This window comes from Polyangium sp. y55x31 (assembly GCF_029946505.1).
Lineage (GTDB): Bacteria > Myxococcota_A > Polyangia > Polyangiales > Polyangiaceae > Polyangium.
Window position 1 is genome coordinate 115,343 of the sequence record NZ_JARZHG010000007.1, and the last position, 57,295, is coordinate 172,637.

Below are 57,295 nucleotides of genomic sequence, written 5' to 3' on the forward strand. Positions count from 1 at the left end.
GCGATCCTGGGCGCAGACGTACACCGTGGGCTCTTCGGGCAGGGTCCCGCGATCGAAGAGGTCGCGGAACTCCTCGTGATAGTCCTTCGAGAAAAACACGTTGTGGCGCGTGAGCGGATACGCGCCCGCGGCCTCGGCGACGAAGGCCCAGGTGACGGCCGAGAGCGAACGCTCCGCGGGGGCCGGAAGGGCGCGTCGCCCGGGCGCGCCGAGCATTCCCTGGAAGAGCGCGGCGGGGTCGCCATTGTGGACGACGAGATCGGCCGAGAGGCGCTCGCCCGAGGCGAGGCGCACGCCGGCGACGCGGCCATTCGCGACGACGAGCTCGGTGACGTGCTCGCCGCAGCGAATCCTGACGCCGATCCGCTCGGCCACCCGCGCGAGCGCCTCGGCGACGCGGAACATGCCGCCCTCGACGAGATACACGCCGTCGCGCTCCACGTGGGCGACCACGTTGAGCGTGGCCGGCGCGAGGAACGGCGAGGAGCCGCAATACGTGGCGTAACGGCCGAAGAGCTGGCGCAAACGTGCGTCTTGGAAAAACTCGCCGAGGGCCTTCCAGAGCGTCCGGTGGCCATCGATGTTGAGCATTCCCTCGATGCCGAGCGAGCCGACCGCGAGCATCGCGGAGCCGAGGCTCGGGCGCTCCGAGCAGAGAAACGGCTTCTGCACGGTCTCGTAAATGCGCTGCGTGTACGCGCAGAACCGCCGGTATCCCTCGCCCTCGGCGCGGCCGGCGAACGTCGATATGGCCTCGACGGACCGGTCGAGATCGGCGTACAGATCGAGCGTGGGCCCTTTTTCCCAGGCGTGCCTGGCCAGGACCTCCGCGCGCCGGAGGGTGAGCTCGGCGTCGAGCGAGGCCCCCACCGAAGAAAAGATCTCTTCGAGGACCCAACGCATGGTCATGACCGTAGGACCTGCGTCGATCGCCCGGCCGGCCACGTCGACCTGCCGCATCTTGCCGCCGACCTTGGGCGCACGTTCGAGGACCACGACGTCGATCCCCTGGCGAGCAAGCAAAAGCGCCGACACCAGGCCGCCCACCCCGGCGCCGATCACCACCGCACGGCTCGTCCCATCCGCCATGAGCCCGTTCCTACAACAACCTTGGACATCTGTCTAGAGTTTGTTCATCATGGACCACCAAACCCTTGACAAGGGTTCCACATCCATGGACGATACCCTTCGCATGGACGTCTCCAGTCGCGTCGAGCGCGCTCTGCGCGCTGCCCTCGATCCCATGTGCGCCCCAGGCGCACCGCCCCGCCTCGCGGCCGCCGTCTACCATTCGGTGTTCCCGGCAGGCGCTCGCATTCGTCCGCAGCTCTGCCTCCGTGTCGCGATGGCCTGCGGCGAGGACGCTCCCGGCCTCGCCGATGGGGTGGCCGCCGCGATCGAACTCGTGCATTGCGCGTCGCTGGTGCACGACGACCTGCCCTGCTTCGACGCCGCCCTGACACGACGGGGCCAACCTTCGACACACCGTGCATTCGGAGAGCCGCTCGCCGTGCTCGCCGGCGACCAGCTCATCACGCTCGCGTTCGAGATCCTGGCCCGCTCGTCCACCGCGGCCCCGCTCCGGCTGGGCAAGCTCGTGACGACGGTCAGCCGCGGCGTGGGGATGCCTTACGGGATCATCGCGGGCCAGGGCTGGGAGAGCGAGGCGAACATCCCCGCGACGCTCTATCGAAGGGCGAAGACGGGCGCGCTCTTCGAAGCCGCTGCGGTGGGCGGCGCCCTCGCGGCCGGCGCCGATGCGGACGAGGCGGAGGCGTGGCGCGGATTCGGCCAGCGGATCGGCGAGGCCTACCAGATCGCCGACGACATGCTCGACGTGCTCAGCGACGCGGCGAGCGCCGGCAAGCCCGTGGGCCGCGACGCCGCGCTCGGGCGGCCGAACGCGGCGTGTGATCTCGGGCTCGGCGCCTCGACGCACCTCTTCGAACAGCTCGTCGACGCGGCGATCCTCTCGATCCCGGATTGCCCCGGCCGCGACGATCTCTCCCGCTGGGCCACGCAGGTCGTCGACCGCATCCGCCGCCGCGCCCACGTGGCCGTGTCGCAAGGCGCGCAGGCCGAGCAACCCGAGCTCTGATCAGCCGACCTCGGGCTCGACGTCCGGCTCCGAAGGCGCGGGCAAAAGGCGCTTCGATCCGCCCCGAGGCTCGCCGCGCAGGGCCGGGATCCGCAGAACGAACACGCTGCCCTTGCCGTCCTCGGTGATGGGGCTCTTCACCTCGATGCTGCCGCCGTGGCTCTCGGCGATGTGCTTGACGAGCGCGAGCCCGATGCCGCTGCCGCGGATGCGCTGCTCGCCCGCGCGCCGCCCGCGCACGAAGCGCTCGAAGATACGCTCCTGCTCGTCGGGATCGATGCCGGGGCCACGATCACTCACGCGCACGACGACCGAGCCATCGTCCGACACGACGTCGACGTCGACGCGGCCGCCGTCCTTCGCGTACTTGAAGGCGTTGTCGAGCAGGTTGATGATCGCAAGCTCCATGGCGCGGGCGTCGATCATCGCCTCGGGCAGGCCCTCGGCGCTCGCGAAGTGCACGACGATGCCGTCGCGCTCGGCGCGGTAGCGATACACGTCGACGGCGCGGCCGACGATGTCCTCGAGCCTGCCGGGGGCGAACTCGTACGCGGCCTTGCCACGCTCGACCTTGGCGAAATCGAGGACGTTCTCGATCAGCGCCGTGAGCCGCTCGCTCTCGCTCACGATGATCTGGAGGTACTGCCGGCGCTTCTCGTCGCTCGCCACGCGATCGGCGAGCAGGATCTCGCCGAACATGCGGACGAGCGCGAGCGGGGTCTTCAGCTCGTGCGAGACGTTCGCCACGAAGTCGCTCTTCAGCGCGGCGAGCCTGCGCTCCTTGATCGACGCGAAGATCACGATCGTGACGCCGACGAGCACCACGATGGCCGCGAAGCCGACCATGCCGAGCTCGACCAAACGCTGGCGCTCGACCTTGTCGCCGAGGTCGTCGGCGCTCGTGAGCGCGATCTGGAGGCGCCAGTTGTAGAGCGTCGTCGGAAAGGGCCTCCCGACGGTGAACTCGCCGCCTTTGATCGGCGGGCCGAAGACGATGCGGCCTTCCTCGTCGATGACGTTCATGCGGCTGTTGCCGCGATCGATGTCGCGGTAGAGCCGCGGGAAGACGTCGTGCACGAGGCGCGGGACGTCGTGCCAGGCGACGATGAGGTAACGCCGACCCGCGTAGGAGCGCTGCCAGTAGCTGATCAGGATGCTCTGCTGATCGATGATCTGGTGCAGGTGGCGCAGCTCCTCCGTATCGCCCTGGAAGTTCAGGATCGGGAAGAGCTTGCCGAGGAGCAGCCGCCGGAACGCGTCGTCCTCGCGGCCCGGCGCGCGCGAGGCGAATGCGAGGACGTCGCGCGAGTCGTGGCTCATGTCGAGCACGAGGATCGCGCGCACCGTCGGCGTCTCGCGCGAGGCCGTGGGCAGCCACCTTCGCGCGATCGTCGTGAGGTTCGCGATGTCGACGTGCGCGGCGACGACGTTGTCCTGGTTGATGATGAGCTTGTCGAGGCGGTCGACGCGCTCGTCGGCGAGGGTCAGCGTCGCGTCGAAGACGGTCTGCTGGCGGGCTTTTTCGATCTGGAGCGTCGTGCGCAGCGCGATGCCGCCGAGCACGAGGACGGCGAACACGATCGCGGGGACGATCGCGAAGTAGAGCAGCCGTTCGCGCAGCCGACGACGCTGCATGGACGGTCTCCGCGCGCCGCGCGACTAGCGCGCCGCCGCCTTGTTCGCCGTCGCCCGGATCTTCTCGGGATCGAGCACGACGCCCTGGATGGTGAGGAACTCCGCGAGCTCTTTGCCGACGTAGGTGAGCGCGTTGCCCTCGGTCGTGGCGTACCGACCGCCGCCGGTGGGGTTCACGATCTCGATGAGGCCGAGCGTCTTGCCGCCGCCGATCGCGGGGGCGCAGGCGATGCTCTTCGGATCGATGCCGAACGCCTTCCAGCGCGCGTCGACGGCGCGCGGGTCGCGTTGCGCGTCGGTGATGACGAGGGCCTTCTTGTTGGCGATCGCGGCCTGCGCGAGGCCCGTTCGATCGGGCATGCGGGCGAGGAGCCTGTCGTGCTTGCCGCCTTGCTGCCGCACGAGGACGAGCTCGCGTTTCTCGGCGTCGTGGAACCAGACGAGGATGAGCTCGCTCGGGAGCTGCTCCGAGAGGATCGAGACCACGAACTCGGCGCCTTCGAGCGCGTCGCTCAGGAAGTGCAGATCCGTCGAGGCACCTTCGAGCTCCTTCATGAGCTCTTCGGCCGAGCGAACACGCGCCTTCGGCGGCGTGGACTTCGTGGTGGTCGTGACCCCGCCCTTGAGCGCGGGGTTCGACCCGGCCTGCGCGCGCGGCGGCGGCGCCGAGGGCGAACGAGCGGGCGGCGTCGAGACCGAGCGCTGCGCGGGCGGCGGCGACGAAGGAGAACGCGCCGGCGGCGGCGGCGATGAGGGAGAACGCGCCGGCGGCGTCGAGACCACACGCTGCGCGGGCGGCGGCGTCGAGGCGGGGCGCGGCGCCGCGGGCGCGGCCGCGGGCTTGCTCGGCTGCGGCGCCGGTGGACGCACCTCCGGCTCGCCGCGCCAGTCCTTCCACGACAACGTCACGAGCGGGGCGCGCGCGGGTTTGCCCTCGTAGGCGTGATCGAACACCGCGAGGTTCACGAGCACGCCGCGCGCGCCGTCGAGCGCCTTTTTCACCGCCTCGAACCGGTCGAGCACGACCCGCCGCGCGAGGTCGACCGACGTCCCCTCGGGCACGACGTACACGTACTCGCGGTACGTCAGCGGTGAGCTCTCCGTGGCGGCCACCTCGCGGCTCGACAGCACGCGATGGCTCGGGAGCGGCGCGGCTGCGGGCGCGGGCGTCGCGCGCGGAGGGGCTGCGACGCGCGGGGGCGCGGTGACGGCCGGGCGACCCTTCGGCGGCTCGGCTTGGGCTTGCCCGCCCGCGGACAGCTCGGCCGTGTCGGGCGCTTTGCGCACCACGTAACGGAGCTTCTTCACCGGATCGACGGCCCTGTAGCCGTCGTCGAGCAGCTCGATCGAGAAGTTGCCGAGCGACCCGTCGTCCCCGCGCATCGCGCGGGCCTTCTGGAGCGCGGGCTGCCACTGCGGGGCCTCCACGGTGAGCTTTGCCGGAGGTTCGGCGGAGGGCCCGGGTGACGAGATTTCCACGAACCAGCGCATCGGTCGTCCATTCGGCGTCGGCGCCTTCCGCGACGCTCGAACGCGATTCTTTTCTACAGGTGCCGAAGGAGCCGGTCAACGCGCGCGCCCCTGGAATTCGAGGTCCCCAGGTTCGGACGAGCCCCGTGCGTCGAGACGAGGTCCACGCGCGGGCCGAACCGGGGATCGTGTAATAAGAGTCCCCCGTGCCCGCCACACTGGACCAAGACGAAGCGGAAGCGGCGCCCTCGCTCGGGGCCCGTCGATACGGTGACGCCGACGGCTCGGGATTTTTCGCGCGCGTGCTCGAGAGCTGGCCCGCGATCGACCGCGTGCTCTACCCCGTCTTTGCCTCGGCCTGCGTCGTCTACGCGGCTACCGTGTTCTACGGGTACATGCACGTGCAGACGCGCGGCGGCTGGTCGGCGCCGCTCGACGACGTCTTCATCCACTTCGACTACGCGCGCGCCGCGGCCCGCGGCTTCCCCTTCCAGTGGTCCGAGGGCAACGGTTTTTCGAGCGGCAACACGAGCCTGCTCTACCCGTTCACGCTCTCGCTCGGCTACCTGCTCGGCTTCCGCAGCCTCGACCTCATGGCGTGGGCGGCGCTCGTCGCGTGCGTCTCGACCACGTTTTTCCTCGTCGCCGCGGGCCGCGCGTGCGAGCCGCTCGGGCGCGCCGCGAAGTACCTCGTCCCGCCCGCCGTGCTCTCGCTCGGCGCGCTCGACTGGTCGCTCTTCAGCGGCATGGAGAACGCGTTCCACCTCGGCGTCTGGGCGCTCATGCTCCTGCCGATCCTCTCGATCGGAAGGGCGCCGGGCGAAGCGCACGCCGTGCGCCGGAGCGGCATGCTCGCGGGCCTCGCGGGCGCGCTGCTCTACGCGACGCGGCCCGAGTCCGTCGTGTGCATCGCGGTGTTCGCGTTCTACGCCGCGCTCGCCGTGTGGAAGCCCCTCGGGTTTCGCGCCGCGGCAGCGACGCTGCTCCGCGCCTCGGTCCCCGGCGCGATCGTGGCCGTGGCGCAGGCCGTCGCGAACCGCGTCTTCACCGGCGAGTGGGCGGCGGCCGGCGCGATCGTCAAGCTCGCGCTGAACCACCCCTACATGAACGGCGAGCAGAAGCTCGACGAGTACCTCTCGCACCTGAAGTACGTCGTCCTTCGCAACACGCAGCACCACTTCGCCGACTGGATCCCCGGCCAGAACCTCCCCTGGGGCTGGATCGTCCCGCTCGTCGCGCTCATCCCCTTCTTCTCGAAGAAGACCCGCGGCGTCGCGGCCATGCTCTGGGCGCAGGTCGTGACGTGGCTGCTCCTCGTCTCGCTGAACGGCCAGGTCCGCTGGCAGAACGAGCGCTACACGATGAGCGCCGTCGCGTGGCTCTTCGTGCTCGCCGCGATGGGCCTCGGCCTGCTCCTCGTGCCCGCGGTCGAGGCGACACGTCGCGCGCGGGGCCTCTTCGCGCTGCGCGTCGCGATCGCTTGCGGCGTGGTCGTCCTCTACGGCGTCCACCAGGCGCCGAACATGCGCGATCAGATCTGGTTCTTCGGCCGCGCGAGCCGCAACATCCGCGACCAGCACGTGGTCGCGGGCAAGGTCCTCGCCGAGCGCAAGGCGCGGCGCGTGCTCGTCGGCGACGCGGGCGCGCTCATGTACGCCTCGGACCTGCCCGGCCTCGACATCATCGGCCTCGGCGGCTACCACGACCTGCCTTTCGCGCGGGCCGGCGTGAACGGCCTCGGCGCCACGATCGAGCTCATCGAGCGTATCCCGCCCGAGGATCGGCCCGACCACATGGCGATCTACCCCTCGTGGTGGGGCGACCTCCCCGGCCTCTTCGGCCGTCGCCTCGTGGGCGTCCCCGTCGTCGGCAACGTGATCTGCGGCGGCGCGGAGAAGGTCATCTACAAGGCCGACTGGAGCGCGCTCGACAGGAACGGCTGGCCGCGCACGCAACGCGAAGGCGAGCGTATCGTCGACGAGCTCGACATCGGCGACCTCGTCAGCGAAAAGGCCCACGGCTACAACTTCCCGCGCCCCGGCATGGGCTTCGTCGTGCACCGCGTCCTGCCCGAGCCTGGCCAGAAGCTCCGCGAGCTCTTCGACGCCGGCCGCATCGTCCCGCACGGCGAGCCCGAGCGCGCCAGGATGAACGCGCCGAAGCGCGGCGGCCGACTCGTCGTGCGCACCGTCTCGGGCCGGCAGGCCGCCGCCGAGGTCCGCGTGGACGGCCGCCTCCTCGGCAAGCTCGAAGCGCGCCCCGGGCCCACGTGGACCGAGCCGAGCATCGACCTTCCGACCGATCTCCCGCCGCGCTTCGAGCTCGCGATCACGCCCGTCGAGGGCGAGTGGATCACGTACCACGTGTGGATCCTGGAGGGCGCCGGCGCTCCGTCGGCGGCGCGCTGATGCGATACCCGACGAGCATTCCGTTTGGGCTCTTGCTCGCCGTCGCCGTGATCGGCTGCGGCCGGACGGACGCGGAGAACGCGCGACGCTTGGCCGTGTCCCCGCGGGGCGCGCGCCTCGTCTCGATCCCCGGCGCGACGTTCTCGTTCCACGACCCGATGGTCGCGAAACGCGCAGTCGTCACAGTGCAGCCGTTCCAGATCGAAGCGACCGAGGTGACGGTCTCCGGCTACGCCGCGTGCGTGGGCGCGAAGGCGTGTGTCGCGCCGGTGGGCGAAGGTCGCGTCGCGAAGCACGACGAGCCGATGTGCAACTGGGGCAAGCCCGGCCGCGGCGATCACCCGATCAACTGCGTGAGCCCGGCCGAAGCCGAGGCTTATTGTCAATGGAACGGCGGACGCCGCCTGCCGACGATCTACGAGGCTTACTGGGCCGCGCTCGGCGACGCGCGCATGAGCGAAGAAGAGCGCCTCGGCGAGCGGCACCGCATCTACCCGTGGGGCCGCGACGAGCCGGAGAAGATCGAGCATTGCTGGCAACGCGGCTCGATGGGCGGGACGCAGGGCGGCGTGGTCGGACCCATCACGAGCACGGCGCCGCCCGTCGCCGTGGACCTCGGCACCTGCCCGGTTGCGAGTTACACGGGGGATCGCAGTCCCTTCGGGCTTTACGATACGGCGGGGAACGTGGCCGAGTTCGTCTTCGATCCGAGGCCCATCGTCTGCGTCTCGACCAAAGGTGAAGAGCCGTGCCCGCGGGAAGACATGTTCCGCGTGACCGGAGGCACCTGGCACGACCACGGGCTCATGGGCAATCAATCGCCCGCGGCCCACCACCCGGTCGCGAGTCAGCGACACCCTTGGTATGGGTTTCGGTGTGTGGCGGGGGCGGGGTAATCACGAGCGGCCCATTCGGCTCCGATGATTCCGCGGCTGCGTGATTGGGCACGCCGAGCACGGACGAACGGTCGGCGCGCCCGGAGACGCCTTTGGCGCAGCGCCAAGCCCTACCCCACACGCCCGGCCCTCCCTTTGGCGCAGCGCCAAGCCCTCCCCGCCACGCCCGGACCTCCCTTTGGCGCACCGCCAAGCCCTCCCTGCCGCGCCCGGACCTCCCTTTGGCGCACCGCCAAGCCCCTCCCTGCCGCGCCCGGACCTCCCGTTGGCGCACCGCCAAGCCTGACCCGCGCCGCCCGGACCTCCCTTTGGCGCACCGCCAAGCCCCCCCTGCCGCGCCCGGACCTCCCTTTGGCGCATCGCCAAGCCCGACCCCCACCGCTCGGACCTCCCGTTGCCGCATCGCCATGCCCTTCCCCCCGCGCCCCGACCCCTCTTCCCGCCCCGGAATGTGAGCACGCCCCCTCCACGAAGGCCCCGCGTTCCTCGCCGCGCCCCTTCCGCTTCCGTTGTACCCTCTCCGTCCACCCGCCCCCGGACCCTCCCGCGCTTCCCCCTTGACATCCCCCCGTGCGCTTCGGCCTCCCCCGTGACCCCGCGCAGATCGCCGCCCTCCTCGCCGCGCTGATCGCCCTCGCCTTCGCCCCGCGCATCGTTCGACCTGCAACGAAGAGCCGCCTCTTCCTCGCCCTCGCGTCCCTCACGGCCGCCGCCCTCTCTGCCGCGTACGTCGCGCTCTACCTCCGCGGCGGACCCCGCATCATCGACGCCACGAGTTACTTCCTCGAAGCGCGCGCCCTCGCGCACGGCCACCTCGCCTTTCCTCTCGACGAGCCCGTCGCCTCCACGCTCGGCCGCTTCCTCGTCCGCGCGGATGGCCCCGACGGGCCCACCGCGGCCGTCCTCTTTCCGCCCGGGTATCCCGCGCTCCTCGCGCTCGGCTTCCTCGCCCACGCGCCCCTCGCGGTCGGCCCGCTCCTCGCCGCCGCGCTCACGATCGCCACCTACGCCCTCGCCGAGCGCGCCCTCCCCGAAGGCACGCCCCTCGCGGATCGCCTCTCGATCCCCCGCCTCGCGACGCTCTTCTCCGTCCTCTGCGCCGCGCTCCGCTACCACACGGCCGACACCATGTCGCACGGCCTCGCCGCGCTCTGCTTCACGAGCGCGCTCGCCTTCGCGCTCTCCGCCGTGCGTGCGCTCGAAGCCGGAAGGCGCGCCGTTCTCCCCTCGCTCGGCGCGGGCTTCTTCGCAGGCTGGCTCGCCGCGACGCGCCCTCCCTCCGCGCTCGCCCTCCTCCTCGCGCTCGCCTTCCTCGTCGTCACGACACGCAGCATCACCACGCGTGCTTCCCGCGGCGCGCGCCTCACCGCCCTCGCGCTCCTCGGCCTCGGCGCCCTGCCCGGCCTCGTGCTGCTCCTTGCGCATCAACACGCGGCCACCGGTGAGCTCTTCACCTCGTCGCAGCGCCTCTACTACGCCCTCTCCGACGGCCCGCCCGGCTGCTTCCGGTACGGCTTCGGCGCCTCGATCGGTTGCCTCGGCGAGCATGGAGACTTCGTCCGGCACAACCTCCCGAACGGCTACGGTGCCTACGCCGCCGCCGCGACCACGCTCCGCCGCCTCAAGCAACACCTCGTCGACGCGGGCAACGCCGAGCCCTTCACGCTCCTCGTCCTCTTCGGCGCGATCCTCGCCGCGCGTTTCCCACGCGCGCGTCTCCTCCCCGTCGCCGTCGCGCTCCAGATCGCCGCGTACGTCCCCTTCTACTTCGACGGTAACTACCCCGGCGGCGGCGCGCGCTTCTACGCCGACGTCCTCCCGCTCGAGCACGTCCTCGCGGCGCTCGCCGTCGTGCACATCGCCGCGCGTGCCAAAGACCTCGGACGCGCGTCACGCCGCATTGCCGCCCTCGTCGCCCTCGTCCCGCTCGGCTTCGCTTTCCGCGCCGGCTTCGATCATGCGCTCCTGCGAGACCGCGAGGCGGGCCGCCCGATGTTCGAGCCCGCGCGCCTCGCGCATCTTCCCCCGCGCGCGCTCGTGTTCGTCGACACGGATCACGGCTTCAACCTCGCCTACGACCCTTGGACCTCGAACGAACGGTCGATCGCCCGCTATCGCGGCGACGCCCTCGACCGCTTCACCTGGGAGGCACACGGAAGGCCTCCCGCGTACCGCTACCTCTTCCCCATCCCGCCCGACGGCGAGCCGCCGCCCTCGCCGCCGCACCTCGTCCCGTACTCCTTTGACCTCCAAGCACCGCTCGCGATCGAAGGCGAAAACCTCTGGCCCGCGCTCGCCCAGGAGGACGCCTGGGCCTTGCCTGCATGGGCCACCGACGCCTGCGCCTCGGACCGCCGCTGGCTCGTGGTCACCTCTGCCGACCCCACGAAAACCGGCTCCATCACCGTCGCCCTCCCCGCGCCTTTCCTCGCCGGCCGCTCCATCGCGCCGCGCCTCGCCCTCCTCGGCCCCGGCTCCGTCACCGTCACGCTCGTCGTCGACGGACGCCCTTTGCCCTCCCACGACCTCGCGCCCGCCGCGGCCCCGCATCCGCCCTGCGTCACGCTGCCGGCCTTCCCCATCCCGAGCGCCGCGCGTTCTGTCGCGCTCACGCTTCGCCTGGGCCCTCGCCCGGCGGGTTCACCCGTGGCGCTGGACCGGTTGGATTTCTTGGAGAACGAAAGTCATTGACGCTCGGCGTCCAGGATGCGAGGTGTGTCCTAAGTTCCTGGAATCGTAAGTCGTATCCGTCCGGACGTCGTTTCAGGTGGGGGCGCGTAGGGACGGGGGGCGGCGTGACGGCCGCCGAGGGGTACCCATGACGAAGAGCGAGCTCATCGACGCGATCGCGGGCCGTGGCGAGCTCACCAAGGCGCGGGCCGAGCTCGTGGTCAATTGCATCTTCGACGCGATGACCGAGGCGCTCCAGCGTGGTGAAGGCATCGAGATCCGCGGCTTTGGAAGCTTCACGGTCCGCCCGTACAAACCGTACAGCGGCAGAAACCCGCGCACGGGCCAGCCCGTGCCGGTGCCCGCCAAGCGCCTGCCCTTCTTCAAGGTCGGCAAGGAGCTGAAGGAGCTCGTCAACCAGAGCCGCGCCTTCGCCATCACCGGCGGCAAGGACGACGAGGACGACGACGACGACATCGACGAGGACGACGAGGACGAATGATCGCCCTCGCCGGGCGAAACGCCTCTCCCGCCGCGTGACGCTTGCGCGCGGCGCGCCGTCCGGCAAAGTCTCCCCCATGCTTTCCGCCGAGCGTCAACTGGAGGAGTTGTGCCGGGGCGTCGTGGACTTCCACGTCCGCGCCGAACTCGAAGAGCGCCTGAAAGAAGGCCGGCCGCTGCGCATCAAGGCCGGCTTCGATCCCACGCGTCCAGACCTGCACCTCGGGCACACCGTGCTGATGCAGAAGATGCGGCAGTTCCAGGAGCTCGGGCACCAGGTCATCTTCCTCGTCGGCGACTTCACGGCGATGGTCGGTGATCCGACGGGCAAGAGCGAGTCCCGCCCGCGCCTCACGCGCGAAGAGGTCCGCGCCGCCGCCGAGACCTACCAGGCCCAGGCCTTCAAGATCCTCGACAAGAGCCGGACCGAGGTCCGCTACAACTCCGAGTGGCTCGGCAAGCTCTCGCCCTTCGAGATGGTCGAGCTCGGCGCGAAGTACACCGTGGCGCGCATGCTCGAGCGCGACGATTTTTCGAAGCGCTTCGAGGGCAACGTGCCGATCCACATCCACGAGTTCCTCTACCCGCTGCTCCAGGCCTACGACTCGGTCGTGCTGGAGAACGACGTCGAGCTCGGCGGCACCGATCAGCTCTTCAACCTGCTCGTCGGCCGCGACCTCATGCCGCGCTACGGCAAGCGCGCGCAGATCGTGATGACCACGCCGATCCTCGAAGGCACGAACGCGCGCGTCGAGCTCGGCAAGGTCGTCGGCGCGAAGATGTCGAAGAGCGCGAACAACTACGTCGGCATCAACGAGCCGCCCTTCGAGATGCTGCAGAAGCTCATGCTCGTCGACGATCAGGTGATCTGGCGATACATGGAGCTGCTCTCGTCGAAATCGAACGACGAGATCGCCGCGCTGCGCGAGGACGTGCGCGCCGGACAGCGCAACATCGTCGAGGTGAAGGAGCTCTTCGCGAAGGAGATCGTCACGCGTTTCCACGACGCCGAGGCCGCCGACGCCGCGCTCGAACGGCGCCGCAGCGTGGCCGCAGGCGGCGTGCCCGACGACATCGAGGAGATCAGCGTGGTCACCGAGGCCGATTCGCTCTGGATCGCCAAAGCCTTGTCGCTCGCGGGCCTCGTGAAGTCGACGAACGAGGGGCTCCGGCTCGTGAAGAGCGGCGCCGTCCACCTCGACGGCGAGGTCGTGCGCGACGAGCAACAGAAGCTCGAGCGGGGCCGGAGGTATCTTGTCCGCGTCGGATCGAAGAACCGAAAGTTCGCGCACCTCGTCGTCGGCTGACACGGCAGATCCGGAGCGGCGCAGCTTCCTCGCCGCCACGCTCTCCGCGCTCGCCTCCGCCCTCGTAGGCTGCGGCGGCTCGCCCGCGCCCGTCACGAAGACCGCCGAGCCGACCGAGCCGCCGCTCTCCGTCCCCTCGCTCGACGGCCTCTTGCCCCTCGCAGGCCTGCGCTGGCTCGTGCTCGCGAACCCCCGCGAGATCACCTCGATCCCGTGGCTCGTCCCCTTCGTCGGCACCGTCATCCCCGAGGCGCGCTTCAACCGCTTCGCGCAGGGCACCGCCGTCGATCTCCGCCAGACGCCCGAGGCCATCGTCGCGTCGTACGCGACGAACGAAGGCGACGCGACGGTCGAGCTCTTGCGCCTCGCGAGCGACGTGCGCGTCGTCGAGCGCGCCTTCCGCGACCGCCTCAGCACCGAGGCCACGCGCGCCGTCGATCGACACGACCTCGTCCGCGTGTCCGGCAAGATCGGCCGCTCGGCGCACGCCTTCGCCGCGATCGGCCCCGACGTCGTCTGCTTCCAGCAAGCGGGCTCGATCCAGCGCGGCCCCTGCCGCATCGCCACCCTCTTCGCCCGCGGCGCCCTCTCGCGCGCGGCCCGCGCCTTCTCCGACGCCTCGCTCCGCGCGCTCGCCGAGCGCCTCGGCCCGGCGCCGGCCCGCGCCTTCGCGCTCGGCCCGTTCGAGGGCGAGCTCGCGCGCGGCGCCCGGGGCCTGCTCGCCGCCGCCACGGCCATCGGCGCGGCTGCGAGGCCGAGCGCCCGCGAGGGGATTTTGCTTTCGATTGCCGTCGCCGGCGACTTCTCGCGCACCGGCGAGGCGGCGTCCGAGGAGCTCGTGGCGTCGTGGAAGGACCTCGCCGAGGGCTCGTTTGGCCATCTGCTCGGCCTCGACGTGCCGGTGATGGCGCCGCTGCCCACACATGCGCCCGACGCCGTCGCGATCGCGGTCGAGCTCGACCCGCGCAAGCTCGCGAAGGGCCTCGCGGACGCGACCTCGAACGAGATCGATCAGATCATGCGCTGAGGCGCGGCTAGCGCCGCCCCTTGAAGCCCATCATTCCCTGCACGACGGCCTCGCTCTCCTCGGCGATCGCGCCTTCCTGGGCGACCCGGTCGGCGCAGTCCTCGCACATCTTCTTCTTCTTGCTCCCGACCTTCACCGTCTTCAGCTCGTCGACCTCGTTATCGCACTCGCGGCACGTCGCCATTCCGGATCCTCCTCGACGCCGATCCTAGCCCAAACCGCCGCAATTGCCGCTCGGTGGCCACGCTCGGGTCGGGCGACGACAAAAAGTTGGCCCGTTCCATCCTGTTCACGTATCGGGCAAACGAACATTCATGGAACGACGGATCGGCCCTCGCGCGCAGTGCGACTATCCCCTGGTTGCGATCGTGGATGGGCATCGCCACGCGTGCCGCGCCGTCGACCTGTCGGTGAGCGGGCTCGTCTTCGAGACGCCGCGGGCGCTCGTGGATCGGGAGCTCGGCATGATCACCGCGTTCGAGCTGGATGTCGGCGCGGGCCGGCCGATTCGCCTGCGCGGCCGTCCGATCTGGTCGAAGGACCGGCTGCAGGCGATTCGATTCGTCTCGATGAACGACGCCGATCGGCTCACCCTCGCCGAGCAGCTCGATCGGAAGAAGATCCTCGGCGATCCCTTGCATTGAACGCCGAGCGCCGCCGCCCGGCGACGAGCGCCATTCCGAGCGCCGCCACGGCGGCCATCACACCCTCGAGGCCCTCGCTCCTGCCCACGGCGGTGCAAGCGCAACCGCCCGTCATCGTCACGCCGTCGTCGCCGACGGTCCCCTGATTCGGGCCCGCGCCCGTGGCGCCCGCGCCGCCGGCGCCGTCGAATCCGCCCGCGCCCGCGCCGCCCATTCCCCCGGCGCCGTTCGTCCCCGAGGCGAAAAGCGACCCGAACGTGTACACCGAGCCGGCGTTCTGGCCCTTGTCGTTATCGTCCCCCGGCGCGCCGACGAGCGCCGTCTCGGCGGAGATTGCGACCGCGCCGCCGAAGTAATCGGCATCCGCCCCATCCGACGCGAGCAGCCGATGATCCTCGGCCCAGACCTCGCCCTCGCGCACGAACACGTAGGCCGACCCTGCGCCCGTGACATTCGGCCCGCTGAGATAGGTCCCCACGAGCGCCACGTCGCCGGCGATCGACGTCGCCATTCCGAACGAACCAAACTTCTCGGGCGCGGAGGGGAGGAGCTTCTGCTGCGCCGTCCAGACCTTTTCGACACGGGAAAACACGTACGCCGCGCCCGCGTTCTCGACGACAGCGTCGCTGCCGGACGCGCCCACGACCGCCGTATCACCCGAGATCGCCACTGAAATCCCAAAATAGTCCTGCTCGGCCGCGTCGTCCGCCACGAGCTTCGAATCGAGCGGCCACGCGCCCTCCGCCCGATCGAACACGTACGCGGCGCCGACCGACACCAGCACACCGGCGTTGTCCCGCGGCGCCCCAACCACCGCGGCTTCGGGCGAAAGCGCGACCGACGCGCCGAAATGGCTCGACGTCCCGTCGGCCGGCAAGAGCGTCTTTTGCAGCCCCCACATGTCCCCGGACGCGTCCCGAACGAAGATGTACGCCGCGCCCGAATCGAATCCGAGCCCGTCTTCGCGGCTCGCCCCGACGAGCGCGATCGTGCCCGCGATCGCCACCGACGTGCCGAACGAGCCAATGAACTCCGGCTTCGGCGAGGCGAGCTTCTGCTGCTCCTTCCAGGCCCCGCCTTCTCGCACGAAGACGTACGCCGCGCCCGCGTTTTCGGCCTGGTCGTCTTCGTTCGGCGCACCGACGATCGCGATGTCGCCCGAGATCGCCACCGAATAACCGAATCCATCCGTCGCCTCTGCATCGGAGGCGACGAGCTTCTGCGAAGGGAGCCAGACGCCGTCTTTTCGCACGAAGATCTGCGCCGCGCCGGCGTTCTCCGCGATTCCGTCGTCGGAGGGCGCCCCGACGATCGCCGTATCACCATCGATCGCGACCGATACGCCGAAGTCTGCTTCTTTCGTCCCCTCGGGCGCCACGAGCTTGGCACCCTGGTGCCATTCCAGCGATTCGACCGCGACTCCGGTGCGCTCGGACCCATCGGCCCCGCAACCGGCGACGAGCCACAAAAGCGGGACGAGCCCGCAGCACAGCACGGAAGAGATGATGCGCATGTGTTTTCCCCCCGCATCGCGCACGGACGCCCCGCGCGTGATTCCCGGAAATCAAAACGCGCTAGGTTTAGCCCACGGAGCGCGCGCGACCACCCGAGTCGCCGGATTCACAAAAAATCCTGGCGAGCGCTCACCTTCCGCCGGAGACGGCCGCGTTCAGATTTCGATCACCCGTTCGTCCGTCACGACGACCGGCAGCGGCACGTCGCCCTCCGTCACCGGCACCTCCGATAACACCTGAAAATCGTACACCACGCCAATCGCCACCCCCGGCGGACAGAATCGCGGCAAGGTTCGATCGTAATACCCCGCGCCATACCCGATCCGATTCCCCTCCCCGTCCACGCCGAGCGCCGGCACCACCACCACGTCGACCTCCGCCGCCTCCGGATCCGTGAGGAGCGGCTCCTGAAAGCCGAGCCCGTGCTCCTCCATCGCCGCGGGATCGGCAGGGATCCGGAACGTCATCCCCCGCGTCTCCGGGTGAATCGAAGGGAATGCCACGACGACGCCGCGCGCCCGCAGCTCCGTGACGAGGGGCCTGAGATCCACCTCGCCCCGCTTCTCGATCGGCCAGAAAAGCGCCACCGTCCGCGCTCCGGCGATCTCGGGCCGCGCGAGCAGCCCTCTGCGGATCTTGGCCGACCGCTCGGCGAGCGACTCACGCGGGATCGAGTTCCTGAGCGCCCGCATCCGCTGCCGCAGCACCCCCTTCGCGCGGTAACGCAGCACCCGCATCGCCTCGGGATCGAAGTCTTCCATCGCCGGCACCCTACCCCGAACGTCCCCGCTGCGCACGCCGGTGTCCTGCGCGGCGCTCCCCCGCGCGCCCTTGCCGTGGTAACGGTTCTCGAACCGATGCGTCCTTGCGCGATCATCCCCGCTTATCAGGCCGCCCGCACCGTTGCCGAGGTCGTCCGCGCCACGCGCGCCCTCTGGCCCGAGCCCTCCGCGGTCTTCGTCGTCGACGACGGATCCACGGACGGCACGGCCGACCTCGCCCGCGCGGCCGGCGCCACCGTCCTCTCGCACCCCAACAATCGCGGCAAGGGCGCGGCCCTGCGCACCGGCATGATGCACGCGTTACGGCGCGGCTTCGACGTCGCCGTCACGCTCGACGCCGATGCCCAGCATCCGCCGGCCGAGGCGCACCGTATCGCCTTCGTCGACCCCGACCCGCGCGCCCTCGTCCTCGGCGTGCGTGACCTCGTCAAGGCCGGCGCGCCGCGCGCGAACCAGATGTCGAACCGCATCTCGAACTTCTTCCTCTCGCTCTTCAGCGGCCGCCCGCTCGCCGACACGCAATGCGGCCTGCGCCGGTATCCGATCCAGACCACGCTCTCGCTCGGCGCCCGCGACGACGGATATGCCTTCGAGGCCGAGATCATCCTCCGCGCCATTGCATCCGGCGTCCGCATCGTCGAGGTCCCCATGGACGTGGTGTATCCGCCGGAGCACGAGCGCATCACCCATTTCCACAGCGTGCGCGACCCGGCGCGGATCGTCTTCCGCGTCGTCACCACCCTCGCCGAATCGCGGCTCGCCCCCGCCACGATTCCGCCGTCGCCCCCGCCCCCGCCCGCGGCCCGACCCTCGCGGCCCTCGCGGGAATCGTTCGAGAGCGCCCAGGAGCTCTGATCCGAGGCGCCGTGACCGAAGAGAGCCCGAAGAAGCCCGCCCAGAGGCCCCGCGCACGCTGGAAACGGCGCCTCCTCGTGGCGTTTGTCCTCCTCGTCGTCGTCCCGACCCTCGCCCACGTCGGAATCCTCGCCGGCACGCGCATCGAGCCCCCGGCCATTGCCGCTACGACCGGCGACGCCGCGGAGACACGCCCCGGCCTGCGCGTCCTCGGCCCCGCGTATGCCCGAAAGCGCGGCGCGATCCTCGAAGTCCACCTCGCCGGCACCCCCGAACAGATCGGCCACCAGCACGCGCGCCTCCTCTATCGCGAAATGGTCGAAAACGAGGGCACGCTCTACGACCAGTTCAGCCATTACGTCCCGGTCCCGCCCCTCCGCTGGCTGCTCGTCGACCTGAGCCGCCTCGAATTCCGCCACGTCGACCAGGGCATGCAGGACGAACGCCGCCGCGAGATCGCCGCCCAGGCCCGCGCCTTCTCGCCCGACCCTTACGACGGCTTCCTCTCGACCTACCATCGCTTCGTTTTCCTGCATTCCCTCTACGACATCGCCCTCTCCTTCGAGCATTCGCCGCTCATCGGCTGCACGAGCTTCGCCCTCGGCGACGGCGCCTTCGAGGACGGCCACACCGTCCTCGCCCGCAATTTCGATTTCGAGGCCGGCAGCATCTTCGACACCGGCAAGGCCGTCTTCCTCGTCCGCGAAGAGGGCCGCATTCCGTACGCCTCCGTCGCCTGGCCTGGCCTCATCGGCGCCGTCAGCGGCATGAACGCCGAGGGCCTCGCGCTCGTCGTCCACGGCGCGCGCGCCCGCGAGCCTCGCAACGTCGGCGAGCCCGTCGTCCACACCACGCGTGACCTCCTCGGCCGCGCCCGCACCACCGCCGAGGCCATCGACCTCCTCCGCGATCGGTCGCCCATGGTCTCGCACATGATCATGCTCACGGATGCGAAGGGCGACGTCGCGATCGTCGAGCGCGCCCCGGGCGAGCCGATCCACGTCCGTCGTGGACGCGGAAAAGTCCCGCTCACGAACCACCTCGAAGGCCCGCTCGCGGGCGACCCCGCGAACAAACGCGTCGAGGCCTCGACCTCCACGCACCCGCGCCGCGAGCGCCTCGACGAGCTCCTTCAGAATCTCCCGCCGGCCGCGTCCGTCGAACGCGTGATGGGCGTTCTGCGCGACAAAAAAGGCCTCGGCGGGGTGGACCTCCCGATCGGCCATCGCCGCGCGCTCGACGCCCTCATCGCCACGCACGCCGTCGTCATGGACACGACGGCGCGTGTCCTCTGGGTCAGCGAAGGCCCGCACCTGCTCGGCCGTTTCGTGCGGTTCGACGTCGCCCGGCTCCTCGAATCGGGCTACGAACCCAAGGACGACGAGCCACTCGTCACCGCCCCGGAGGACCCGCTGTATCGGTCTCCGGCCTACGAGGCGTGGGAAAAGGCGGGCAAGCCGCATCATGGAGAGCTGTGATGGATCGACGTGATTTCCTTCGAAATGCCCTCGCCGCCTCGGGCGCGCTCCTCGTCCCCGCGACGTTTTCCCGCGAGGCCCACGCCGACGAGGTCTCCGAGGTCCTCGGCCAGATCACGAAGGCGCGCGCGGATCTCAAGACGCTCGTCGGCCCCTTCGAGCAGGAGCGCACGATTGGCCTGCTCGCGACGGCCGTGAAGAGCGCGGGCGAAATGACCCTGGTTCGCCCCGACCGATTGCGCTGGGAGCTCCTCCCGCCGGACGCGGTCACGTACTGGGTCGGCCCCGAGGGTTTTTCCTTTGCGACCCCGCGCGGCGCGGCGAGCGTGGGGAAAGCCGCGGCGGGCCGGTTCGGCGCGGTGCTCGGTGATCTCATGATCCTGATGGGCGGCGACCTGGAAAAACTTCGCGCCCGTTACGACCTCAGCATTCCGAGCAAAAAGGACGGCATCACGCTCCGTGCCGTCCCCCGGGCCGAGGACGTGAAGAAACACGTAAAACGCCTCGAAATGCGCCTCGGCCTCGAGCTCTGGACGATCAGCGAGGTCACGATCGAGGAGCAGAGCGGCGATCAGAGCGTCATTCGATTCGGCAAGCAGAAGCGCGACGTCACGGTCGACCCGGCGAAGATGACGCCGCCGAAAACCTGAAAAGATCCCCTCAATGCCGCGCGCGCTTCCGCGCCGCGGCGAGTCCATCCCGCAACGTCGCTTTTGTCGCCATCCCGCCGAGCTCCAGGCCGAGCTCCACCAGCGCGTGGGCCGCGGACGGCCCGAGGCCCGTGATCACGACCCGCGCACCGAGCAGCCCCACCGCTTTCGTCGCGCGCACGAGCGCCTCCGCGACGGACGCGTCCACCGACGGCACGCCCGTCACGTCGAGAATGGCGACCTCGGCCGCGTGCGTCACCACGCCGTCGAGCAGCGCTGCCATCATTTGCTCGGCCCGCGCGGAATCCACGGTTCCCACGAGCGGCATGAGCAAGACGCCGTCGCCAAGCGGCACGAGCGGCGTGGACATCGCCCGCAACATCTCCCGCTGCGCCCGGATCGTCTCCTCCTGCGCGGCCGCCGCTTGCGCCGCCCGCTCGGCCGCGAGCCGCTCCGTCACGTCCGTCAGCACCGCCTGCGATCGCACCGTATTGCCTTCCTCGTCCCGGTCGGCGATCGCCGAGAGCATCACGTCGAGCAGCGACCCGTCCTTGCGGACGAACTGATAGAGCACGTTGTCGCATCGGCCTGTCCGGAAAAACGCCGGCAGCACGACCTCGCGCGCATACCGAGCCGACTCCGGCGTCAAGAACTCCGTCGAGCGCCGCCCGAGCACCTCGTCCCGCGTGTATCCCATCGCCTCGATCCATCGATCGTTCACCGCGCTGATCCGCCCTTGCGCGTCGATCGAATGCATGATCGCCGGCAGATTCTGAAAAATCCAGTCGTGGTGTTCGAGCGCGCGACGCGTCTCCCCGAGGGCCGCCACGGATCGCCTCGCGAGCGACGTGGCGACGCGCTCCGCGACGCCCTCCACGAACGACGCCGCTGCGCCGCCGAGCTCCGGCCCGCTCGACGCGAGGGCGTGACGAACGAGGGCGCGACGCAAGACGCCGAGCGCGAGGATCATACCATCGAGCGAAATCCCCGTGGTTTCCAGCATTTCGCGCAATGTCGCCGCCACGGCCTCCGCATCGTCGCCCTCGGCCCCGCGGAGAAACCCGTCCAACAGCGGGGAGACGATCGTCGACGGCGCATTCGCCCCTTCGCGCGAGGCGCGGTCGTCGAGGTCCCGACGAACTTCTTCCAGTATGGCTTCACGCCGGGGGACCAGCGATCCAAGGGCGGCAGCGTGCGGGGAAGGGTACGACATGAGCGGCCGATATAGGACGCGCCGCGCCGTTTGAAAACGGCATTTTGATCACGAAAGACTGCAAGATCGTAGTAGGCTTCGCACATGCGCGCTCTATCGCTCTCGCTCCGGGCGCTCCTCTTCGCCCCGATCTTCCTCACGGCCTGCACCACGCCGCTCGCGCACGGCCCCTCGAAGGGCCTGCGCCTACGCCATGTCGTGCTCTACCAGAATGGCCTCGGTTACTTCGAGCGCACCGGCGAGATGTCCTCGGACAAACTCGCGCTCCGGTTCCGCGAGCGTGAGGTCGACGATGTCCTGAAGAGCGTCGTCGTCATCGAGGAGGGGCTCGGCCCGAACGAGACGCCGTCGACCGTCAGCGCGCGTTTGCCGCGCTCGGGCCGCGCCGATTCGCCCGAGGAGCCGACCGAGCTCGAGCTCGTCTTCTCCCCGCGCCCGTCGCGCCCCGTCTCCATTGCGTACGCCGTCCCCACGGCCGCCTGGAAAGCCACGTATCGCATCATCCTCCCGACGAAGGAGCAAAAGGATCGCCGCGCGCTCCTGCAAGCGTGGGCGCTCATCGACAACGTCGGCGACGAGGACTGGAACGACGTGCGCGTCACGCTCGCCACGGGCGCGCCGCTCTCGTACAGCTCCGATCTCCGCTCGCCGACGATGATCGAGCGGCCCGAGCTCAAAGGCATTTACGGCCCGCAGGGCGGCGCCGTCGGCCCCGTGCTCGCCGAAAACGTCGCCCGCCGCGATACCGACGCCGACGGCGTCCTCGATAGCGAAGACGTGTGTCCCAACGAGCCCGGCACCGTGCAGACGGATCCCACGCGCGCCGGTTGTCCCGCGGCTGTGCGCGTGAGCTCGGCCGAGATCCAGATCCTCGCGCAGGTCCTCTTCGACAAGGGCTCCGATACCGTGAAGCCGACGAGCCAACCGCTCCTCGACGAGGTCGCGAAGGTGCTCCTCGAAAACCCGTGGATCACGCTCCTCGAAATCGAGGGTCACACCTCGATGGACGAGACGAACGCGCCCGACCTCGCGACGCGCCGCGCCTCGGCCGTGAGGGCCGCGCTGGTCAAGCGGGGTGTCCCCAGCATGCGGCTCTCGATGCGGTCGTATGCCGGGGACCGGCCCGTGGACAGCAACGCGACGGAGCTGGGGCGCGCAAAAAACCGGCGGGTCGCGTTCCGCGTCGCCGATCAGGTCGCACGGGAGGCCACGAAGACCACGACGGGAACGACGTCGCCGATCACGACGGAGGCGCTCGCACGAATGCCCGAAGGCGCGGGCCGCATCGACGCTTCGAGCGGGAGTTATCGGTACGAGATCGCGAACCCCGTCACGTTGTCGAAAAAATCGTCGGCGCTGATCACGCTCATCAATCGCCCGATGAACGGCGACGACGTCCTGCTCTATCGCCCCGACCCGGCGGCGCCGCAAAGCTCGACGCACCCTTTCCGCGCGGCCGAGATCGAAAACAAGAGCGACATCGGCCTGCAACCGGGCTCGGTCTCGATCTTCTCGGGCGGCACGTTCGTCGGCGAGGGTGTGATCACGCGCCTCCTCCCGGGCGAACGCTCGACCATCCCCTACGCCGTCGACAATTCGACGCGCGTCTCGCAATCCCGGATGTACCTCGACGAGCCCCTGCGTATCGTCGCTCTCGCCCGCGGCGTCCTGCGCGTCACGGATCGGCAGCGGCTCCTGACCACGTACGAGGTCGAGCCCGGCCACAACGTGCCGAATACGCTCGTCCTGCGGCACCCGCGGACACCCGGCTACGAGCCGCTCGTGCTGCCCGAGGGCACCGAAAAAAACCCCGACGCTTACTTCATTCGCGTCGCGCTCACCCCCCAAAAACCCCAGAAAATCGTCATCGAGGAGGCACGCCCCGTCGAGCGGCAATGGCTCGTGCTCACGGCGGACGGCGAGCGGCTCGCGCTCTACCTGAAGGGCTCGGCGCTGCCCGAGGGCACGCAAAAACGAATGGCTCGTATCGTCGAGCTCCGCCGCGCCCTCGGCGCCGCCAACGACGAGCTCGACCGATTGCGCGCCAAGCGTCAGGAGGTCCTCGAGCGCGCCGTGGAGCTGCGGGAAAACGTGAAGGCGATCGAAAAGACGCCCCAGGCGGACAAACTCCGCAAGATGCTGCTGGAAAGGCTCGAAAGCGTGACGAAGTCCGGCGACGAGCTCGCCGTGAAGATCACCCAGCGCAGCGACGACGCGGCCATCGCCCGCGCAGAGCTCGATGATGCCGTGCGCGACCTCGTCATCGAGGAGGACGCGAAGACAGCCGGCGGAAAACCCTAGCTCAGAGCATCGCCACGGGGTCGACGTCCACCACGACCCTGACGCGCCGATCGATCTCCGGAATCGCCGCCGCCGCCGCCGCCGTCGCGGCCCGGAGCGCGCGGCGATCCTTGGCACGCAAAAGAACCCGGAATCGATACCGGCCTCGCAAACGCGCGAGCGGCGCCGCCGCGGGGCCGAGGACCTCGACCACGCGCGATTGTCCCTCGGGCGAGGTCTTCGCGTGCGCCGCGATCACGCCCGCCGCGCGCCGCGCCACCTCCTCGTCGAGCGCGTCGACCCGGAAGAGCGCCAAACGCGAGAAGGGCGGATACCCGACCTCCGCCCGATCCGCGAGCTCGTGCTCCAGAAACGCGCTCACGTCGTGCCGCTTCGCGAATTGCACCGCCGGTTGCTCGGGATTGCGCGTCTGGATGAGCACCCGGCCCGGACGATCCCGCCTTCCTGCGCGCCCGGCGACCTGCACGAGGAGCTGGAACCCCCGCTCGGAAGCGCGAAAATCCGGCAACGAGAGCGCCGCGTCCGCATTGAGCACGCCGACGAGCGTCACGTTGCCGAGGTCGTGCCCCTTCGTGACCATTTGCGTGCCCACGAGCACGTCGATCTCGCCCGCCCGCATCTTCGCGAGGATCGCCTCCGCCTTCGCGCCGTCGGCCACGTCCCGGTCGAGCCGCGCCACGCGCGCCGTGGGAAATGCCTCGGCGATCGTCTCCTCCAGCCGCTCGGTCCCGAGCCCTTCGAGCGCGAGCGCGGGCGCCCCGCATTCCGAGCACGCCGCGGGCATCGGCCCTTCCCAGTCGCAATAATGGCACCGCATGCGCCCGCCTCGCGCCCGGTGAAACGTGAGCGCCACCGAGCAGGCGAGGCACGTCGCCACGTGCCCGCACGACTCGCACACGACGCTCGGCGCAAAGCCGCGTCGATTGAGGAACAGGATCACCTGCTCCCCCGCCGCGAGCGTCTTTTCGAGCGCGCGATGCAAAGGCAGCGAGATGAGCTTGTTCCCTGTCGGCCCTGGCCCCATGCGACGCAGATCGACCGTCGTCACCTCGGGCAGCGTCGCCTCCCGGTGCGCGCGATCGGGCAGGCGCAATTCGGCGAGTTTGCCCTGACGCACGAGGTGCACCGATTCGAGCGAGGGCGTCGCCGAGCCGAGCACCGCCACGGCGGAGGCGCGGTGCGCGCGCAGCAAGGCCATGTCGCGGGCGTGGTACCGCACGCCCTCTTCCTGCTTGAACGAGCCGTCGTGCTCCTCGTCCACGATGATGAGCCCGAGGTTCACGACGGGCGCGAAGATCGCCGAGCGCGCGCCGATCGCCACGCGCACGGCGCCGGTCCGCACGCGTTTCCACATCGCGTGCCGATCCGACTCCGACAAACCGCTGTGCAAAACCGCGAGGTCATCGCCGAACCGCGCCCGGAACCGCGCCACGAGCTGCGGCGTGAGCGCGATTTCGGGCACCATCACGATCGCGCCCCGCCCCCGCGCGAGGCAGCCCGCGATGGCCCGCAGATACACCTCGGTCTTTCCGGACCCCGTCACGCCGAAAAGCAGAAATGCCGCCGATTTTGCCTCCGACAGAGCCGCCTCGATCCGCGCCTCGGCCGCGCCTTGCGCCTCGTTCAACGCCGGCGGCTCGTCGCGCGGCTCTGGCTGCGCGAAAAATGCGTCCCGCGGCGGCTCCCGCTCCTCCGTCACCACGAGCCCGAGCGAGGCGAGCTTCTTCACCGCGGCCCGCGCATTGCCGAATTTCTCTTCGAGCCGCGCGATGGGCATTTCCCCGTTCGACCGCAAGAGCGCGAGCACCGACGCGGCTTGCCCGCGCAAAACCCCCGGCTCCTCCACGGCGTCCGTCGGCCGCGCATACGCAATCTTGCGCCCGCCCACCTGCTTCACGCGCGAGAGCGTGCCCGGAAGCTCTCCCTGCGCTTCGAGCGCGCGTACGTCCTCGCGCTCGACGGCCGGGAGCGCGAGCCGGAGGACCTCGCCGATCGGCGCGAAATAATACGACGAGAGCTCGCGCAAAAACGAGAGCAGCTCCGACGGCAAGACCGGCTCGGGATCGACGACCGCCGCGATGGGCTTGAGCCGCACGCCCTCGGGCGCCGCGCCCTCGGACGTCGCGAGGACCACGCCGAGGACCTTCTTTCGACCGAACTCGACGAGCACACGCGCGCCCGGACGAACCGAGGCGGCGAGCGCGAGCGGGACCTCGTAGGAAAAGGCCCGAGCGAGCGGGACGGGGACGGCGACCTCGCAGAGGAGGGGCATGGGTTGCCGGAGACGTATCAGGTTTTCGAGGGTCGTGCATCCAGGAGGGCGAGCGAGCCCATCCACGCGCCGATCGTGATATCCTCGGGGCATGACGCGAGAGCCGCGTGGACTCTTCGATTACCTGCGTGACGAGGAAGAGCGTCCCTTCCTGATCGAAGCGATGAATGGCACGCTCGACGACGACAAGCGCCTCGCTTATGCGGCGCGGCTCGAACCACGCGACCCCGAACGCGCGGAGTGGTTGCGGCTCGAAGTCGCGCTCCACGGGCGCGCCACGAACGATGCGGCGATGCACGCACGTTTCGTCGAGCTCTCGCGCCTGCTCGGCTACGAAATGTTGCGGCTGCTCCGCCGCGACATGGTCCTGAACTGCGGCGACGCGCGGACCGAGCGGCCACGCGCGCGATTCCTGTTCGTATGCTCCGCGCGCTGGGAGACGCTCGCGCCGACGGAGGACCCCATGGTGCGCCTCTGCGGCGATTGCCAGGAGCGCGTGTATTTCTGCGAGAGCGGCCGGGTCGCGTCGGCGCACGCCCGCGCCGGCGATTGCATCGCGGTCCCGCGCAACCTCAGGGACAGGGACGTCAACCTGGACACGCGCACCATGCTCGGCAGGCCCAATCCCCTCGGCGAATGGTCCCGCGACCTGTTCCCCGACGACGAATGATCCGCGTCAGCCGCCCGTCGTGAGCTGAAGCATCACGAGCCCGGCCACCATGGCCGCCGCGAGCAGCAGAATGGCGCCCGCATACCCGCCCTCGGACGCCTCGCGCGGCGCGACCTTCGTCGAGGCGCCGCTCTTCGCCTGCGCCTTCAGCGCCTTGCGCCGCTTCTTCGCGAGCCGCTTCTCCCGCTCCGCCGGATCGAGCGATTTCGTCTGCCGCACGCCGCTCTCGGGCGCATCGACGACCGCACCCTTGTGCGGCACCACGCGCTGCGTTGGCGGCGTCGGCGTGTGGTTCGGGTTTTTCTCGGCCGCATTCCCGTTCGCGGGCCGCGCGCGTTTCCCGATGGGCGTGATCACCGCGACCGGGCCGCGCTCGATCGCCTCGATCGCGCGCTGCCGCGCCCGCCGCTCGGAGAGCACTTCCTTGCCGAAATGGTGCTTGAGCCACGCGCCGAACTGGCTCGGGCTCGCCAGCATGCGCGTCTTCTCGGCATAGGCCTCGAGATCCCGCAGCATCGCCGCGGCCGTCGAATATCGCTCCTCCGTATCCCGGGCGAGCGCGCGCCGCACGATGCCAAAAAGCTCGTCCTCCTCGGGCAAACCCCGGCTCGGGAGGTCCGGGATCTCCGCCCGGCGCGACGCCTCCCGCAGCGCCTCCCCGGGCTGCGCCTTGTAAAGACGCCTGCCCGCGAGCAGCTCCCACAGGATGATTCCCACGGCGAAGACGTCCGAGGTCGCCGTGAGCGCCTCGCCCCGCGCCTGCTCCGGGCTCATGTACCCGGCTTTGCCCTGGAATGCAGTATCGACGCCGCTCACCGCGCCCGCCCCCGCGATCCCGAAATCGCAGAGCTTGACCTCTCCTTCGAAGCTCACGAGCACGTTCGCCGGCGAAACGTCGCGATGCACGATCCCGAGCGGCGCGCCGCTCTCGTCCTTCCATCGATGCGCGTAATCGAGGCCGCAGAGGACGTCGCTCACGATCCGCAAGGAGTACGCGACCGGAAAGGGCACCTTCGCCGTGGCGGCGCGGCGCAGAAGCTCGCGCAGATCGAACCCCTCGACATACTCCATCACGAGGTAGAGGCTCTCGCCGTCGCGGCCGAGCTCGTGCACCTCGACGACGTTCTCGTGGCGGAGCAGGCTCGTGATCCGGGCCTCCTCGGTGAGCATCTCCGCCATGCGCGCGTCGTGCGCGAGCTCCGGCAAGACCTCCTTGAGGACGCAGAGGCGAACCGCACCGAGCTCGGTTTTGCGGCGCGCGAGATAGACGTTCGCCATGCCGCCGTAGCCGATCCGCTCGAAGAGCGTGTACGGGCCGAGCTTGCAAGGGAGTCGCCGGCTCGCGCGCTGCTTCCGGCGCGAGGACGGAATGGCGGAGGGCGGGGGCGTGGGGGTCGGTAGGGCAGCGAGCGCGGCGGTCACGACTCGTCCCCCATGCCAGAGGGCCGGGGGACGGGCCAAGTAACCGCGAGAGCGCGGAGCTAGAACAGGACTTCGCGCTGCGCGGACTGCGGGACGCCGCGGGTCTTCTTGTTGCTGCCGAAGACGATGAACGGCTCGTCGCGGGCCGGGCCGGTCAAGCGCTCGTAGATGGCGTCGATCGAGAGCACGAGGCTCGCGCTGAGCGTGGCGTCGGGGCTGTAGAACGGATTACGACGCTTGCCGTCGAGGCCAATCTGCGTATTGGCATTGCCGTAATCGATCGAGAAGCCCCACTCGGAGGCGGGGAAGTAGCTCACGCCGATACCGAAGCTCGTCGTGTACCGCGTCGTCGTGGGGTTCTCGACGCGGGTCGCCTCGACGCACCCCGTGTTGATTTTCACGCAGTCGCTCCCCTGGGGCTGGTTGAGGAACGAATACTGGAGGCCGCCGCTCAAGAAGACCCAGAGCGTGTGGCCGAAGAGCTTCTCGTCGAAGAAGAGGAACGCGCCCGTGCGCAGGCTGTTCGTGTCGATCGAGCCGCCCGTGAGCTGGTCCGACATCGTCACGGTCCCTTGAAGCGTCTGCCGCGGCCGCTGGAGGTCCGGGTTCGTCGGGACCGTCGCCCGCGTGAACTGGTGATCCCAGCGCGCGCTCACGCCGACGAGGAGGTTCTTCAAGAACTCCGCGTCCTTGCCCCGCATCGGCACCTGCGCGAAGAGCGACACGCGCGGCGAGGTCGTCACGTAGATCCCGCGATCGTGCGAGAGCTTCGAGGTCGGCAGAAGGACGGTGCCGTTCGCCGCCATGCTGAGCCCCCATTCCTCGTTCGCGCTCTTCCACAGCGGCTTCGAGAAAATGCCCTGGATGGGCAGGTCGCGGAAGAGCGGCTCGCGCTTCGTCGTCGTGAAATCGCTGTTCGTCAGCTCGACGTCGAAGCCGGGCGCCGTCTGCACGCGGAACGAATACCCGCGCGGCGTGCCGTCGGCGAGCTTCGGCTCGAGGACGAAGTAGTTCAGCACGAGGCCGAAGCCCATCGAGACCTGCTCGCCCTCGCTGCCGATGTTGTCACGGCCGATCCCGAGCGCCGTCGTCGTCGCGTTCGTGCCCCAGTTGAGGTTCGTGCCGCGCCACCGCAAGCGCGCCGGCGCCGTCTTCGGCGTCACGCCCGCATCCGCGCCGGGCCCCGGCGGCGTGAGCGATCCATTGTTGCCTCCCGGCGGAGGCGGAGGCGGCGGCGGGTTCAGCGGGGTCGTGGTGTTGCCGGTGAGGTAAGGCGGGAGCGCGACGGGCGGCGGGGCCTCGGGCGTCCCCGCCGAATCGCCGGGCGGCGGCGGCGGCGGCGGCGCGTCCGGGTTCGGGGAGGGAGGCGGGGACGGCGGATCGGCTTGATCCGCGGCCGCGGCCGGCGCCGGCTGCGCCAGCGCCGAGGCCTGCCCAAAGAGCCCCACGCCGAGGGCAAAGACGATCCCGAGACGATGCTTCATGCCGTGCTTCTCCACGATCGACCGAGCTCCCTCGCCGCCGGTGCCGACGCCCCGAGGGACTCGGTTGCGTCTCACACCTGGCCCCCGGCGTCAATGACGGGGGGAGGAGGGCGCAGCGATCCAAGGCAGGAACCGTACCGCCGCCGAAGCGGCCGCGATCCCGCGTGTTTTGCCGCGAAAACGGCGCGGGGGTCGGGGGCCGGGGCCGGGGATCGTTACGGTCTTGACGAGGGGGGCCGTCGCGATGCTGACGAGGGCGGGCGGGGGGCGAGGGGGGCGAGAACGGCGGGCGGGGGTGCGGCGTGGGCAGGCTCGCCGAACGTCAGCAGGGGCAGAGGAAGTAGGGGACGACGACGCTGCGGATCGCGAAGCCGCTGGGGCCCTTGCGAAGGACCGACTGGTAGCCGAGCAAGGAGGGCGACGCGTCCCGATCGAGGTGGACCAGGGTGGTCGGGACGAAGTCGTCCGCGCCCTCGTAAAGCTTCACGAAACGGGCGTCCTTGCCGGCGCCGCCTTCGAGCTTCCAGAGCGCCGTGAGTTTCCCTCGAAACTCGCTGCAAACCTCGCCGGCATCGGCGTCGAGCCACACGTACGTCGCGCCGTCGCCCGAAAATACCTTTACGGTCGGGGTCGCGCCGTTGTGGTGCTCCCAGGGGACGCCGGGCGTCTGGATGCCCGAGAACTGATACGTCTCGTCGATCTCCGTGTAGCCCGCGAGATTTCGCATCTCGGCGGCAGCACGCGTCGCGAGCGTGGTGGGCGCGTCCTTGACCGTGAACGGACGCGCCTCGGGGAGGTCGCGATCCCGCGCGAACATCGCGTCCTTGCAATCACCCTGCACGTCGCCGAGCTCCGCGACGAGCGATCGGCCTCCCTCCGCCATGCTCCACGCCTCGTCGGCGATCTGCTCGGGCTTCGCGGGCGGGATCGGCGTCCCGTCAAAATCCTCGCCCTTCCATTGCTGGCGAACGTTGTACTCCGGCTCCACCCGGCTGATCAGGCTGATCGGGCCGAGCTTGCCCTCACAGACGGCGCCCTTTGGGCCGTACAGCCGGACGGACGCGCCGGTCCGGCGGAGGAGCGAGGCCGGGAGCGCGCTCGGCTCGATTTCGCGGCGCGCGACGACGGGGAAATCGTCGGAGACGAGGATCGGCGCGCCTTGGGCCCAGCGATCGACGTCCGGATTGGCATGCAGGACGACGTACGTCTTCCCATTCTCGACGAGGACGTGTGAAAAGAGGCTGGGATCGATGTCGCCCGGCATGGCGGGGGCCTTTTCGGGCGCGGGCGCCGCGGGCGCGGGCGCGGGCGAGGTCACGACGGAGGGCTGGATGCTGGGGATTTTGACGGCGGCCTCGCGCTTCGAGCAACCGGCGGCGGACACGACGAGCAGAAGAGCAGCGAGAGCGGAACCGAGACGCATGACGAAGCCTCCGGGCACGGTACCATCAGGATCCGTGCCGGGCCTCGTTTTCGGGGAAGACGCGGCGCTCGCGCGATCTCGCCGCGAAGGGCCGTGTCTCTTGGTCCACCGGCCGTAGCGCCGGCCCCACGCCGCTTCATCCCGTCAAGCCACCGCGGCTTCCGGCTTGGACTCTGCTTTTTTTGCGTCGGCCGCGGGCGCCGCGGCGGCCGCCTTGGGCTTGGCGTTCCACACGCGCGTGGCGAAGAGCAGGCCGATGGCCGCGACCGGGAGCATGGCGATCGGCCATTGCTTCCAGTTCGCGGGATCCTTCGCGGCGTCGCCCGAGGGCAGGATGCGGGCATACAGGAGCGACTGGAAGCCCGTGCCGAGATACACGAATCCGTCGATGATGCCCGTGGCCACGCCGGCATTCTTCTTTCCGCCGAAATCCATGCTCGCGGTGCCGGAGAGCATGCCGTGCACGCCGATCACGCAGAGCGACATGAAGACGACCGCCCAGCCCGTGATGGGGCTGCCGAGCACGGCCAGCGTGACCGCCACGCCCCCGAGCAAGCCCGCATAAAGCACCGACGCGACCGGGCCGCGGCGCGATTCGAAGACGTGATCGGAGATGAGCCCCGCGAAGATGCCGCCGAGGATGCCGGCCACGCAGAGCAAGACGCCCCAGTTCGCCGAGACGAACCCGTCCTTGACGCCCGTCTTGTCGGCGAAGACGAGGTACCATTTCATGACGGCGTTCCGGAGAAAGCCGCTGCAAAACTCGATTGCGATGATGATCCAGATGACCTTCTGGGAGAACATCCTCCGCGCGACCTCGGCGAGCCCCACCGGCTCGCCCGTGTCGCCGCTCGAAGCGTCCGCGGTGTCGAAATCGGCGAAACCCGCTTGTCCGGGCGTATCGCGGATGATGAACGCGTCGAGGGCGAAGAAGCCGACGAGCAGGGCCGCCGGGACCATGAAGGCCGCCGTCATGCCCATCGCCTTCGCGATGAAGCGGCTCCAGTCGTAGGCGAAGTAGAGGCCGAGCGAGATCAGGATGCCGAAGACGCCGCCGAGCACGCCGCGCTCGCGGATGTGGAACCAGGGCGCGTTGACCTTGACGATCGAGACGGCGCCGAAGCTCTGGAAATACATGTTCGCCGCGAAGAGCACGGTCATCGCGGAGACGACGGTGCCATGGTCCATCTGGCCGGCCTGGGCGCGCATCGTGACCACGCCGAGCAGCGCGTTCATGGCCGCCGAGCCGCCGGCCGCGATGAGGATCGTCGCCCGCCCGCCCCATCGATCCGTGAGCGGGCCATTCAGGAGGAAGGCCACGCCGTACAGGATCGAGCCCACGCCGTCGATGTCGCCGTACTCCTGCTTCGTGAGAAGGCCGATCTTCTCCATCAGCGACGCGTTCGCCGAGAGGTTGTAGCGGCCGAAGTAGAGCAGCGCGTACGTGAGCCCGAGGGGGAACCAGTTCAGGAAACGCCGACGCTTGAAGGCCTCCGAGTGGCCGAGATCGATCTTCGGCAAGCGGCTGACGACCACGGCGATCGCCGCGAGGAGGAGCACGATCGGCAAGAGGTTCTTGAGCCAGTCGGGCATGACGGACCCCATCCTACCCGAGCCTTCCCTCCGTTCGCACGCGTAAAGCCACGTTGCGGCGCAGCGAAACGCCTGCAACTCTCCGCCGTCCCCGACACCACGAAACGAGGAACGGCGCATGATGCCCGAGGAGAGGATCGAGGAGGTGGAGCTCGCGACAGACCCGAGCGTCGTCCGAAGGGACAGGCTGCTCGGCGCGATCTTCGCGGAAGATCCGGAGAGCTGCCTCTTTCAGCATGGCCCCGTCGTGTCGCACGTGGTGACGACGAGCGCGCCGCCGCAGATCCTCCTCCTGCCCACGCGGGATCGCGACGCGATGGACAGGCTGCCGAAGCTGCTCGCGCAGATCGTGGAGTCCGCGCGGCAAGCGCCGGTCCCGACGCACGTCGTCGCGGTCGGTGGTGGCCCCGAGATCGTGAACGCGCTGCGTCGCGCGTCATCGAGCAACGCAGCGTCGACGAAGGTCGGCTTTCACCACGTCGACGACGCGAGCCGGTTCGCGCACGTGCACGGGCCGAAGCTCGCGCTGCTCGAACACGCGGCCGAGAAGATCCGCGGGACCGAGCCGCCCACGCCCGAGCGAATCCAGGAGGCGCTCGTGAAGGGGCGGGACCTTTCGCGACGGGATCAGCGCGCGCTCTCGCGGATGCGGGGAAGGACGCCGGCGACGTTCGGGCTCATCGCCGCGTGCGCCGTGATCGGCGTGCTCATGTTGCTCTGGGAGGGACGCATGGGCGGGTACGCGCCGGCCCTCTTCTCGATCGGCGCGACGAGCAGGCTGTTCGTCGAGGACCGCGAAGTGTGGCGCCTGCTCGCCTCGGCCTTCCTGCATGCGAGCCCGGCGCACTTCGTGATGAACATGGTCGCGCTCTGGAGCCTCGGCGTGATGCTCGAGCCGATCCTCGGGTGGCGGCGCTTCCTCGTGCTGTACGGCCTCTCGGGTCTCGGCGGCGCGATCGCGACGACGCTGGGCGGCAGGGGGTGGAGCGTCGGCGCGTCGGGCGCGATCTGGGGCCTCATGACCGCGGTGCTCGCGATCGTGCTCTTCCCGCGGGGTGTCCTGCCGCCGCTCTTCATCACGCGGCTCAAGCAAAACGCGTGGCGGCCGCTCGTGCCGAACATCCTCATCAGCTTCTTCCCGGGCGTCGACTACCTCGCGCATTTCGGCGGCGGAATCGTGGGCTTCCTGGCGACGGCGTTGCTCCTCGGGCGCGGGCTCAAGCCGGTCGAGGAGCGCGCGGATGAACGCGCCGTCGAGCCGTCCCCGCGTCCCCTGCTCTCGGCGTTTGCGGTGATCGTGAGCGGCGCGATGCTCGCCTCGGTCGTTGCGGGTGTCGTCTACGGCGGCCCGTGGACGCTGGAGGTGCCGCCCGCGATGACCCGGAAGGCGCTGCCCGAGCTGGGTTTGTCCGTGGAGGTTCCCACGCGGCTCGCGAAGATGGACGGGAAGGAAGAGCTCGCCGACGGGCCGACGTTCACGTACGGCGCGATCGATACGACGCCCGTGTACCTGGAGATCTTCGCTGCGGATCTGACGCGGGCGGTGCTCCCCGAAGAGGTCGACGCGTTCATGGAGGATGTGCGCGCGAAAGCGGACGAGGGCGCGCAGAACGACGACGCGGTGCGCCTCGGCAAGGCGCGCATCGAGACGCTGGGCGAGCGCAAAGCCGTGCTCGTCGAGCACGAGCTGAAGATCAACCGCGAGGTTTACGTACTCCGCACGTCCACCGTCGTCCTGGGCGCGCGCGAGATCATCGTGCGCGGGTATGCACGCAAGGGCAAGCGGCCCAAGGGGTGGAAGGAGCTCGAAGAGAGGGTGGTGGCGTCGATCGAGGCGCGCTGACTCAAGGCCCGACGAACTTCGGATCCTCGATCGCTTCGGCGCTGCACTCGCTCGGCGCCGTGATGGGGTTGCAGCGCGACGGCATTCCGCTCGGGATCTCGACCCAGTACTCGGCCTCCGGGACCTTCGCGGGGAAGTCGGTCGAGACGAACTGCGCGCCGCTCGCGATCGCGGCCTCGCGCTCGATCGTGCTGCCCGTCTCGATCACCTCCCCCGGGTCCCCGTCGGCGCGCGTGCGCACGAGCATGTTCGCGGCGAGCGCCTCGGCGATGGCGGCGGCCTCGCCGATGGGATCGTTGACGATCGCGATCGCGGCCCAGGGATCGGCAGGCGAGGCGTCCGCGAAGAGGATGCGGCCGGCGAGGCTCGTATGGTTTTTCGTGTACGCCTTCCGCGTTTCGCCCTCGTCGTCCAGCGTGAAGAGCACGTGCCCGCGGACCTCGCCGAGCGTCGGCCAGCCTTTCGAAAGGACCGCTTCCCGCAGCGTGGGCGCATCGCCCTGGACCTCGTCCGGGACGAGGATCCGATCGTCCGGCCAAACGCGGAGGATCTCCTCGTGCAAGGCGGCGAAATAACTCTCCGCCGCGGCCTCGTCGGCGGGCACCGCGTCCTTGATCTCGAATTGCACGACGATCGGGTGGTGGGCCCGGTGCGCGTCGGACCAGTCTTTCAGGACGCGCAGGCAATCCGTGAGCATCCTGCACGTCGTCTGCTCGTCGAGGACGGGCAGGTGGTAGACCTCGAACGCTTCGAGATCCAGGTCGTACCGCAGATCCAGCTCGACGTGCCGCACGCCCTGCGCGCCGAGCTGCACGTCGAGCGGCGCGTGCGTGTAGCGCCATTCGCCGACGGTGTTGCCCTCGGTCTCGATGTGATAACTGTTGTGCGTCGATTTCGTCTGCAAATGGTTCAGACGAAGGACGTCGTCGAGCGGATAATCGAACTTGGGCGGCGGATCCGGGGGTTTTACCTGGGGCGACCCCCCTTCGCCGCCGCACCCGGCGAGCGCGGCGACGAGGCCGAGGAAGGCCGCGGCCCGAACGCGCAGAGACATCGGAAGCACCCTTTCGTTCAAGGTCCGTACGCGAAATACGTGGCGCTCGAAGCCCAGTTCCCGCCCGACTCGACCGTGTTGATCACCCACTGGAACGTATGGGCCCCCGGCTTTCCGAGCTCGGGCGTCTCCCAGACCTTCGGCGCCGTCATGCTCCCCGGGCACCAGTTCGCCCGCGGGGCCTTCACGCTCGAAATGGCGCCGCAGGGGTTTTCGAGGCAGTACGTAAAACTGTTTCCGCTCGGCCAGGTGTGCATGGTCTCCGTGCAGAGGTCCTTGCAGTCCGTTCGCCAGGGCTTCCACGTCTCGATCACGGCGCCGTCGACGGACACCGTGTGCGTGCGATTGCAGAACTCCTCGGCGGGCCCGATGCAGCCCGACCCGGCGTTGCCGCCTCCGTGGCCACTCGTGCGGAATTCGATCTTGCCCGCCGTCGCGCCCGCGGGCGCCTCGAAATTGAGCGCGCCCGGCCCCTCGGCCGTCGTCTGCGAACCGTAATAGAGCGATTTCACCGCGAGCACGTTCCGCGGCGGCGCGCCCGGGACCATTTCGAGCTTCGCCGTCACGTTCCAGCCGCCGTTCGACCCCGAGACCATGCCCGCGCCGTCCGAATACGTCGTGATGTGCGCGCGGATCTGGTGCGCGCCCGGCAGGCCGTTCGCCACGTCCGTGACGTCGATTTCGAGGTGCAGCGGCCCGCCGAACGGCGTGATCGCGTGCATCAGCTCGAGGCCCGGCGGCTCCGTCGCCGGATCCATCGGATCATCGAGCGAGATGTCGAAATTGCGATCGAACGCATCGCAATCGGCCGGCCAGTTCTGCCCCTCGGGCGGCGGGTTGTCGAGCCACTTGTCGAACGGATAACAGGTGCTCGCGAGGTCCACGACGAGCTTCGCGCTCGCGAACGGGCCATCCTTGAAATCGACGTCCGCGAACACCGTCTGGAAATTGGGCTGGCTCCCGTCGCTCGTGATGCGCGTGTCGTCGAATGCGGTGATCGTGTACGGATCCGCATACGACGGCCCGCCGCCGCCGCCCTGGCCGCCGCTGCCGCCCGAGCCGCCCGAGCCGCCGGCGCCTCCCTGGCCGCTCGACGAGCCTCCCCCGCATCCCACAAGCAAAAGCGCGCCAAACAAAGCAGCAAAGCCCACGCGCGCGGACGGCACGTTCCTCATCGAGAACCTCCGGACGCGAGGCTACAGCAAGGTCGAACCCGCCCGCCAGCCATCTCCGTCGGGAGACGTCTGTCCACGCTTGGGGGGCTGCGCTCGGACGAGCCGAGCTTCGCCCCCAAACCCCCTCCCCCAAGGGCGCCGCCGGCGCTAAAGAGCCCAGCCGATGAGAATCATCAAGGTCCAGGACGACAGACAACGCCGCCACATTTTCACAGCCCCACCGAGGCGCGTCGTCTCGCTCGTCCCGAGCGATACCTACTCCGTCATCCGCCTCGGCGCCAAAGACCGCCTGGTCGGACGAACCCGCTTTTGCATCGCGCCCGAGGGCGAAGTCGAGGCGATCGAGGACGTCGGCGGCACGAAAGACGTCGACGTCGACAAGGTCCTCGCCCTCGAACCCGACCTCGTGATCGCGAACCAGGAAGAGAACACCCGCTCGCAGATCGAGCGCCTCGAAGCGGCCGGCGCCCCTGTGTTCGTCTCGTTCCCCAAGCGCGTCGCCGACGGGATCGCGCACCTCGCGCGCCTCGCCCTCGCCCTCGGCCTCGATCGCGACGACGCCGCCCGCTCGCTCCTCGCCGCGGCCTACCACGCGCATCGCGAGGCCGAGAAACACCGCGGCGAGCGCGTGCCCGTCCGCGCGTTCGTCCCGATCTGGATGGACCCGCTCATGACCGTGCACGAGGAGACGTTCATCTCCGACATGATGGATCTCGTTGGAGCGCAAAACATCTTCGCGGACCGCAGGCGCCGCTACCCGCTCGCCGCCGATCTCGGCAAGGCCGCGCCGCTTCCGCCCGAGCGCGTGGGCAGCCGTGACACGCGTTATCCGCGGGTCACGCTGGACGAGGTGGTCGCGCGGCAGCCCGAGGTGGTCCTCTTGCCCGACGAGCCGCACGCGTTCACGGAGGCCGACGCCGAGGTCTTCCGCAAGCTCGACATCCCCGCCGCGAAGACCGGCCGCGTGCTCTTCTGCAACGGCAAAGACCTCATGTGGTACGGCGCGCGCAGCGTGGAGGGCTTCGAGCGGCTGAGGCGTCTGGTGAACGGGGGCGAATTGGGGTAGGAAGCGCCCCATGACTTGGAGTCGGGAAAACGTCCAAAAGAAGCTCGTCGAGGTGTTCGGCCAGCACAAGCAGACCGAGGTCGACGTGAGCGCGGAGAGTGAGATCGTCGCCGATCTCGGCATCGATTCGCTCGGGGTGATGGAGGTGCTCGCCGACCTCGAGGACACCTTCAAGCTCACGATCCCGGACGAGGCGCTGCGCGAGATCAACACGATCGGCGACGTCGCGACCGCGGTCCTCACGCGCCTCGAAAACGACGGAAGGCTCGAAGGATGAGCGCGCCTTCGCCCCGCACCGTCGCGCAGGCCATCGAGGACGCGGCGGCGAGCAGCAGCACGGGCTACCGTTTCCTCGAAGAATCACCCGACGTCGCGCCCTACCACTCGTACGCCGACGTCGAGCGGATGAGCGCTCGATACGGCGGCGCGATGCAGGCCATGGGCCTGCGCAAAGGCGACCGCGTCGCCTTGATCCTCCCCGACAACGCCGATTTCGTGTTCGCGTTCCTCGGCGCCGTGCGGGCCGGCATCATCCCCGTGCCGATCTACCCGCCGACGGGCCTCGGCAAACTCGCGGGTTACCTCGAAAACACGCTGCACATCGTGGCGAAGAGCGGCGCGCGCGTGCTGCTCACGAGCAGCGACATCAAGAAGATCCTCGGGACGATCCAGGCGCAGGCGCCGGGGCTCGAGAAGGTCGTCGCGGTCGAGGGCGTGCGCACGTCGAACGACAAACTGCGGCCCGAAAAGGTCGACCTCGACGACGTCTGCTTCCTGCAGTTCACGAGCGGCTCGACCGCGCGGCCGAAGGGCGTGACGCTCACGCACCGAAACCTCGCCGCGAACGTGCACGCGATCATGCCCGTGGGCCTGAGCATCCAAGACGGCGTCGATCACGGCGTCTCGTGGCTGCCGCTCTACCACGACATGGGGCTCATCGGCTTCGTGATCGCGCCCGTCTACCACCGGAACTCCATCACGTTCCTGCCGCCGCTGCTCTTCCTGAAGCGCCCGGCGCGCTGGCTCGAATCGATCTCGAAGTACAAGGGCACGATCTCGTTCGGCCCCAATTTCGCCTATGCGCTCGCGGTCAAGCGCATCAAGGAGAGCGAGATGGAGGGGCTCGATCTGTCGAGCTGGCGCATCGCGGGTTGCGGCGCCGAGCCGATCCGCGCCGAGAACCTCCGCGCCTTCGCGGAGAAGTTTTCCCGCATCGGCTTCGACGAGCGCGCGTTCGTGTGCTGCTACGGCATGGCCGAGTCGACGCTCGCGGTCTCGTTCAGCAAGATCTGGACGGGCGTGCGCACCGACGTCGTCGACGGCGAGACGCTCTGGTCGAAGGGCCGCGCCGAACCCGTGGCGGAAGGCGCGCCGCGCGCCTCGGGCATCGTCGAGTGCGGCATGCCCTTCGAGGGCCACGAGATCAAGGTGTTCGCGTCCGACGACGACACGAGCGCGCGCCCCTTGCCCGAGCGCGAGGTCGGCGAGCTGCGCATCTTGGGGCCGAGCGTGATGCAAGGCTACTGGAACGACCCCGAGGTGACGAAACGGTCGTTCGCGGGCAGCTATCTGCGCACGGGCGACCTCGGGTACATCGCGGATGGGAAGGTCTACATCTGCGGGCGCTCGAAGGAGGTCGTGATCGTCAACGGCCGGAACTACTACCCGCAGGACATCGAGTGGGAGGCGAGCCAGGTCGAGGGCGTGCGCAAGGGCAACGTCATCGCGTTCGGCACGATGAAGGGCCCCTCGGATCGCGAGCGCGTGGTCATCGCGTTCGAGACGGGCGAAAAGGACGAGGCCGCAAAGAAGCGGCTCGAAGCCGACGTGCGCAAGGCGGTGCAGCAGAGCGTGGGCCTGACCGTCGACGACGTCGTGCCGCTCGCGCCGGGCGTCTTGCCTAAGACGTCGAGCGGCAAGCTCCAGCGCGCCAAGACGCGCGAGCTGTACGAATCCGGAGAGCTTCTCGGTAGGACGAGTGCGCGCGAGGTGGACAAACTCGATCTCGTGAAAGAGATCGCGAAGAGCCAGATCGGATACTTCCGGCACCGGCTCTTCGGAAAGAGCGACGATTGAAATGAAGAAGACCTACAAAGGGAGCTGTCATTGCGGGGCGGTCCGCTTCGAGGCGGACATCGATCTTTCGGCGGGCACGGGCCGGTGCAATTGCACGTATTGCGCGAAGGCCCGGTGGTGGGGCGCGATCGTCAAGCCCGAGGCGTTCCGCCTGCTCACGGAGCAGTCGGCGCTCGCCGATTATCGGTTCGGCTCGAACTCGATGCAGCACCTCTTCTGCAAGAGCTGCGGCGTGACGATGTTCGGCGGCGGATTCCTGGAGGAGGTCGGCGGCGCGTTCGTCTCGATCAACGTGGCCAGCCTCGACGACGTCGATCCGGCGGAGCTCGCCGCAGCCCCGATCCAGTATTACGACGGGCGGAACAACAACTGGATGAACCCGCCCGCCGTCACGAAATACCTCTAAAACCCCGCCTCCACCGATAGCTGCGGGATCGTGATCGGCCCGAGGAGTCGCGGCTGACAGATCCCGCGGGCGCACGTCACGTCGAAGACCTCTTTGCTCAACGTCGCATTCTGCATGTCGAGCACGAGCGAGACGAACCCCGTCTCGCCGACCTTCCACCGCCGCGACACGCGCAGATCGAGCCGATAAAAAGGCCGCACCCGCGGCGGATCCTCGGCCACGGCGCCGCTGCCCGCCTCCTGCGCGGGAAAACCGCTGTAGAACACGTGCCGCACGCCCGCCTTCCAGCCCTTGCCGAGGTCGTAGAGCAAGGCCACGTGCGCGACGTGTGTTCGATCGACCGCCGAGGGCGTCGTGACGCCGCTCTTCGATGTGCGGGTCGATCGGGAAAGCGTGTACGAGGCGAGGAAGAGCAGATCCTTGCGTAATGCGCCGCGCGCGGAGAGCTCGAGGCCATACGCGTCGCCCGTGCTGCGCGAGAGGAACCGCGCGGGGCCGAGGTTCGTGCCGCGGTCGGAGCCGATCGGGTCCGTGAGGTTGAACGTCACCTGGCGGAAGAGCGAGCCGCTGATCTCGACCGGAATGGGCGAGAGTTTCACCTCGGCGCCGAAGCTCGATTGCAAGGCTCGCTGAAGGCCGCCCGTGATGCCGCCGATCTGCAGCGCCGGGAGCGGCGCGAAGCCGGGGAGCTGGGACGCCACGCCAAACGAGGGGACGATGCGCACGCGATCGCCGACGCCGAATCGGCCCGTGATCTTCGGGTCGATCGCGAGCGCCGTGTTGCCCATCGACGTGTAATGGTCGACGCGCAGCCCCGGCGTGATCGTCGCCCGATCCGAGAGGACCACGAGCGCGTCCGCCCACGCGCCCACGGCCGTGTCCCAGCGGCTCGGGAAAAGCGCGCGGAACGCCTCGTCGAGCTCGCCGAGCGGCCCGGAGGCGCACTCTTCGAGGGAGATGTCGCAAGGCTCCTTGTGCACGATGTCGTACCGATCGACCATCAGATCGAGCCCGCCGCGCAGGAGCGCCTTTCCCCCGCCGATCGGCTTCGATCCACGCAGCCGCGCCCCGATCTTCCAGTTCTGCGCGCTCTCGGCGCCGACATCCCTCGACCGATCGAGCCCGAGCATCACCGCGGCGCGTAGCTTCGCGCCGGAATCGAAATCGTGATCGTACCGGAAATCCAATCGATGGAAATCCGCGTCGAGCAGGACGTCCTTCTCCCCGCTCGCGTCGCCCGTCGTCGTCGTCGCCAGATAATCCCACGCCCCGAACGCGAGCGCCGTGAACCGGCCGCGCTCGCCGATGCGACGGCTCACGCGCGCCTGGTAATCGCCGTACCCGAAATCGACATTGTCGATGATCGCCGAAAGAATGTGCCCGCCGAACGCATAATGCCCGCCGACGAGGACCGTGGTCTTGTCGCCGATCGGCCCCTCGACCACGCCGCCCACGTCGACGAACCGGAACGCGCCCTCGCCCTTCCATTCATTCGGAAACGGCGCCGCCTCGGCCTCGACCGCCGCGCCCGCGAGCCGCCCGATGTCGGCCGGATACGGGCCCATGTGCAGCGTCACGCGCGAGACGAGCGGCGCCGGAATCACGCTCGGCCCCGCGCCCACGTGAAAGAGCAGAGGCACGCGCACGCCGTCGTAGAAAAACCCGATGTTCCCGGGCGGCGCGCCGCGAATGTAATAGTAGGGCAACCCGCTCGCCGTCGGCGTCACGCCCGGCTGCACCTCGATCGCGCGGTACGGATCGCCGAGCACGCCCGGCATTTCCCGAATGTCCCGACGCTTGAGCGAGACCGACCCCGCCGGCGCCCGATCGCCCTCGACGGTCACTTCGATCGGCTGAGGCGGAGGCGGCTCGGGCGGCGCAGGCGCGGGCTCTTCCGGCGGCGCGGGCTCCGCGGGCGGCGGCTCCTCCTGGGCGAGCGTGGGGGCGGCAGCGAGGGACGTGGCGAGCGCGAGGCCGAGCCCCGCGCGCCGGAGCGCTTCAAACATCCGAAAGGCCAGCCGTCTCCATCACGTCGATCGCCGCGGCGAGCGTCTTGTCTCCACGCATCACGTGGCGAAGCTCGTCCGGCCCCTGATCCCGCAGATGCGTCCCCTTGGCCGCGTGCCGGCCGAGCACCTCCGTGAGCCCATGAAGCAGCGGATGGCGGTTGAGATCGATCGCGAGATCGCCCTCGTGGAGCGCGGGTTCGAGCAGCCGCGCGATGTGCCCCTCGGACCAACCGAGCGACTTCTGCGCATCCGCGACGACGACCCGAAGCTGCGCCCAGAAGAGCCGCTCGGCACGCTCCGCCGCAGGCCCGAGCAGCGACTCGGCGCGCGTGCGGATCGCCGTGCTCTCGTCCTTCGAGGCGCGGCGCATCTCCTTGTAGACCTCGCTCACGAGCCCGAGCAGATGTGGGTTCGGCCGATCGGCCGTGAGCATGTGCCGCTCGGCGCGTTCGAACGCTTCGAGCAGCGCCGCCTCGGTTTTGTCCCAGCGCCGCTGCGCGATCCTGAGCCGCGCCGAGGAACAAAGCGACGTGACCATGTCGTGCTCGGCGAGCGCCTTCGTGTCGGCCGTCGCCTCGGGATCCTCGAAGACGGGCTCGAGCCACGCGCGGAGGCGCCCCACGAGCGCATCCATCTCCTCCTTCGGATCACCCGCGACCATGCAGAGCGCGACGCGCAGGAACATGGCCTGCCGCGCCTCGGCATCCCGATCCGCGCGGTTCTGGCAGAGCAAGGGGATCGCCGCTTCGAGCTCCGCGGCGGCCTCTTCTTGGCGGCCGCGATCGAGCTCGGCGCGGGCGAGGTCGAAGTGCAGCGATCCGAGCCGATCTTTCGGGTACGTCGGCTGCCGCTCGGCGCCGGCGATGGCGAGGCGCTGGTAACGCGCGGACATGCCGGCGTTGTTGTCGAGCGCGTAGGCGAGCGCGGCGATGCGCGCGGCCTCGACGTACCTCGGATGATCCCGCCCGAGCTCGTGGGCGATCTCCATGGCCCTCTCCGAGGCGACGACGGCCTCGCCGAGGAGCTTCGCCTCGAGGTAGGAGCGGACCGCGGAGATGGCGCTGCTCAGCCGGCTTTCGACGTCGCTCATGGCGGCGCGCATTGCATCACGTGAGACGGCGACGCGCAACGCGGTCGCAGGATCTTGGACGTCCGGACGGAGGGCAGCGGCGCGCTGGCGCGGGTCGCGGGGGCGAAGGGGACGGGGGGGCGGGGTGGAGCTTTACCGGGCCAAGCTGGACTCCTCCTCGAGAAGGCCGTCGAATGCTTTTCGTATCTACTGCTCGCGCCGTGCAGGGTACGCGGGGCATCGCTCCGTCCTAATCGCGTCCCTGCAATCGCGCCAGGCCCGGGACTCTTGTGAATCCCATTCGCCGTTGCCGTCCTGATCATCCATTAGGTGATCGCAGCGCTCCGAGGCAATCTGACTGTCGCGCCAGAAGGTGGCGCCATTCGGGTCCTCGCAGGGGATCCCACACCACATCGGGTCGAGCTCGGTGCAGCTGATTTGCTCCGGGCAGAGGCGCATCACACAGCCGGCCTGGCACGCAGCACGATACTCGTCGTGGATGCCGCACGGCCAGTGAGCTCGGCTCTCGCACCAGTCGAAGACGAACCCGAGATCCGTCTTGCAGGACTCCGGGCTCGGCTCACGCCAGTCATCCGCACGCGACCCGGAGCCGAGGTTCAGGATGGCAATGGCGGCGATGACGATGAGCGCGGCACCATGACGCTTCATGTGATGCTCCCCTTCCGTCGCTCCGGCGCGTGGACCCTACACCACCGGATCCGGGAACGCGAGCGCGTGTTCGTTACCATGCTTCAAATCCCGCCCTGTCCCTCATCGCCGGGATAGGCCTCGGCGCTCCCCGCGCCACCAGCCCCCTGCGCATCGGACCAGTAGTCGCCGCTGCCTGCGCCGACGCTCACGCCCACGCCCATGGTGATGAATGTCTCGCCGGTGGGCGACGGACCAGGTCCGCCCGCTGCGGCGTCCACGTCCAGGCAAATGAGCGCTGGAGAGAATTGGGCAGTGCAATCGGTACCTGGGCCGATCCTTTTTCTCGTGAGAAGGGCTTCCTTGCACCGGTTTTCGGTCCAAGACCCCTGCTCGACGACCTGCGGATCCTCGACATCCTTCAACACCTCGACGGTAGGTGGAAGCCCTCCGTTCCGGGTACAAGTCACCACCGCGTTGCACTTCACCGCAGGCCCCTCGCCTTGGTTTCGCCCCACCTTACCCGGGATGATCTTCGGATTCCTGCACTTGTCCTCCGAGCACCCACCCCCGAACACGACCACCCCCACCACCAGCACCCCGATCCCCAGCGCCCACATCCTCGCCCTCCGGCCCGCTTCGCGAACCTACGAGAGCGCTTCCAAACCGGGCAACGTTTCGAAGGTTATCCCTGCACGTCGCCAATCTCGACGAACTCGTCGACCCGCACCACGCAATCGACGTCGCCGCTCAGCGAGCTCACCGCCCACGCCGACGCCCTCACCGCCCCCTGCGACGCAATCGTCGACCCGCCCCGCGCCGTCGTCCCCTCCCCCCGACGCCCTCACCGCCCGCCCCCTCGACCTCGTCGATGCCGCCCACGCAATCGTCGACCTCTCCCGACGACCTCGTCGCCGGTTGCCACGCGCTCGTCGATCCGCCCGACGATCCCGCGTGCCCGCTCGACGTCATCGTCGACCCTGCTCGACGACTTCGTCGACCCATCCCGACGACCTCACCCACCCTCGCCGTCGATTTCGTGCTGAATCACGCCCACCCCTCGACGGCGCGATTCCTCTGATTACGTTCCCGCCTTCCCCGCAACCCTTGCAAAAGAGGTATCGCGATGTCCAATGTAGCTGCAAAGCCCTATCCCGGTCCGTTCGAGTTCTCCCTCAAGGATTGCCAGGCCGACCTCGTCGACCTCGCCCCGGGCGCGATGGCCCACCTCCGCTTCGAGCACGACGGCCTCGCCGACGTATTCGCAGAGCTCGCCGTCAGCATCCCCGCCCTCGGCGACGACGCCGGCAATCTGCCGAAGGTCCATCAGCGCATCCTCGACGCCAATGCCTCAATCGACAAACTCGCCGCCCACGAGGTCATCCTCGCCAAGGCCCTCGAGGTCGTCCGGGAATCACGCGCGAAGAAGGTGCACGAGCGTGAAAACGACATCGCCGCCATCGTCGATTCCGTGAAGTCGACGGCGCGCCGCGGCGGAGACGAAGCGCTCCTCAACGCATTCGAGAAGACCGTCAAGTACAACGCGCAGATCGCCGAGAAAGCCGCGAAGACGCGCCGCAAGAATGCCGAGGCCGTAAAGACCGCGGCCCCCACCGGCTGACCGACGCAAGGGTGGGACGGCGGCGCCCTATCCCAGCCGCGCCGCCATCCCCTTGTCAGGCCAGCGCAAATGCATGCGCCCGATGCGCATCCCGATGCGCCAGCCGCGTGATGGCCTCCCGCAGCACGTCCTCGCGCAGCTCGTGCGGAACCACGCCATTGCCGATCCCTTGCAGCAATGGCACGTGCGGCGACCGCCCAAAGGACCGCTCCGACAAACCGTCGAGGAGCAAGAGCCGTCCCTCGGAATCGACGTTGCCGAGCGTGTCGTGCCACAGCCGCAGCCCGAGCCGCTCGAGCAGCCGGTGGATCGACTCGCGCTCGCCTTCCGTGTTCGTCCCGTGCAGCGCGCCGAGCGTCGTGTCGAGCGCGATGCCCACCGCGAGCGCCTCGCCCTGACGGATGCGCCGTTCCGTGTGCAGCTCGATCCGATCCGCCGACCATGCCCCGAACGCGAGCGGCCCCTCCGCTCCGTAGACGTCCTCGTTCGGCGCCATCGCCGCGAAGTCGGCGTGCAGGGCGGCGCTCTGCTGGAGCAGCTCCGCGACGGCGTCGCGTTCGCCCGAGGCGAGCCGGTGGGCGTGCGAGACGATCCAGCCGAAAAGCTCCTCGTCCCACAGGAGCGCGGCGCGTACGGCCTGGACGAGGCCGAAGACCTTTTCGCGCGTCTTCTGGGTCTCGACGAAGCGGCGATCGCACACGACCGCGTAGGGCGCGCGGAAACTGCACAGGAAGTCCTTCGTGCCGAACGCGTTGATGGCGCTCTTCGGCAGCACCGCGGGTCCGGCCTGCGCGAGCGTCGTCGTGGGCACGCGGACGACGCGCGGCGCGCTCTGCACCATCGACGCGGCGAAGCCCACGAGGTCGAGCAGCGACGCACCGCCCACGACGAGCAGGACCGAGCGTCGATCGAGCTCCAGGGCGTGGAAGTACGCCTGCAGGCGCGCGGGCAGCGTCGCGTCGTCCTTCATGCTCTCGCCCCCGCCCTGAACGATCGGCGGGGCCACGAGATCCAGCGCGTCGTTGTGACACCGGGCATACCGCTCGATGTGCAAATTCAGCTCGGGCTGGGCAGCGATCGCACCGCGGTCGACGATCGCCGCGACGCGGTGCCGGACGTCGGGCTCGCGCCGCACGATGAGGTGGCGCAAGTCACGGTTCATCGGCGAGAACACGTCGCTCGTGAAGCAGACGGGGTACTCGAACGACGATGCCGAGGCTCTGACGTGGACAATCACAGCGCTCTCCGGAAGTGAGCACGCCTGCATGCGGCGTACCGATCGGTCGAGCGCGATCGTGGGCACAAACGAACAATCCCCGGGAGGCCGAGCCTACCGGGGACTGTTCTCGTGTACTTCGCTACTGCCTTGTCGGGGCGAGAGGATTTGAACCTCCGACTCCTCGGTCCCGAACCGAGTGCGCTACCAGGCTGCGCTACGCCCCGTACGCCGCGGGCTTTCGCCACCGACGTGGGGGCGGACCATGCTCGCACCGGACGCTTCTGTCAAGTCCTGTCGAGCAGAGATTTCACCGACGGGCCACCGCCCTGGGCGTCCTCACGTCCGCCGGGGACGTCGGATGAGCGGAAAAATCTAGAAACGCAAGTAAAAAAGTCGATCCCGGAGCGGACGGGCTCGTGTTAAAGTGCTACTGGAATCGAGACGTGACCTGGGGGCGCTCAGAGCCCCCCAGGCCGAACATGCGGCGACTCCAGGGGGGGGACGAAGCCTTCGGGCGTCGACGAGAGCCCCAGTCGATGTGGCCGCGAATAGGAGGACAAGGTGGCAATCGAGCTTCCGGCAGTTCGCATCCTGATCGTGGACGATGACCGAGCCATCTGCGACTACATGCAGACGTTGCTCGAGCGGGATGGGTACCAGGTGAAGACCCTGGTCGATCCGTCGGCCGTGGAGGAGGAGGTCCGCACGGGCGGGTATCACCTCATCATCCTCGATCTGATGATGCCCAAGCTCGACGGCATCGAGGTGCTCAAGCGCATCCGCAAGGTCGACACCGACATCGCGGTCGTCATCTTCACGGGCTTCCCGAACCTGGAGAGCGCCGTGCAATCGATGAAGCTCGACGCCGTCGACTACATCAAGAAGCCCTTCAACGTGGACGAGTTCCGCGAGGTGCTCGCCCGCGTGATGCGCAAGAAGGGCCTGGCGCGCACACCCGAAGAGCAGCTGCACCGCGTCATCGGCGACACGATCCGCAACCTCCGCAAGGAGAAGGATCTGACGCTGAAGCAGATGGCTCGCCGCACGGGTCTCAGCGTGTCGCTGCTCTCGCAGATCGAGCGCGCCGAGTCGAGCGCGTCGATCTCGTCGCTCTACAAGATCGCGGTCGCCCTGGAGTCACGCATCCAGGACCTCTTCGGTCAGTATTGAATGACGCCCTCACCCCCCGCCCCCTCTCCCTCGCAGGAGAGGGGGAGAAGAGAAGAGCGGGAGGGGGGAGAAGAGCTAGGGCGCTGAAGCTTTCGCGATCGCGCGGTCGAGCCGCGTGATGTCCACGCCGGTGATGCGATCGATCGCCTTGCCGCGCTTGTCGTACACGACGACGTACGGGAGCTGGGGAACGTTCGCGAGGTAGCGCTTCGCGAGCGGCGTGTCCCAGTCCCCCACGTCGAGGCGCCGATACGCGACGTCCGTGCGCGCGCCGAGCACCTTCGCCATGTGCTCGTCCACCTTGCGGCACGGGCCGCACCACTCCGCCGAGAAGTCGACGACCGTGACCTTGTCCGTCGCGAGATGCGGCGCGAGGTCCGGTACGTCGCCTCCGTCCTCCACGACCGTGCGCACGTCCGCGCCCTCGGGGAACGCGGCGCGTTCGAGATAACGGCCCTTGCCCGCGCCGAGGATCGCCTCGAACCCGTCCTCGGCAGCGAGCTTGCGGACCGCCGTGAACACGTCGAAATTCGGCGCGGCCACGACCTGCACTTCCGCCTTGCGACGATCGAACCGAGCGTCGTAGACGCCCGGGCGTTCACGCAAGTCCGCGACGATCTCGTCGCCGCAGTCGCTGCAGTCGATCTTGTCGAGCGAGACGATCACGGTGCGCGCGTCCTTCGGATACGAGCGCGCGCCGCCGCACGCAGTGAGCAGGACGAACGCGGACAGCGTGAACAGGTGCTTCAGCGAAGTGCGCATCGCAAGGTCACACGATGCCGCCCCGGTCGCACCGGAGCAAGGCGCTGGCGCAGGCCTGAATCCACGCGGCAAGGCATGCTCGCTCGGTGTAACCTCTCGCGCGTGAGCCAGAGCCAGATCCTCACCCGGACCCTCGCCGCCGATCACGTCACGCCTGTCCGCGCGTACAACGCGCTCCGGGCACAATCCGCCGGTCGTTCGTCGTTTCTGCTCGAGTCCGTACTGCCTGGAGAGCGCTGGGGACGCTACTCGATCCTCGGCTACCGCGCGCGCACCGAGCACGCCTACCCGCCGGGCGCGAACGCGCTCGAGCTGCTCGCCAGCGACGCCGCCGAGCTCGAGAACGCCGAGGGGCTCGCGGCGCGCTTCTCGCAAGCGCTCGTCGGCTACCTCGTCTACGACGCGGCGAACGTGGCGAACGGCATCAAGCCGTGGCCGAACGAGGGCATGAGCGGGCGGCTCATGCGCGACTGCACCGTGGTCGTGTTCGACAACCTCGAGCAGACGCTCACGATCGCAGGTCGCTCGAAGGGCGCGATCGATCGGTGCGCGTGGGAGATGACGCACGGGCCGGAGCTCGATCCGCTGCCGTCGCCGGATCCGACGCTCGAAGCGCTGTTCGCCGAGCCGAACATCGACGACGACACGTACGCGGCGAAAGTCGCGAAGGCGAAGCAGTACATCGAGGCGGGCGACTGCCTGCAGATCGTTTTGGCTCGAACGTTCCGCGCGCCGCTGCGAAACGCGGACCCGTTCGACGTGTACCGCGCGCTCCGGGTGCTCTCGCCCTCGCCGTACTTGTTCTTCCTGGATTTTTCGGAGACGCCGTTCGCCGAAGGGATGGCGATCGCGGGCGCGTCGCCCGAGACGATGGTGCGCGTGTCGGGCGGCAAGGTGACGCTCCGGCCGATCGCGGGGACACGCAAGCGCGGCGCGACACAAGAGGAGGACGAGGCGCTCGAGCGTGAGCTCGTGGCCGATCCGAAGGAGCGCGCCGAGCACGTGATGCTCGTCGATCTGGCGCGCAACGACGTGGGCCGCGTGGCCGCGCCGGGCTCGGTGTCCGTGACGAGCGAGATGAAGGTGCAGCGCTTCTCGCACGTGATGCACCTCGTGAGCGAGGTGGAAGGGACGCTCGCGGAGGACAAGTCGCCGATCGACGCGGTGCGTGCAGCGATGCCGGCGGGGACGCTCTCGGGCGCGCCGAAGGTGCGAGCGATGCAGATCATCCGCCAGCTCGAGCCCGGTCCGCGCGGCGTGTACGGCGGCGCGATCGGGTACGTGCTTCCGGATGGAACGGTCGACTTCGCGATCCCGATCCGCACGGTGATCGCGCGCGGCGCGGAGTTCGAGGTGACGGCGGGCGCCGGGATCGTGGCCGACAGCGAGCCGCTGCGCGAGGCCGAGGAGACGCGCATCAAGGCGCGCGCGGCGCTGGCGGCGATCCGGAGCGCGCAGGACGCGGTCGAGCGGCGCGAGGCGGAGGCCGCGGCGCTGCAAAAGCGGCGCGAGGAGGCGGAGCGGAAGAAGGCCGAGGCGGCCGCGGCGGAGGCGGCGGCCGCGGCGGAGGCGGCGGCCGCGGACGCGACGAATTCGAATGGTGGGGGCGACGCGGGCTCGAATGATTCGGGGGCCGCGAGCTAGGAGCGCCCTCGATCAGGGCGAAAGCTTGGCGAGGAAGGCGTCGCCGGAGGTGAGGTTCGCGTTCAGCGCGCCGCCACCGAAATCGATCGAGCCGCCGTAGAGCGCGCCTGCGAGAATCGTGTTCCCGGCGGTGTCGACGGCGACGCCGCCGAGCCGCTGCTCCTCACTGTCGCCGAAATGCCCGGCCCAGAGCGTCGCGCCCGAAGGATCGAGCTTCGCGGCGAAGATGTCGTACGTCGTCGTGGAGGAGCCGGGGACCGAGCCGAGGCCGAGATCGACGCTGCCCTGGAAATGGCCGGCGACGCTGACGTTGCCGGCGGCGTCGACGTCGAGCAGCACCTGCTCCTGATAATTCGGGCCACCGAGGCGCTTGGTCCAGACGTGGTTGCCCGTCGGGTCGAGCTTGGCGACGAACCCGTCGTAATTGCCGAGGCCGGTGAGCGTCGGCCCGCCGAACGTGGCGCGGTAGTAGAAGTAGCCGCCGAGGAGGAGGTTGCCGCTCGGATCGACGCGGAGCGAAGACAGGATCTGGTCGTACTGGCCGCCGAGGTTCTTCGCCCAGATCGTGTTGCCCGAAGGGTCGATCTCCGCGAGAAGGATCTCGACGCCCGAGCCGGAGAGCGCGCCCGTGCCGACGTCGGCCGAGCTGTTGTAGAGGAAGCCGAGGACGACGTCGCCCGCCGCGTCGACGTCGATCACCGGGAGCCTTTGTGATTTCGTCGCGACGAACCTCTTGCCCCAGACGAGGTTGCCCGCCGCGTCGAATTTCCCGAGGACCACGTCCTCGTCGGCGCCGGCGAGCGGGCCGGCTCCGAAATCGAAGGGCTGGGTGCTGTAGCTCGCGTAGTAAACGTTGCCGAACGCGTCCGCGGCGACGCTGCCGCCGAACGAGCCTCCCGCGAAGGCTCGCGCCCAGAGCGTATTGCCCGCGGGGTCGAGCTTCACGAGGAAGGAGCCGAGCCCCGCGACCGTCAATGGCCCCGTGCCGAAATCACAGGTGCCGCTGAAGATGCCGGCGGCGAGCACGTTGCCCGCGCCGTCCGCCGTGACGGAGTAAATGGTCCCGCCGCTCGTGCCGCCGACGTTCGGGCAGAGGGGCTTCACCCACGCGGCGGAGCCGGCCGCGTCGTATTCGACCACGCCCATCCCGCCCGTAATGGGGATCGGACCGCTGCCGAAATCGACGTTGCCGTCCGAGGCGCTGAAACCGACGAAGATGTTGTTCGAGGCGTCGGTCGCCACAGGGCCGAACGTCTGCCCTCCCTGGTCGAGGACGCCGCGGCTCCAGACGTGCGTGCCGCCGGGGCAGCCGCCGAAGCCGTCACAATCCTCGTCCTCGGGCGTGCTGCAATCCTCGGGCTGCGGCGCCTGATCGGGCACGCATTCGAGCTCGGCGTAGTAGCCGCAGGTGAGCGTGCCGGCGGCGCAAATGCCCGGCTGGCCCGTGTCACAGGCGAGGCCGTACGACGGATCGTCCTCGTCGACCTCGCCGTCGTGGTCATTGTCGCGGCCGTCGCAGACTTCGTCCTCGGGCGGACCGAGGATCGCGGACGGCGCCCCGGGGACCAGGGGGTTCGACGTCGAAGGATCACCGGGCTCCGCGCCGCAACCGGCGAAGCCACAAGCGGTGACGAGCATGAGGACAGGAATCGAAGGGGGGAAATGGAAAACACGCATTCGGACCTCCCGCGGGTATCCCATCGACAAGAACGTCGATGGTCGATTCGCAGAAGAGCCGAGCGTACACCGGTCGAGACCGGCAGGCAGCTCTCATTTGGGAAATCCTGGCGATCAGGTCAGGCGCGGCGCATGCCCACGCCGAAGGCCAATCGGACGTTCGGTCGCGCCAAATAGAAGATTACCGCTGCCGCAATCACGATGGCGATCCACGCCGGCCAGGCGGCCGGCGCCGCCGCGACCGAGACGATCGCGAAGAGGCCGTTCACCGCCTGGATTCCAAGCGTCACGACCCACGCCCAGGCGCGCAGCGTGAGGAGCCCCCACGCCACGGCGAACATGGCAATCCCGACGGCGAGGTCGAGCGCGATCGCCCAAGGCGGTAGCTGCGCGCCCGTGACGGCTGGGATGCTGGAGAGCACGGTGAGCACGCCGCTGAGCGCCATGAGCACGGCCACGACGATGATGCCGGCAGGCCTCGTCTTCAGTTCATTCATGAAGACGCGCCGATGCAAGAGGCGCGCGACGCGTCCTTTCCGCTCGGAGTCCGCGCGCCTAGGACTGGTATTCGCGGAGGACGGTCAAATCGCGGGAGACCATCCGAAATGCCGCACGCTCGGCCTCGGCGCGGATCTTCTCCTCGTCGAGCGTCAGGATCGTCCCGTTCTCGTAGAGGAGCTTTCCAGCCACGAAGACGTGGCTCACGTCGCTGCCCTTCGCCGCGTGCACGAGGTTCGCCACGAGGTCGTGGCGCGGCACGAGGTGGGGTTTGTCGAAATCGAAGAGCACGAGGTCGGCCGCTCGTCCCGCTTCGAGCACGCCCGCCTCGGAAAAACCCATCGCGCGCGCGCCGGCCTGCGTCGCGATGCGGAGCGATGCGTCGCCGGCGATCGCCTCCGCGTCGCGGCGCGCGAGCTTCTGAAGGAGCGGGAGAAAGCGGACCGCTTCCTTCATGTCCATGTCGTTGTTCGACGCCGGCCCGTCGGTCCCGAGCGCGACGTTGACGCCCGCGCGGAGCAGCCGCGGCACGTCGCCCGGGCCCATCGCGAGCTTCATGTACGTGATCGGGCAATACGCCACGGTCGTCCCGCGCCGCGCGAGGATCGCCACGTCGTCGTCACTCAGGTAAAGCGCGTGCGCCGCGATCGCGGGTACGTCGAGCACGCCCGTCTCTTCGAGCAGCCGCGTGGGCGTCACGCCGTGCGTGGCGAGCGAGCGGCTCACCTGCTCGTCGCTCTCGGCGAGGTGAATGTGCAGGCCGAGCCCCTTCTCCTTCGCGAGCGCCGCGATCTCGCGCAGGAACGCGGGCGGGCAGACGTACGGCGAGTGCGGCCCGAGCATCGCGCGGATACGTCCGTCCGCTTTGCCGTGCCATCGCTCCGCGAATGCGAGCGCGCCTTCGAGATCCGCGCCGACTTCCTTTCCCGCGCCGAGCCCGAACTGACACCACGTGAGCGAGGCGCGCATCCCCGAAGCCTCCACGGCCTCGGCGACGTGGTCCATGTAGAAGTAGTGATCATTGAAGGCGACCGTGCCCGAGCGGATCATCTCGCACGCGGCTAACCGCGCGCCCGCGCGCACCTCCTCGGGACCGAGCGCGGATTCGGCGACCCAGACGCGCTCGTTGAACCAGCGATCGAGCGGCAGGTCCTCCGCGTAGCCGCGCACGAGCGACATCGACGCGTGGCAGTGAGCGTTGAAAAATCCGGGGACGGCGACGTGGTTCGTGCCATCGATCGTCGTGTCGGGCACGAATTCGGCGGGGGCCTCTCCGACGGCCACGATACACGCGCCGTCGATGGCGATGGCGCCGCCCCGGATCACCGTGCCTTTTTCGTCGAGGGTCACGATGTCCACGTCCTTGATCAGCGTCTTCACGGCTCGTCCTCCGGGCTCCCGGCGCTAGCGCCGTGGCGCATCCTACAACGAATGTTCGTGATCCCAAAGCGCGCCGCGCTTCCCGGCGCGGGAGGGCAATGGTAGTCTCGACGGCGCTTCGAGAACTTTGGGGGGGATCCCCGGGAGAGCGTGGGCCATGGCTTTGACCGACCTCATCAACATCTCGTCGAGCGTGCTGCCGGACACGACGCGCGTGATCGCATTCCGCGGCGTCGAGGCGATCTCCCGAACGTACGAGTTCGAGATCTTTTTGTCGCTCGAAGGGGAAGAGGGCGACGGGCTGGATCTCGGCGACGCGATCGGCGCGAAGGCGCAGCTCGTGATCGACCGGGCGGACGACACGCTCCCGCCGTTCGTGTTCGCCGGGATCCTCGCGAGCGTGGAGCTCTTGCACGCGGTCGAGGGCCGATCGCTCGTCCGCGCGGTGCTCGTCCCGCGGCTATGGCTGCTCGGCCTCTCCAAGCACAGCCGCATCTTCACGAAGAAAAAGCTGCCCGAGGTGATCGAGTCGATCCTCGAGGAAAACGGGCTCTCCGGCGACGATTACGAGCTCCGCCTCGGATCGTACGACACGGAGGAGCACATCTGCCAGTACCGGGAGAGCGACCTCGATTTCATCTCGCGCTGGATGGAGCGCGAGGGCATTTTTTATTACTTCATCCACGGCGAGGACGGCGAGAAGCTCGTCATCAGCGACGGCGCCTCGTACGAGGAGGACATCCTCGGCAAACCCGTGCGGTATTTCCCGCAGACCGGGCAGGATCGGAGCGCCGGGGCCTCGTTCCGCGCATTCACGAGCCGCCACCGCACGCTGCCGTCGATGGTCAAGCTCAAGGATTACGATTATGCCCGGCCAAACCTCACGATCGCCGGCTCGGCGCAGGTCTCGTCGAACGGCGCCGGCGAGGTCAGCCTCTACGGCGAGCGTTTCTTCTCGGCCGCCGCGGGTGAACGACTGGCGAAGCTCCGGGCCGAGGAGATGCTCGCGCGCGAGGTCGTGTTTCAGGCGCGCGGCACGCGCTCGCACCTGCGCGCCGGGCACGTCTTCGAGATCGAGGAGCACCCGCGCGCGGCGCTCAATGCCCGCTACCTCGCGGTCGAGGTGCGCCACCACGGCAACCAGGCCGCGGGCGCGTCGGCGTTCCAGCGGCTGCTCGATCTGGAGCACGACGAGGTGTATTTCGTCGAGATCGAGGCGATCCCGGAGGGCACGCAGTTCCGGCCGGAGTCGCGCACGCAATGGCCGCGGATCTACGGCTACGAGAATGGCACCGTGGACGGGCCGGCCGACAGCGAGTACGCGCAGATCGACGATCAGGGCCGGTATTCGGTCAAGTTCAAGTTCGACGAGACGAACCTGAAGGACGGCAAGGCGAGCACGTTCGTGCGCATGATGCAGCCGCACGGCGGCGGCGTGGAGGGTTTTCACTTCCCGCTCCGCAAGAACACCGAGGTCGTCTTCAGCTTCCTCGGCGGCGACCCGGATCGCCCCGTCATCTCGGGCGTCGTGCCGAACGCGCACACGCCGAGCCCGGTCACGAGCGGCAATCACACGAAAAACGTCATTCAGACGGGCGGGCGGAACCGACTCGAACTCGAGGACAAGTCGGGACAGCAGCGCATCACGATGTCGACGCCGCACACGAACTCGTACGTGCGCATGGGCTCGCCCAATGAAGGCCACACGATGATCATCCACACCGACGCCGCGACCCTGCTCGACGCGGGCGGCGACTGGAACATCGAGGTCGGCTATCACGACGGCGGACCCGTCGGCAACAAGACCGAAAAGGTCAAAGGCTCCGTCACCGAGACGTACGAGGACCTGAAGACCGAGACGGTCACGAAGCTCGTCACCGAGAATTACAACGATCGGCAGGTGACGACGATCGCGAAGGGACAGGATTTCCTCGTCAAAGACGGCGGGCAGAAGGTCGGCGTCAAGGGGGGCATCGGCGTCGCGGTGGACGGGGGCGTCTCGTTCAACGTCGGCGCCGGCACGGGGCTCGCCGCGCCCGGGAACACCGATTTCAACGTGTCGGTGACCGGCGGCAATTTCAAGGCGTCGACGAACCAGAACATCGAGCTGAAGGCGCCGGAGGGCACGCAGTCGTACACGAGCAAGGGCAAAGCGACGTTCAAGAGCTCGGACGGCGACGTCGACATCTACGCCAAAGGCAACATCAACGTCACGACCGAGGGCAAATACACCGGCACCGTCAGCGGCGACAAGACGACGAACATCCTCGGCACGAGCTTCAAAGTCGTCGGCAGCGACAAGCGCGAGGTCACGTACGGCACCGGGATCACGTTCAACGCGCAGGCGAACGCGAACTTCACGCTCGCGGCCGAGTTCAACCTGAAGGTCGGCGTGTTCATCGACGTGAAATGCTCGGCCGATTTCACGTTCGCCACGGGCATCAAGGCCGAGTTCTCCAGCGTGATCGATCTCCGCGCGACGCCGATGAAGGTCTCCGAGGCGACCGCGGGCTTCGCGTTCATGTCGGCCGGCGTCTTCATGGTCCAGACCCCGACGCTCGTGTTCACGGGCGCGGCGTTCATGTCGCGCGCCGCGATCCAGCTCATCAACTGAGCGCGATACTCACGTGCGTACGATCAAACCCGCAGGATTGATCCCGTCCGTTCGCGTGCAGGCGATCGGATTGCCTGGCCGCGGCTGCCTGTCCGTGACCTTCATGCTGCAATTCGGCGGCCAGGGCGCGGGGCTGCTCGTCAACGACGGAAACGTCGTCACGACGTTCACGGACGAGGGCACGGGCGTCTTCGACCAGGGATTGCCCAAGGTGCGCGGCGAGGTGCTTTGCGAGGGCTTCGCCGCGGGCGCCGCGCCCGCCGTGGCGCGGCAGGTGCGGCTCGCGCTCGGCCGCATCGATAAAAAGCTCTACGTCGTCGGTGACCGGACCTGGGGTGCGACGGGCCCGTCCGAGCCGGTGCCGTACACGAAGATGCGCATTCGCTGGGAGAATGCGTTCGGCGGCGAGGGCGATACACGAAACCCCGTGGGCAAGGGCAAGCGGGCGGCCACGATCGACGGCAAGAAGGTGCACCCCTTGCCCAACGTGGAATGGCCGAATCGGCTCGTCAAATCGCCCGGCGACGAGCCGCCTCCCGCGGGCTTTGGACCGCTCGACCTCACGTGGGAGCCGCGCTCGAAGCGTGTCGGCACGTACGGCCAGAAATGGCTGAAGACACGATATCCGGAGCTGCCCGACGATTTCGATCCGCTCTTCTTCAACGTGGCCCCCGAGGACCAGTGGATGCCCGGGTATTTCCGCGGCGACGAGGCGTTCGTCGTGGAGAACATGCACCCGGACAAACCCAAGATCGAAGCGGCCCTCCCGGGCTTCTTGCCGCGCGCGTTCATCGGCACGCGCAGCACGGAGGAGCGCGTCGAGGTGTCGATGCATTGCGACACGGTGTGGATCTTCCCGCACGTCGAGCGCGTCGCATTGATCTACCGCGGCATCTTCCCGGTCGCGACGGATGATGAGCTCGAAGTGAACGAGGTCATGGTGGGCCTCGAACGGCTCGGTGAGGCGAAGCCGCGGTCCCATTACGAGGAGGTGCGAAGGCGCCGCCTCGACAAGGAGCGCGGGGCGCTTCACGCGCTCAAGGACGGCGAT

Annotated in this window: 47 protein-coding genes and 1 tRNA gene (2 of these 48 cut by a window edge); 24 read left to right on the top strand and 24 right to left on the bottom strand. The window is 69.0% G+C overall.

From position 1 onward, the window contains the following. Positions 1–1,089: the 5' portion of a 1-hydroxycarotenoid 3,4-desaturase CrtD gene (gene crtD, locus QHF84_RS15640; RefSeq protein ID WP_281314100.1), read on the bottom strand. It extends 444 nt beyond the left edge of the window; only the first 1,089 of its 1,533 coding nucleotides appear in the window; the start codon lies at positions 1,087–1,089; the stop codon falls past the left edge of the window. Between the two features lie 85 nt (positions 1,090–1,174). Here crtD and QHF84_RS15645 point away from each other — a divergent pair, with 85 nt between their 5' ends. Then, positions 1,175–2,098 (top strand): polyprenyl synthetase family protein, encoded by a 924-nt coding sequence (locus QHF84_RS15645; protein ID WP_281314101.1) that lies wholly within the window; start codon positions 1,175–1,177, stop codon positions 2,096–2,098. Here the strand turns inward: QHF84_RS15645 and QHF84_RS15650 are convergent, their stop codons facing one another. Both QHF84_RS15650 and QHF84_RS15655 read right to left on the bottom strand, forming a co-directional pair. Continuing rightward, complete coding sequence (locus QHF84_RS15650; protein WP_281314102.1) at positions 2,099–3,733, bottom strand: HAMP domain-containing sensor histidine kinase; 1,635 nt, start codon at positions 3,731–3,733, stop codon at positions 2,099–2,101. A gap of 24 nt (positions 3,734–3,757) precedes the next feature. Next, positions 3,758–5,224 carry a GAF domain-containing protein gene (locus tag QHF84_RS15655; RefSeq protein WP_281314103.1) on the bottom strand — a complete coding sequence of 489 codons (1,467 nt, stop codon included), beginning with the start codon at positions 5,222–5,224 and terminating at the stop codon, positions 3,758–3,760. A gap of 185 nt (positions 5,225–5,409) precedes the next feature. On the opposite strand from QHF84_RS15655, the gene QHF84_RS15660 reads away from it, so the two are divergent. The 6 genes from QHF84_RS15660 to QHF84_RS15685 all read left to right on the top strand — a co-directional run bounded on the left by QHF84_RS15660 (position 5,410) and on the right by QHF84_RS15685 (position 14,012). Next, positions 5,410–7,611, top strand: coding sequence for a hypothetical protein (locus QHF84_RS15660; RefSeq protein WP_281314104.1), 2,202 nt, complete (start codon positions 5,410–5,412; stop codon positions 7,609–7,611). Beyond that, entirely contained in the window at positions 7,611–8,507 is an 897-nt protein-coding gene (locus tag QHF84_RS15665) for an SUMF1/EgtB/PvdO family nonheme iron enzyme (protein WP_281314105.1), read from the top strand. The genes QHF84_RS15660 and QHF84_RS15665 overlap by 1 nt, the downstream gene beginning before the upstream one ends. Positions 8,508–9,077: 570 nt before the next feature. Further along, a complete protein-coding gene (locus tag QHF84_RS15670; RefSeq protein WP_281314106.1) occupies positions 9,078–11,198 on the top strand; it encodes a hypothetical protein in 2,121 nt (706 codons plus the stop codon). A gap of 127 nt (positions 11,199–11,325) precedes the next feature. After that, the gene (locus QHF84_RS15675; protein WP_281314107.1) at positions 11,326–11,679 is read left to right on the top strand and encodes an HU family DNA-binding protein; all 354 of its coding nucleotides are present in this window, start codon (positions 11,326–11,328) and stop codon (positions 11,677–11,679) included. Positions 11,680–11,713: 34 nt separating this feature from the next. Then, on the top strand, positions 11,714–12,985 hold the full coding sequence (tyrS, locus tag QHF84_RS15680; RefSeq protein WP_281314108.1) for a tyrosine--tRNA ligase: 1,272 nt from the start codon (positions 11,714–11,716) through the stop codon (positions 12,983–12,985). Beyond that, entirely contained in the window at positions 12,933–14,012 is a 1,080-nt protein-coding gene (locus QHF84_RS15685; RefSeq protein WP_281314109.1) for a hypothetical protein, read from the top strand. Before tyrS ends, QHF84_RS15685 begins: the two co-directional genes overlap by 53 nt. A gap of 7 nt (positions 14,013–14,019) precedes the next feature. Here QHF84_RS15685 and QHF84_RS15690 read toward each other — a convergent pair whose 3' ends face one another. Further along, positions 14,020–14,196, bottom strand: coding sequence for a hypothetical protein (locus QHF84_RS15690; RefSeq protein ID WP_281314110.1), 177 nt, complete (start codon positions 14,194–14,196; stop codon positions 14,020–14,022). A gap of 130 nt (positions 14,197–14,326) precedes the next feature. Here QHF84_RS15690 and QHF84_RS15695 point away from each other — a divergent pair, with 130 nt between their 5' ends. Next, positions 14,327–14,656 (top strand): PilZ domain-containing protein, encoded by a 330-nt coding sequence (locus QHF84_RS15695; protein WP_281314111.1) that lies wholly within the window; start codon positions 14,327–14,329, stop codon positions 14,654–14,656. Here the strand turns inward: QHF84_RS15695 and QHF84_RS15700 are convergent. Continuing rightward, a complete protein-coding gene (locus QHF84_RS15700) occupies positions 14,601–16,169 on the bottom strand; it encodes an FG-GAP repeat protein (RefSeq protein WP_281314112.1) in 1,569 nt (522 codons plus the stop codon). The genes QHF84_RS15695 and QHF84_RS15700 overlap by 56 nt on opposite strands. A gap of 156 nt (positions 16,170–16,325) precedes the next feature. Beyond that, positions 16,326–16,931, bottom strand: coding sequence for a 5-formyltetrahydrofolate cyclo-ligase (locus tag QHF84_RS15705; protein ID WP_281314113.1), 606 nt, complete (start codon positions 16,929–16,931; stop codon positions 16,326–16,328). 96 nt (positions 16,932–17,027) lie between these two features. Here QHF84_RS15705 and QHF84_RS15710 point away from each other — a divergent pair, with 96 nt between their 5' ends. The 3 genes from QHF84_RS15710 to QHF84_RS15720 are packed head-to-tail and all read left to right on the top strand — an operon-like array spanning position 17,028 to position 19,935. Further along, positions 17,028–17,807 carry a glycosyltransferase family 2 protein gene (locus QHF84_RS15710; RefSeq protein WP_281314114.1) on the top strand — a complete coding sequence of 260 codons (780 nt, stop codon included), beginning with the start codon at positions 17,028–17,030 and terminating at the stop codon, positions 17,805–17,807. 11 nt (positions 17,808–17,818) lie between these two features. Continuing rightward, complete coding sequence (locus QHF84_RS15715; protein ID WP_281314115.1) at positions 17,819–19,285, top strand: C45 family peptidase; 1,467 nt, start codon at positions 17,819–17,821, stop codon at positions 19,283–19,285. Next, the gene (locus tag QHF84_RS15720) at positions 19,285–19,935 is read left to right on the top strand and encodes an outer membrane lipoprotein carrier protein LolA (protein WP_281314116.1); all 651 of its coding nucleotides are present in this window, start codon (positions 19,285–19,287) and stop codon (positions 19,933–19,935) included. Before QHF84_RS15715 ends, QHF84_RS15720 begins: the two co-directional genes overlap by 1 nt. Positions 19,936–19,945: 10 nt before the next feature. Here QHF84_RS15720 and QHF84_RS15725 read toward each other — a convergent pair whose 3' ends face one another. Then, on the bottom strand, positions 19,946–21,148 hold the full coding sequence (locus QHF84_RS15725) for a PAS domain S-box protein (protein ID WP_281314117.1): 1,203 nt from the start codon (positions 21,146–21,148) through the stop codon (positions 19,946–19,948). Between the two features lie 84 nt (positions 21,149–21,232). Here QHF84_RS15725 and QHF84_RS15730 point away from each other — a divergent pair, with 84 nt between their 5' ends. Next, positions 21,233–23,449, top strand: coding sequence for an OmpA family protein (locus tag QHF84_RS15730; RefSeq protein ID WP_281314118.1), 2,217 nt, complete (start codon positions 21,233–21,235; stop codon positions 23,447–23,449). A gap of 1 nt (position 23,450) precedes the next feature. On the opposite strand, the gene priA is transcribed toward QHF84_RS15730, so the two are convergent. Continuing rightward, positions 23,451–25,721 (bottom strand): primosomal protein N', encoded by a 2,271-nt coding sequence (gene priA / locus QHF84_RS15735; protein ID WP_281314119.1) that lies wholly within the window; start codon positions 25,719–25,721, stop codon positions 23,451–23,453. A gap of 91 nt (positions 25,722–25,812) precedes the next feature. Between priA and QHF84_RS15740 the strand changes: the two genes are divergently transcribed. Further along, a complete protein-coding gene (locus QHF84_RS15740; protein WP_281314120.1) occupies positions 25,813–26,391 on the top strand; it encodes a hypothetical protein in 579 nt (192 codons plus the stop codon). A 6-nt stretch (positions 26,392–26,397) separates the two neighbouring features. On the opposite strand, the gene QHF84_RS15745 is transcribed toward QHF84_RS15740, so the two are convergent. The 4 genes from QHF84_RS15745 to QHF84_RS15760 all read right to left on the bottom strand — a co-directional run bounded on the left by QHF84_RS15745 (position 26,398) and on the right by QHF84_RS15760 (position 32,313). After that, positions 26,398–27,813: a serine/threonine-protein kinase gene (locus QHF84_RS15745; RefSeq protein ID WP_281314121.1), complete on the bottom strand. Its 1,416-nt coding sequence runs from the start codon at positions 27,811–27,813 to the stop codon at positions 26,398–26,400. Positions 27,814–27,872: 59 nt separating this feature from the next. Further along, a complete protein-coding gene (locus QHF84_RS15750; RefSeq protein ID WP_281314122.1) occupies positions 27,873–29,297 on the bottom strand; it encodes a hypothetical protein in 1,425 nt (474 codons plus the stop codon). 322 nt (positions 29,298–29,619) lie between these two features. Then, complete coding sequence (locus tag QHF84_RS15755; protein WP_281314123.1) at positions 29,620–30,720, bottom strand: hypothetical protein; 1,101 nt, start codon at positions 30,718–30,720, stop codon at positions 29,620–29,622. A 144-nt stretch (positions 30,721–30,864) separates the two neighbouring features. After that, the gene (locus QHF84_RS15760) at positions 30,865–32,313 is read right to left on the bottom strand and encodes an MFS transporter (RefSeq protein WP_281314124.1); all 1,449 of its coding nucleotides are present in this window, start codon (positions 32,311–32,313) and stop codon (positions 30,865–30,867) included. Between the two features lie 118 nt (positions 32,314–32,431). Between QHF84_RS15760 and QHF84_RS15765 the strand changes: the two genes are divergently transcribed. Further along, positions 32,432–34,156 carry a rhomboid family intramembrane serine protease gene (locus QHF84_RS15765; protein WP_281314125.1) on the top strand — a complete coding sequence of 575 codons (1,725 nt, stop codon included), beginning with the start codon at positions 32,432–32,434 and terminating at the stop codon, positions 34,154–34,156. Position 34,157: 1 nt separating this feature from the next. Here QHF84_RS15765 and QHF84_RS15770 read toward each other — a convergent pair whose 3' ends face one another. Both QHF84_RS15770 and QHF84_RS15775 read right to left on the bottom strand, forming a co-directional pair. Beyond that, entirely contained in the window at positions 34,158–35,210 is a 1,053-nt protein-coding gene (locus QHF84_RS15770) for a Ca2+-dependent phosphoinositide-specific phospholipase C (protein WP_281314126.1), read from the bottom strand. A 17-nt stretch (positions 35,211–35,227) separates the two neighbouring features. Continuing rightward, the gene (locus QHF84_RS15775) at positions 35,228–36,385 is read right to left on the bottom strand and encodes a peptide-N-glycosidase F-related protein (RefSeq protein WP_281314127.1); all 1,158 of its coding nucleotides are present in this window, start codon (positions 36,383–36,385) and stop codon (positions 35,228–35,230) included. Positions 36,386–36,548: 163 nt separating this feature from the next. Here QHF84_RS15775 and QHF84_RS15780 point away from each other — a divergent pair, with 163 nt between their 5' ends. Genes QHF84_RS15780 through QHF84_RS15795 form a run of 4 tightly spaced genes read left to right on the top strand, consistent with a single transcriptional unit; the run spans position 36,549 to position 39,933 of the window. Then, positions 36,549–37,451, top strand: a complete 903-nt coding sequence (locus QHF84_RS15780; RefSeq protein WP_281314128.1) for a helical backbone metal receptor — start codon at positions 36,549–36,551, stop codon at positions 37,449–37,451. A gap of 10 nt (positions 37,452–37,461) precedes the next feature. Further along, a complete protein-coding gene (locus tag QHF84_RS15785) occupies positions 37,462–37,728 on the top strand; it encodes a phosphopantetheine-binding protein (RefSeq protein ID WP_281314129.1) in 267 nt (88 codons plus the stop codon). Then, positions 37,725–39,527: a fatty acyl-AMP ligase gene (locus tag QHF84_RS15790; RefSeq protein ID WP_281314130.1), complete on the top strand. Its 1,803-nt coding sequence runs from the start codon at positions 37,725–37,727 to the stop codon at positions 39,525–39,527. The genes QHF84_RS15785 and QHF84_RS15790 overlap by 4 nt, the downstream gene beginning before the upstream one ends. 1 nt (position 39,528) lies before the next feature. Further along, entirely contained in the window at positions 39,529–39,933 is a 405-nt protein-coding gene (locus QHF84_RS15795) for a GFA family protein (protein WP_281314131.1), read from the top strand. Here the strand turns inward: QHF84_RS15795 and QHF84_RS15800 are convergent. The 4 genes from QHF84_RS15800 to QHF84_RS15815 form a co-directional block, all read right to left on the bottom strand. Continuing rightward, positions 39,930–41,939, bottom strand: coding sequence for a TonB-dependent receptor (locus tag QHF84_RS15800; protein ID WP_281314132.1), 2,010 nt, complete (start codon positions 41,937–41,939; stop codon positions 39,930–39,932). The two genes, QHF84_RS15795 and QHF84_RS15800, sit on opposite strands and share 4 nt — an antisense overlap. Beyond that, a complete protein-coding gene (locus QHF84_RS15805) occupies positions 41,932–43,032 on the bottom strand; it encodes a hypothetical protein (protein WP_281314133.1) in 1,101 nt (366 codons plus the stop codon). The genes QHF84_RS15800 and QHF84_RS15805 overlap by 8 nt, the downstream gene beginning before the upstream one ends. A 186-nt stretch (positions 43,033–43,218) precedes the next feature. Then, positions 43,219–43,680 carry a hypothetical protein gene (locus QHF84_RS15810; RefSeq protein WP_281314134.1) on the bottom strand — a complete coding sequence of 154 codons (462 nt, stop codon included), beginning with the start codon at positions 43,678–43,680 and terminating at the stop codon, positions 43,219–43,221. 83 nt (positions 43,681–43,763) lie between these two features. Continuing rightward, positions 43,764–44,279 carry a hypothetical protein gene (locus tag QHF84_RS15815; protein ID WP_281314135.1) on the bottom strand — a complete coding sequence of 172 codons (516 nt, stop codon included), beginning with the start codon at positions 44,277–44,279 and terminating at the stop codon, positions 43,764–43,766. Positions 44,280–44,530: 251 nt separating this feature from the next. Between QHF84_RS15815 and QHF84_RS15820 the strand changes: the two genes are divergently transcribed. Further along, on the top strand, positions 44,531–44,740 hold the full coding sequence (locus tag QHF84_RS15820) for a hypothetical protein (RefSeq protein WP_281314136.1): 210 nt from the start codon (positions 44,531–44,533) through the stop codon (positions 44,738–44,740). Between the two features lie 45 nt (positions 44,741–44,785). Beyond that, positions 44,786–45,280, top strand: a complete 495-nt coding sequence (locus QHF84_RS15825) for a hypothetical protein (protein WP_281314137.1) — start codon at positions 44,786–44,788, stop codon at positions 45,278–45,280. 55 nt (positions 45,281–45,335) lie between these two features. Here the strand turns inward: QHF84_RS15825 and aroB are convergent, their stop codons facing one another. Further along, positions 45,336–46,442, bottom strand: a complete 1,107-nt coding sequence (gene aroB, locus QHF84_RS15830) for a 3-dehydroquinate synthase (protein ID WP_281314138.1) — start codon at positions 46,440–46,442, stop codon at positions 45,336–45,338. A gap of 207 nt (positions 46,443–46,649) precedes the next feature. Further along, positions 46,650–46,723 (bottom strand) — tRNA-Pro (locus tag QHF84_RS15835). Between the two features lie 337 nt (positions 46,724–47,060). On the opposite strand from QHF84_RS15835, the gene QHF84_RS15840 reads away from it, so the two are divergent. Continuing rightward, the gene (locus QHF84_RS15840) at positions 47,061–47,669 is read left to right on the top strand and encodes a response regulator (protein WP_136930390.1); all 609 of its coding nucleotides are present in this window, start codon (positions 47,061–47,063) and stop codon (positions 47,667–47,669) included. A gap of 75 nt (positions 47,670–47,744) precedes the next feature. Here QHF84_RS15840 and QHF84_RS15845 read toward each other — a convergent pair whose 3' ends face one another. Continuing rightward, positions 47,745–48,431 (bottom strand): thioredoxin family protein, encoded by a 687-nt coding sequence (locus QHF84_RS15845; RefSeq protein ID WP_281314139.1) that lies wholly within the window; start codon positions 48,429–48,431, stop codon positions 47,745–47,747. Between the two features lie 102 nt (positions 48,432–48,533). Between QHF84_RS15845 and QHF84_RS15850 the strand changes: the two genes are divergently transcribed. Continuing rightward, positions 48,534–50,075, top strand: coding sequence for an anthranilate synthase component I family protein (locus QHF84_RS15850; protein WP_281314140.1), 1,542 nt, complete (start codon positions 48,534–48,536; stop codon positions 50,073–50,075). Positions 50,076–50,087: 12 nt separating this feature from the next. On the opposite strand, the gene QHF84_RS15855 is transcribed toward QHF84_RS15850, so the two are convergent. The 3 genes from QHF84_RS15855 to QHF84_RS15865 all read right to left on the bottom strand — a co-directional run bounded on the left by QHF84_RS15855 (position 50,088) and on the right by QHF84_RS15865 (position 53,630). Further along, the gene (locus QHF84_RS15855; protein WP_281314141.1) at positions 50,088–51,752 is read right to left on the bottom strand and encodes a hypothetical protein; all 1,665 of its coding nucleotides are present in this window, start codon (positions 51,750–51,752) and stop codon (positions 50,088–50,090) included. A 119-nt stretch (positions 51,753–51,871) separates the two neighbouring features. Next, on the bottom strand, positions 51,872–52,249 hold the full coding sequence (locus QHF84_RS15860) for a hypothetical protein (protein ID WP_281314142.1): 378 nt from the start codon (positions 52,247–52,249) through the stop codon (positions 51,872–51,874). Between the two features lie 58 nt (positions 52,250–52,307). Continuing rightward, positions 52,308–53,630: an amidohydrolase gene (locus tag QHF84_RS15865; RefSeq protein WP_281314143.1), complete on the bottom strand. Its 1,323-nt coding sequence runs from the start codon at positions 53,628–53,630 to the stop codon at positions 52,308–52,310. 157 nt (positions 53,631–53,787) lie between these two features. Here QHF84_RS15865 and tssI point away from each other — a divergent pair, with 157 nt between their 5' ends. After that, the gene (tssI, locus tag QHF84_RS15870; protein ID WP_281314144.1) at positions 53,788–56,244 is read left to right on the top strand and encodes a type VI secretion system tip protein TssI/VgrG; all 2,457 of its coding nucleotides are present in this window, start codon (positions 53,788–53,790) and stop codon (positions 56,242–56,244) included. 13 nt (positions 56,245–56,257) lie between these two features. Then, on the top strand, positions 56,258–57,295 hold the beginning of the coding sequence (locus tag QHF84_RS15875; RefSeq protein WP_281314145.1) for a DUF2169 domain-containing protein. It continues 1,617 nt past the right edge of the window; the window shows 1,038 of its 2,655 coding nt (coding positions 1–1,038); the start codon lies at positions 56,258–56,260; the stop codon falls past the right edge of the window.

Excerpts from the sequence above, each read along its gene's own strand:
- QHF84_RS15710 (WP_281314114.1), top strand. The coding sequence starts at position 17,028 with ATGCGTCCTTGCGCGATCATCCCCGCTTATCAGGCCGCCCGCACCGTT.
- QHF84_RS15690 (WP_281314110.1), bottom strand. The coding sequence starts at position 14,196 with ATGGCGACGTGCCGCGAGTGCGATAACGAGGTCGACGAGCTGAAGACG.
- QHF84_RS15675 (WP_281314107.1), top strand. The coding sequence starts at position 11,326 with ATGACGAAGAGCGAGCTCATCGACGCGATCGCGGGCCGTGGCGAGCTC.
- QHF84_RS15730 (WP_281314118.1), top strand. The coding sequence starts at position 21,233 with ATGCGCGCTCTATCGCTCTCGCTCCGGGCGCTCCTCTTCGCCCCGATC.
- QHF84_RS15665 (WP_281314105.1), top strand. The coding sequence starts at position 7,611 with ATGCGATACCCGACGAGCATTCCGTTTGGGCTCTTGCTCGCCGTCGCC.
- QHF84_RS15845 (WP_281314139.1), bottom strand. The coding sequence starts at position 48,431 with ATGCGCACTTCGCTGAAGCACCTGTTCACGCTGTCCGCGTTCGTCCTG.
- QHF84_RS15655 (WP_281314103.1), bottom strand. The coding sequence starts at position 5,224 with ATGCGCTGGTTCGTGGAAATCTCGTCACCCGGGCCCTCCGCCGAACCT.
- QHF84_RS15765 (WP_281314125.1), top strand. The coding sequence starts at position 32,432 with ATGATGCCCGAGGAGAGGATCGAGGAGGTGGAGCTCGCGACAGACCCG.
- QHF84_RS15825 (WP_281314137.1), top strand. The coding sequence starts at position 44,786 with ATGTCCAATGTAGCTGCAAAGCCCTATCCCGGTCCGTTCGAGTTCTCC.
- QHF84_RS15860 (WP_281314142.1), bottom strand. The coding sequence starts at position 52,249 with ATGAATGAACTGAAGACGAGGCCTGCCGGCATCATCGTCGTGGCCGTG.
- QHF84_RS15650 (WP_281314102.1), bottom strand. The coding sequence starts at position 3,733 with ATGCAGCGTCGTCGGCTGCGCGAACGGCTGCTCTACTTCGCGATCGTC.
- QHF84_RS15855 (WP_281314141.1), bottom strand. The coding sequence starts at position 51,752 with ATGCGTGTTTTCCATTTCCCCCCTTCGATTCCTGTCCTCATGCTCGTC.
- QHF84_RS15695 (WP_281314111.1), top strand. The coding sequence starts at position 14,327 with ATGGAACGACGGATCGGCCCTCGCGCGCAGTGCGACTATCCCCTGGTT.
- QHF84_RS15750 (WP_281314122.1), bottom strand. The coding sequence starts at position 29,297 with ATGAAGCATCGTCTCGGGATCGTCTTTGCCCTCGGCGTGGGGCTCTTT.
- QHF84_RS15755 (WP_281314123.1), bottom strand. The coding sequence starts at position 30,720 with ATGCGTCTCGGTTCCGCTCTCGCTGCTCTTCTGCTCGTCGTGTCCGCC.
- QHF84_RS15775 (WP_281314127.1), bottom strand. The coding sequence starts at position 36,385 with ATGAGGAACGTGCCGTCCGCGCGCGTGGGCTTTGCTGCTTTGTTTGGC.
- tssI (WP_281314144.1), top strand. The coding sequence starts at position 53,788 with ATGGCTTTGACCGACCTCATCAACATCTCGTCGAGCGTGCTGCCGGAC.
- QHF84_RS15785 (WP_281314129.1), top strand. The coding sequence starts at position 37,462 with ATGACTTGGAGTCGGGAAAACGTCCAAAAGAAGCTCGTCGAGGTGTTC.
- QHF84_RS15810 (WP_281314134.1), bottom strand. The coding sequence starts at position 43,680 with ATGAAGCGTCATGGTGCCGCGCTCATCGTCATCGCCGCCATTGCCATC.
- QHF84_RS15800 (WP_281314132.1), bottom strand. The coding sequence starts at position 41,939 with ATGTTTGAAGCGCTCCGGCGCGCGGGGCTCGGCCTCGCGCTCGCCACG.
- QHF84_RS15790 (WP_281314130.1), top strand. The coding sequence starts at position 37,725 with ATGAGCGCGCCTTCGCCCCGCACCGTCGCGCAGGCCATCGAGGACGCG.
- QHF84_RS15725 (WP_281314117.1), bottom strand. The coding sequence starts at position 21,148 with ATGTCGTACCCTTCCCCGCACGCTGCCGCCCTTGGATCGCTGGTCCCC.
- QHF84_RS15815 (WP_281314135.1), bottom strand. The coding sequence starts at position 44,279 with ATGTGGGCGCTGGGGATCGGGGTGCTGGTGGTGGGGGTGGTCGTGTTC.
- priA (WP_281314119.1), bottom strand. The coding sequence starts at position 25,721 with ATGCCCCTCCTCTGCGAGGTCGCCGTCCCCGTCCCGCTCGCTCGGGCC.
- QHF84_RS15820 (WP_281314136.1), top strand. The coding sequence starts at position 44,531 with ATGCCGCCCACGCAATCGTCGACCTCTCCCGACGACCTCGTCGCCGGT.
- QHF84_RS15705 (WP_281314113.1), bottom strand. The coding sequence starts at position 16,931 with ATGGAAGACTTCGATCCCGAGGCGATGCGGGTGCTGCGTTACCGCGCG.
- aroB (WP_281314138.1), bottom strand. The coding sequence starts at position 46,442 with ATGAACCGTGACTTGCGCCACCTCATCGTGCGGCGCGAGCCCGACGTC.
- QHF84_RS15805 (WP_281314133.1), bottom strand. The coding sequence starts at position 43,032 with ATGAGCGACGTCGAAAGCCGGCTGAGCAGCGCCATCTCCGCGGTCCGC.
- QHF84_RS15795 (WP_281314131.1), top strand. The coding sequence starts at position 39,529 with ATGAAGAAGACCTACAAAGGGAGCTGTCATTGCGGGGCGGTCCGCTTC.
- QHF84_RS15740 (WP_281314120.1), top strand. The coding sequence starts at position 25,813 with ATGACGCGAGAGCCGCGTGGACTCTTCGATTACCTGCGTGACGAGGAA.
- QHF84_RS15645 (WP_281314101.1), top strand. The coding sequence starts at position 1,175 with ATGGACGATACCCTTCGCATGGACGTCTCCAGTCGCGTCGAGCGCGCT.
- QHF84_RS15760 (WP_281314124.1), bottom strand. The coding sequence starts at position 32,313 with ATGCCCGACTGGCTCAAGAACCTCTTGCCGATCGTGCTCCTCCTCGCG.
- QHF84_RS15780 (WP_281314128.1), top strand. The coding sequence starts at position 36,549 with ATGAGAATCATCAAGGTCCAGGACGACAGACAACGCCGCCACATTTTC.
- QHF84_RS15770 (WP_281314126.1), bottom strand. The coding sequence starts at position 35,210 with ATGTCTCTGCGCGTTCGGGCCGCGGCCTTCCTCGGCCTCGTCGCCGCG.
- QHF84_RS15700 (WP_281314112.1), bottom strand. The coding sequence starts at position 16,169 with ATGCGCATCATCTCTTCCGTGCTGTGCTGCGGGCTCGTCCCGCTTTTG.
- QHF84_RS15720 (WP_281314116.1), top strand. The coding sequence starts at position 19,285 with ATGGATCGACGTGATTTCCTTCGAAATGCCCTCGCCGCCTCGGGCGCG.